At 69.7% G+C, this 54,729-nt stretch carries 57 protein-coding genes, 2 tRNA genes, 1 other RNA gene and 1 pseudogene; 31 read left to right on the top strand and 30 right to left on the bottom strand.

The genetic code is table 11. The annotated features are described in order from the left end of the window. The first annotated feature begins 223 nt into the window (after window positions 1-223). Window positions 224-481 (top strand): hypothetical protein, encoded by a 258-nt coding sequence (locus MKK64_RS05285; RefSeq protein ID WP_243932539.1) that lies wholly within the window; start codon window positions 224-226, stop codon window positions 479-481. 71 nt (window positions 482-552) lie between these two features. Here MKK64_RS05285 and MKK64_RS05280 read toward each other — a convergent pair whose 3' ends face one another. From MKK64_RS05280 to MKK64_RS05270, 3 genes are read right to left on the bottom strand one after another with little or no spacing between them, the layout of a single operon-like run. Next, on the bottom strand, window positions 553-1,161 hold the full coding sequence (locus MKK64_RS05280) for a hypothetical protein (RefSeq protein WP_243932538.1): 609 nt from the start codon (window positions 1,159-1,161) through the stop codon (window positions 553-555). Window positions 1,162-1,218: 57 nt separating this feature from the next. Beyond that, window positions 1,219-2,061 carry a DNA adenine methylase gene (locus MKK64_RS05275; protein ID WP_243932537.1) on the bottom strand — a complete coding sequence of 281 codons (843 nt, stop codon included), beginning with the start codon at window positions 2,059-2,061 and terminating at the stop codon, window positions 1,219-1,221. Continuing rightward, on the bottom strand, window positions 2,061-2,954 hold the full coding sequence (locus MKK64_RS05270; RefSeq protein WP_243932536.1) for a hypothetical protein: 894 nt from the start codon (window positions 2,952-2,954) through the stop codon (window positions 2,061-2,063). The genes MKK64_RS05275 and MKK64_RS05270 overlap by 1 nt, the downstream gene beginning before the upstream one ends. 275 nt (window positions 2,955-3,229) lie before the next feature. Here MKK64_RS05270 and MKK64_RS05265 point away from each other — a divergent pair, with 275 nt between their 5' ends. From MKK64_RS05265 to MKK64_RS05240, 6 genes are all read left to right on the top strand, one after another. After that, complete coding sequence (locus MKK64_RS05265; RefSeq protein ID WP_243932535.1) at window positions 3,230-3,472, top strand: transcriptional regulator; 243 nt, start codon at window positions 3,230-3,232, stop codon at window positions 3,470-3,472. Then, a complete protein-coding gene (locus tag MKK64_RS05260; protein ID WP_243932534.1) occupies window positions 3,472-3,822 on the top strand; it encodes a hypothetical protein in 351 nt (116 codons plus the stop codon). Before MKK64_RS05265 ends, MKK64_RS05260 begins: the two co-directional genes overlap by 1 nt. Before the next feature lies 1 nt (window position 3,823). Beyond that, window positions 3,824-4,090 carry a hypothetical protein gene (locus MKK64_RS05255; RefSeq protein WP_243932533.1) on the top strand — a complete coding sequence of 89 codons (267 nt, stop codon included), beginning with the start codon at window positions 3,824-3,826 and terminating at the stop codon, window positions 4,088-4,090. A 69-nt stretch (window positions 4,091-4,159) separates the two neighbouring features. Then, complete coding sequence (locus tag MKK64_RS05250; protein WP_243932532.1) at window positions 4,160-4,900, top strand: hypothetical protein; 741 nt, start codon at window positions 4,160-4,162, stop codon at window positions 4,898-4,900. A 64-nt stretch (window positions 4,901-4,964) separates the two neighbouring features. Continuing rightward, the gene (locus MKK64_RS05245) at window positions 4,965-5,186 is read left to right on the top strand and encodes a hypothetical protein (RefSeq protein ID WP_243932531.1); all 222 of its coding nucleotides are present in this window, start codon (window positions 4,965-4,967) and stop codon (window positions 5,184-5,186) included. 199 nt (window positions 5,187-5,385) lie between these two features. Further along, window positions 5,386-5,958 (top strand): hypothetical protein, encoded by a 573-nt coding sequence (locus MKK64_RS05240; protein ID WP_243932530.1) that lies wholly within the window; start codon window positions 5,386-5,388, stop codon window positions 5,956-5,958. Between the two features lie 322 nt (window positions 5,959-6,280). Here the strand turns inward: MKK64_RS05240 and MKK64_RS05235 are convergent, their stop codons facing one another. Beyond that, window positions 6,281-6,841, bottom strand: a complete 561-nt coding sequence (locus MKK64_RS05235) for a metallophosphoesterase family protein (RefSeq protein ID WP_243932529.1) — start codon at window positions 6,839-6,841, stop codon at window positions 6,281-6,283. A 296-nt stretch (window positions 6,842-7,137) separates the two neighbouring features. Here MKK64_RS05235 and MKK64_RS05230 point away from each other — a divergent pair, with 296 nt between their 5' ends. Next, entirely contained in the window at window positions 7,138-7,998 is an 861-nt protein-coding gene (locus tag MKK64_RS05230) for a hypothetical protein (RefSeq protein ID WP_243932528.1), read from the top strand. Window positions 7,999-8,003: 5 nt separating this feature from the next. Further along, window positions 8,004-8,318, top strand: a complete 315-nt coding sequence (locus tag MKK64_RS05225; RefSeq protein WP_243932527.1) for a hypothetical protein — start codon at window positions 8,004-8,006, stop codon at window positions 8,316-8,318. A gap of 231 nt (window positions 8,319-8,549) precedes the next feature. On the opposite strand, the gene MKK64_RS05220 is transcribed toward MKK64_RS05225, so the two are convergent. Then, window positions 8,550-8,626, bottom strand: a tRNA-Met gene (locus tag MKK64_RS05220). Window positions 8,627-8,841: 215 nt separating this feature from the next. On the opposite strand from MKK64_RS05220, the gene MKK64_RS05215 reads away from it, so the two are divergent. Beyond that, window positions 8,842-10,284: a protein adenylyltransferase SelO gene (locus MKK64_RS05215; protein ID WP_243932526.1), complete on the top strand. Its 1,443-nt coding sequence runs from the start codon at window positions 8,842-8,844 to the stop codon at window positions 10,282-10,284. Window positions 10,285-10,288: 4 nt separating this feature from the next. Here the strand turns inward: MKK64_RS05215 and MKK64_RS05210 are convergent, their stop codons facing one another. Next, a complete protein-coding gene (locus MKK64_RS05210; RefSeq protein ID WP_243932525.1) occupies window positions 10,289-10,432 on the bottom strand; it encodes a hypothetical protein in 144 nt (47 codons plus the stop codon). 56 nt (window positions 10,433-10,488) lie between these two features. Between MKK64_RS05210 and MKK64_RS05205 the strand changes: the two genes are divergently transcribed. Next, window positions 10,489-10,716, top strand: a complete 228-nt coding sequence (locus MKK64_RS05205) for a hypothetical protein (protein ID WP_147844422.1) — start codon at window positions 10,489-10,491, stop codon at window positions 10,714-10,716. A 4-nt stretch (window positions 10,717-10,720) separates the two neighbouring features. Continuing rightward, a complete protein-coding gene (locus tag MKK64_RS05200; RefSeq protein ID WP_243932524.1) occupies window positions 10,721-11,077 on the top strand; it encodes a hypothetical protein in 357 nt (118 codons plus the stop codon). A 53-nt stretch (window positions 11,078-11,130) separates the two neighbouring features. Here MKK64_RS05200 and MKK64_RS05195 read toward each other — a convergent pair whose 3' ends face one another. After that, window positions 11,131-11,496 (bottom strand): photosystem reaction center subunit H, encoded by a 366-nt coding sequence (locus MKK64_RS05195; protein WP_243932523.1) that lies wholly within the window; start codon window positions 11,494-11,496, stop codon window positions 11,131-11,133. A gap of 39 nt (window positions 11,497-11,535) precedes the next feature. Then, window positions 11,536-11,961 (bottom strand): response regulator, encoded by a 426-nt coding sequence (locus tag MKK64_RS05190; protein WP_147728008.1) that lies wholly within the window; start codon window positions 11,959-11,961, stop codon window positions 11,536-11,538. A gap of 207 nt (window positions 11,962-12,168) precedes the next feature. Here MKK64_RS05190 and MKK64_RS05185 point away from each other — a divergent pair, with 207 nt between their 5' ends. The 4 genes from MKK64_RS05185 to MKK64_RS05170 all read left to right on the top strand — a co-directional run bounded on the left by MKK64_RS05185 (window position 12,169) and on the right by MKK64_RS05170 (window position 15,871). Continuing rightward, window positions 12,169-12,843: a YoaK family protein gene (locus tag MKK64_RS05185; protein WP_147858227.1), complete on the top strand. Its 675-nt coding sequence runs from the start codon at window positions 12,169-12,171 to the stop codon at window positions 12,841-12,843. Between the two features lie 49 nt (window positions 12,844-12,892). Continuing rightward, entirely contained in the window at window positions 12,893-13,894 is a 1,002-nt protein-coding gene (locus MKK64_RS05180; RefSeq protein ID WP_147728007.1) for a WD40 repeat domain-containing protein, read from the top strand. Window positions 13,895-13,965: 71 nt separating this feature from the next. After that, window positions 13,966-14,490, top strand: coding sequence for a DUF2937 family protein (locus tag MKK64_RS05175; protein ID WP_147842044.1), 525 nt, complete (start codon window positions 13,966-13,968; stop codon window positions 14,488-14,490). A 136-nt stretch (window positions 14,491-14,626) separates the two neighbouring features. Next, window positions 14,627-15,871 carry a peptide ABC transporter permease gene (locus MKK64_RS05170; protein ID WP_243932522.1) on the top strand — a complete coding sequence of 415 codons (1,245 nt, stop codon included), beginning with the start codon at window positions 14,627-14,629 and terminating at the stop codon, window positions 15,869-15,871. 4 nt (window positions 15,872-15,875) lie between these two features. Here the strand turns inward: MKK64_RS05170 and MKK64_RS05165 are convergent, their stop codons facing one another. The 5 genes from MKK64_RS05165 to argC form a co-directional block, all read right to left on the bottom strand. Continuing rightward, window positions 15,876-16,280 (bottom strand): metallopeptidase family protein, encoded by a 405-nt coding sequence (locus tag MKK64_RS05165; RefSeq protein WP_147727767.1) that lies wholly within the window; start codon window positions 16,278-16,280, stop codon window positions 15,876-15,878. Beyond that, window positions 16,277-16,990, bottom strand: coding sequence for a pyrimidine 5'-nucleotidase (locus tag MKK64_RS05160; RefSeq protein WP_243932521.1), 714 nt, complete (start codon window positions 16,988-16,990; stop codon window positions 16,277-16,279). The genes MKK64_RS05165 and MKK64_RS05160 overlap by 4 nt, the downstream gene beginning before the upstream one ends. A gap of 120 nt (window positions 16,991-17,110) precedes the next feature. Continuing rightward, a complete protein-coding gene (gene argB, locus MKK64_RS05155) occupies window positions 17,111-18,004 on the bottom strand; it encodes an acetylglutamate kinase (RefSeq protein ID WP_147727765.1) in 894 nt (297 codons plus the stop codon). Window positions 18,005-18,074: 70 nt separating this feature from the next. Then, window positions 18,075-18,545 carry a DUF1348 family protein gene (locus MKK64_RS05150; protein ID WP_147858225.1) on the bottom strand — a complete coding sequence of 157 codons (471 nt, stop codon included), beginning with the start codon at window positions 18,543-18,545 and terminating at the stop codon, window positions 18,075-18,077. Between the two features lie 75 nt (window positions 18,546-18,620). Further along, window positions 18,621-19,568, bottom strand: a complete 948-nt coding sequence (gene argC / locus MKK64_RS05145) for an N-acetyl-gamma-glutamyl-phosphate reductase (RefSeq protein ID WP_243932520.1) — start codon at window positions 19,566-19,568, stop codon at window positions 18,621-18,623. Between the two features lie 177 nt (window positions 19,569-19,745). Here argC and MKK64_RS05140 point away from each other — a divergent pair, with 177 nt between their 5' ends. Then, window positions 19,746-20,249, top strand: coding sequence for a hypothetical protein (locus tag MKK64_RS05140; RefSeq protein WP_243932519.1), 504 nt, complete (start codon window positions 19,746-19,748; stop codon window positions 20,247-20,249). A gap of 136 nt (window positions 20,250-20,385) precedes the next feature. On the opposite strand, the gene rpsI is transcribed toward MKK64_RS05140, so the two are convergent. From rpsI to MKK64_RS05125, 3 genes are all read right to left on the bottom strand, one after another. Next, window positions 20,386-20,871: a 30S ribosomal protein S9 gene (gene rpsI / locus MKK64_RS05135; protein WP_243932518.1), complete on the bottom strand. Its 486-nt coding sequence runs from the start codon at window positions 20,869-20,871 to the stop codon at window positions 20,386-20,388. 1 nt (window position 20,872) lies between these two features. Then, entirely contained in the window at window positions 20,873-21,334 is a 462-nt protein-coding gene (gene rplM / locus MKK64_RS05130) for a 50S ribosomal protein L13 (protein WP_147750196.1), read from the bottom strand. A 228-nt stretch (window positions 21,335-21,562) separates the two neighbouring features. Then, window positions 21,563-22,141 (bottom strand): CoA-binding protein, encoded by a 579-nt coding sequence (locus tag MKK64_RS05125; protein ID WP_147842052.1) that lies wholly within the window; start codon window positions 22,139-22,141, stop codon window positions 21,563-21,565. A gap of 246 nt (window positions 22,142-22,387) precedes the next feature. Between MKK64_RS05125 and MKK64_RS05120 the strand changes: the two genes are divergently transcribed. Next, on the top strand, window positions 22,388-23,809 hold the full coding sequence (locus MKK64_RS05120) for an alpha/beta hydrolase (RefSeq protein WP_243932517.1): 1,422 nt from the start codon (window positions 22,388-22,390) through the stop codon (window positions 23,807-23,809). Beyond that, the gene (locus MKK64_RS05115; protein WP_243932516.1) at window positions 23,806-25,353 is read left to right on the top strand and encodes a GMC family oxidoreductase; all 1,548 of its coding nucleotides are present in this window, start codon (window positions 23,806-23,808) and stop codon (window positions 25,351-25,353) included. Before MKK64_RS05120 ends, MKK64_RS05115 begins: the two co-directional genes overlap by 4 nt. A gap of 53 nt (window positions 25,354-25,406) precedes the next feature. On the opposite strand, the gene MKK64_RS05110 is transcribed toward MKK64_RS05115, so the two are convergent. Beyond that, entirely contained in the window at window positions 25,407-25,679 is a 273-nt protein-coding gene (locus MKK64_RS05110) for a DUF2312 domain-containing protein (protein ID WP_243932515.1), read from the bottom strand. Between the two features lie 93 nt (window positions 25,680-25,772). Here MKK64_RS05110 and ssrA point away from each other — a divergent pair. Beyond that, window positions 25,773-26,144, top strand: a transfer-messenger RNA (tmRNA) gene (gene ssrA / locus MKK64_RS05105). 130 nt (window positions 26,145-26,274) lie between these two features. Here ssrA and MKK64_RS05100 read toward each other — a convergent pair. After that, on the bottom strand, window positions 26,275-26,463 hold the full coding sequence (locus tag MKK64_RS05100; protein WP_147842055.1) for a hypothetical protein: 189 nt from the start codon (window positions 26,461-26,463) through the stop codon (window positions 26,275-26,277). A gap of 178 nt (window positions 26,464-26,641) precedes the next feature. Between MKK64_RS05100 and MKK64_RS05095 the strand changes: the two genes are divergently transcribed. Continuing rightward, entirely contained in the window at window positions 26,642-27,037 is a 396-nt protein-coding gene (locus tag MKK64_RS05095) for a TIGR02300 family protein (protein WP_147842056.1), read from the top strand. A gap of 203 nt (window positions 27,038-27,240) precedes the next feature. On the opposite strand, the gene MKK64_RS05090 is transcribed toward MKK64_RS05095, so the two are convergent. Next, a tRNA-Val gene (locus MKK64_RS05090) sits at window positions 27,241-27,315 on the bottom strand. 258 nt (window positions 27,316-27,573) lie between these two features. Here MKK64_RS05090 and MKK64_RS05085 point away from each other — a divergent pair. The 7 genes from MKK64_RS05085 (at window position 27,574) to MKK64_RS05055 (ending at window position 42,438) form a co-directional block, all read left to right on the top strand. Continuing rightward, the gene (locus MKK64_RS05085) at window positions 27,574-28,767 is read left to right on the top strand and encodes a hypothetical protein (protein WP_243932514.1); all 1,194 of its coding nucleotides are present in this window, start codon (window positions 27,574-27,576) and stop codon (window positions 28,765-28,767) included. 19 nt (window positions 28,768-28,786) lie between these two features. Then, the gene (locus MKK64_RS05080) at window positions 28,787-30,934 is read left to right on the top strand and encodes a glycosyltransferase family 2 protein (RefSeq protein ID WP_243932555.1); all 2,148 of its coding nucleotides are present in this window, start codon (window positions 28,787-28,789) and stop codon (window positions 30,932-30,934) included. Between the two features lie 163 nt (window positions 30,935-31,097). Next, window positions 31,098-32,426, top strand: a complete 1,329-nt coding sequence (locus tag MKK64_RS05075) for a UDP-glucose dehydrogenase family protein (protein ID WP_243932513.1) — start codon at window positions 31,098-31,100, stop codon at window positions 32,424-32,426. A gap of 321 nt (window positions 32,427-32,747) precedes the next feature. Then, window positions 32,748-40,169 (top strand): type I polyketide synthase, encoded by a 7,422-nt coding sequence (locus MKK64_RS05070; RefSeq protein ID WP_243932512.1) that lies wholly within the window; start codon window positions 32,748-32,750, stop codon window positions 40,167-40,169. Next, the gene (locus tag MKK64_RS05065; RefSeq protein WP_147842541.1) at window positions 40,166-41,533 is read left to right on the top strand and encodes an aminotransferase class I/II-fold pyridoxal phosphate-dependent enzyme; all 1,368 of its coding nucleotides are present in this window, start codon (window positions 40,166-40,168) and stop codon (window positions 41,531-41,533) included. Before MKK64_RS05070 ends, MKK64_RS05065 begins: the two co-directional genes overlap by 4 nt. A gap of 276 nt (window positions 41,534-41,809) precedes the next feature. Beyond that, the gene (locus MKK64_RS05060) at window positions 41,810-42,019 is read left to right on the top strand and encodes a hypothetical protein (protein ID WP_147725883.1); all 210 of its coding nucleotides are present in this window, start codon (window positions 41,810-41,812) and stop codon (window positions 42,017-42,019) included. 173 nt (window positions 42,020-42,192) lie between these two features. Continuing rightward, a complete protein-coding gene (locus tag MKK64_RS05055) occupies window positions 42,193-42,438 on the top strand; it encodes a hypothetical protein (RefSeq protein ID WP_147725882.1) in 246 nt (81 codons plus the stop codon). A gap of 7 nt (window positions 42,439-42,445) precedes the next feature. On the opposite strand, the gene MKK64_RS05050 is transcribed toward MKK64_RS05055, so the two are convergent. Further along, window positions 42,446-43,216 carry an MOSC domain-containing protein gene (locus MKK64_RS05050; RefSeq protein ID WP_243932511.1) on the bottom strand — a complete coding sequence of 257 codons (771 nt, stop codon included), beginning with the start codon at window positions 43,214-43,216 and terminating at the stop codon, window positions 42,446-42,448. Between the two features lie 203 nt (window positions 43,217-43,419). On the opposite strand from MKK64_RS05050, the gene clpB reads away from it, so the two are divergent. Continuing rightward, the gene (gene clpB / locus MKK64_RS05045; protein ID WP_243932510.1) at window positions 43,420-46,050 is read left to right on the top strand and encodes an ATP-dependent chaperone ClpB; all 2,631 of its coding nucleotides are present in this window, start codon (window positions 43,420-43,422) and stop codon (window positions 46,048-46,050) included. 58 nt (window positions 46,051-46,108) lie between these two features. On the opposite strand, the gene MKK64_RS05040 is transcribed toward clpB, so the two are convergent. After that, entirely contained in the window at window positions 46,109-46,516 is a 408-nt protein-coding gene (locus tag MKK64_RS05040; protein WP_243932509.1) for a hypothetical protein, read from the bottom strand. A gap of 225 nt (window positions 46,517-46,741) precedes the next feature. Between MKK64_RS05040 and MKK64_RS05035 the strand changes: the two genes are divergently transcribed. Next, window positions 46,742-47,404 (top strand): metallophosphoesterase family protein, encoded by a 663-nt coding sequence (locus tag MKK64_RS05035; protein ID WP_243932508.1) that lies wholly within the window; start codon window positions 46,742-46,744, stop codon window positions 47,402-47,404. 55 nt (window positions 47,405-47,459) lie between these two features. Here MKK64_RS05035 and MKK64_RS05030 read toward each other — a convergent pair whose 3' ends face one another. From MKK64_RS05030 to MKK64_RS04995, 8 genes are all read right to left on the bottom strand, one after another. Next, the gene (locus MKK64_RS05030; protein WP_243932507.1) at window positions 47,460-48,017 is read right to left on the bottom strand and encodes a sugar O-acetyltransferase; all 558 of its coding nucleotides are present in this window, start codon (window positions 48,015-48,017) and stop codon (window positions 47,460-47,462) included. A 65-nt stretch (window positions 48,018-48,082) separates the two neighbouring features. Then, window positions 48,083-48,457 carry a DUF423 domain-containing protein gene (locus tag MKK64_RS05025; protein ID WP_243932506.1) on the bottom strand — a complete coding sequence of 125 codons (375 nt, stop codon included), beginning with the start codon at window positions 48,455-48,457 and terminating at the stop codon, window positions 48,083-48,085. Continuing rightward, window positions 48,457-49,110 (bottom strand): ribosome biogenesis GTP-binding protein YihA/YsxC, encoded by a 654-nt coding sequence (gene yihA / locus MKK64_RS05020; protein WP_147750177.1) that lies wholly within the window; start codon window positions 49,108-49,110, stop codon window positions 48,457-48,459. The genes MKK64_RS05025 and yihA overlap by 1 nt, the downstream gene beginning before the upstream one ends. Before the next feature lies 1 nt (window position 49,111). Beyond that, window positions 49,112-50,956: a membrane protein insertase YidC gene (gene yidC, locus MKK64_RS05015; protein ID WP_243932505.1), complete on the bottom strand. Its 1,845-nt coding sequence runs from the start codon at window positions 50,954-50,956 to the stop codon at window positions 49,112-49,114. Next, window positions 50,946-51,539 (bottom strand): ribonuclease P protein component, encoded by a 594-nt coding sequence (rnpA, locus tag MKK64_RS05010; RefSeq protein WP_243932504.1) that lies wholly within the window; start codon window positions 51,537-51,539, stop codon window positions 50,946-50,948. Before rnpA ends, yidC begins: the two co-directional genes overlap by 11 nt. Before the next feature lie 73 nt (window positions 51,540-51,612). After that, the gene (gene rpmH / locus MKK64_RS05005) at window positions 51,613-51,747 is read right to left on the bottom strand and encodes a 50S ribosomal protein L34 (RefSeq protein ID WP_082643292.1); all 135 of its coding nucleotides are present in this window, start codon (window positions 51,745-51,747) and stop codon (window positions 51,613-51,615) included. A 192-nt stretch (window positions 51,748-51,939) separates the two neighbouring features. Continuing rightward, a complete protein-coding gene (locus MKK64_RS05000) occupies window positions 51,940-52,482 on the bottom strand; it encodes an adenine phosphoribosyltransferase (protein ID WP_147725873.1) in 543 nt (180 codons plus the stop codon). Between the two features lie 70 nt (window positions 52,483-52,552). Next, complete coding sequence (locus MKK64_RS04995) at window positions 52,553-53,347, bottom strand: inositol monophosphatase family protein (RefSeq protein ID WP_147725872.1); 795 nt, start codon at window positions 53,345-53,347, stop codon at window positions 52,553-52,555. Between the two features lie 162 nt (window positions 53,348-53,509). Between MKK64_RS04995 and MKK64_RS04990 the strand changes: the two genes are divergently transcribed. Then, window positions 53,510-54,184: an alpha/beta fold hydrolase gene (locus MKK64_RS04990; RefSeq protein ID WP_243932503.1), complete on the top strand. Its 675-nt coding sequence runs from the start codon at window positions 53,510-53,512 to the stop codon at window positions 54,182-54,184. 241 nt (window positions 54,185-54,425) lie between these two features. Here the strand turns inward: MKK64_RS04990 and MKK64_RS04980 are convergent. Beyond that, window positions 54,426-54,729: pseudogene (locus MKK64_RS04980) on the bottom strand (hypothetical protein); the annotation flags it as partial.

Genomic DNA, 54,729 nt, shown 5'->3' with positions numbered 1-54,729 from the left:
CTGTCATAGGAATCCGCCGCGAGGCGGAGCGGTGTCCCTCCAGGGACCGAAGGTCGGTGAGATCGCGGGCGGGTTGAAGGGCCTTCGGGCGACTTCGCGAAAAAGCTTGATCCACCTCCTGTCGGACCCAACCATGAAGCGGCCGGCGTGCCGACTTCGGAGAGAAGCCAGAGACCTGGCGGGACAGTCGAGCTAAGATCGCCCTGAAGGACAGGAGGTCTCCTTGATCCATCCGCTCTACCGAATCTTGCGGCTCCTCGAAGAGCAGGGGCTATGGTTCCGGGTGGACCGGCATCGCGACGACACCGTGATGATCACCGTCACTGTGGTCGGCGAGCGCCTGGAGATAGACGTCTTCGAGGATGGTCACGTCGAGTTCTCGCGCTTCAAAGGCACGGAAGACCTCGAATCCGACCAAGACGCCCTGAACGAATTGATCCGCCAACACGGACGACGGCAGGTTGGGGATAATCCCTCTTGACCTGGAACGCCCAATAGAGAAGGCCCGCCTCCCTCAGGAAGCGGGCCTTTCAGTTTCAGCGGGTGGAGGCCTCAGGCGACGCGGTACCCTGGAACGACATCCGGATCGTTCTCCAAGTCATCCAGGATCTCTTGATGGCGGGCATCAGGATGCTCGACGTCGGCCAGGAGGATCGCCGGGAAACCGCGGTCGTACTCATGGCAGGGGGCGAGCCCACGCAGCATGTGGCTGCCGAAGATGTGGCTGCCGATCCGCTCCTTGGACAGGCCGTGGAGGCGCATGCACTCGTCGGTCGAGAGGCCACGGAGCCAGCTTTCCGTGCGCTCGTCGAGATCGGCAAGGGACGGCTCCGGCTTGAAGTACACGCGCGCCCGGACGTACGCCTTCGCGATGGCACCCCAGTCCTGGCTGGCGTCGTACTCGGGGACCGGGATGAGCGCGCCGAATCCGGCGCCGTCATCGTTGGCGGCCACGGGTGCCTGCGCCGCCGCGGCGATCTGATGGGCCTTGGCCGAGAGGTCCTCCATCTCGGCCTCGACTTGCGAGCCGGCGCCGACGGGCGGGCGGAAGCTGTCCCGCACGGAACGGGCGACCCAGCGGCCGCCCTCCCAGACCAGCTTCGTGGTGAAAGTGACGGCCATGGCGAGGGCGATGGCGAACGCGCGGAGAGCTTTGAGCATGGGGTGGGTGATCCTGTCCTGGTGGAGATTCGATTGTCGTCAAGGGTATGAAATCGACTAGGCCGCGGAGAAGAGTTCCAACTGGTTGGATGCCGCGACTGCCTTGGGCGAGACCCAAAGGACCTCCTCGCGGACCCGGCCCCGGATGTCCTTCGAGTCCTTCGTGACCCGTTTCCAGCCGCGGAGAGCATCCTCGTAGAGGGGGTCGGCGTAGACCGAGATCAGGGCCATTCCCTTGATCGAGCCCAGGCAGTCGAGGAGGCGTGAGTGGCCGGCCTCGTCCATCTTGTGGGCGTATCCCCGTGCCGGATCCCGGCGGGTGCGTGGGACGTAAGGGGGATCGAGATAGAAGAGGGCATCCGACCGGTCGTGGCGCCGGATGGTATCGACCGCATCCGACCGCTCGATCACGACGCCCTGCAGACGCGAACGCAGGGCTGGCAGGGCATCCGGAAAGGTATGCCATTCGAGCGAAGGGGTGCTCGATGCGATGGCCGTGTAGCGTCGGAATCCGGTCCGGGTACGCCCGAGCCGAACGTCGTTCGTGACGCCCATGGCATGCCGGACGAGCAGGCGCCGGGCCCGCTCGACGGGCTCATCCGCCGGCACTGGCCGATAGGCGAGCTCGAATTCCGCGTCCGACCACGGGGTCATCACCAGGAGGAACGAGAGGCGAGCGCACTGCCTCTCGTCCCGGACCACGCGGAACAGGTTGAGGAGGTCTTCGTCGAGATCGCCGAGGACCTCGACGCGGACCTTGGGCTTGCGCATCAGGACGGAGGCGGCTCCGCCGTAGGGCTCGCAGTAGAGAGCGTGGGGCGGCATGTGGGCGATCACCCAGGGGGCGATCCTCCACTTGCCACCGAACCAGCGCAGCAGGGGGCGGGTAGGAGCGGCCATCAGACGGCCTCCGATCCGAACACGCGGCCCCGGAACTCTGGCGAGATCTGCCGCCGGTGTGCCCATACGGCCCGGAGAGCGTGGGAGGCCTGCGTCTGATCGAGCTCGGGCAGCGAGGCGACGACATGGCCGACATGACTATGGGCGGCCGACCAACCCACGCCATTCCTCAGGGCGGCGAAATCCTCGTCGTATGATGAGAGGACCCTGCAGGCCTCCAGGACGGCGACGCGGACCTCGGGCAGGGCAGCGCGCTCCAACCAGTCCATGATCCTCTCGGAACCGAGGCGGGCGATCACCGCCGCGATCATGCTCTCGACTTCGTCCACGAGCTCGCCGGCGATCCGAGCGGCCCTCTCAGTGGGGCGGTCCGGGTATTCGACGATGGCGACGGCCCACTCCTTTTTACGCTTCGTCCACGCCCAGGGCTTCCCGTCGAGGCATGCTCGCAGGCGGGCGATAGCCTGCGCCCTCTCGGCGCCATTCTCCAACCAGTCCCGGTCGGCCTCCTGCAGCCGCTCGACGCGCTCATGCTCCTGGATGGCGGCGGCCTTGGATTCGGCGGCGGCGACCACGGCGAGGACCTCATCGTCGCTCGCTGGCGGGATGCTCTCCCAGCAGACAGGAATGCGGTCGTCCCAGGAGAACCCGACGGTCCTCATGTTCTCGCGGTCGCCGGCGTAGGCGCGCTGGAACTGGGACGTGTCGGCGGGCTCGGAGCGCCACAAGGTCTTCGCCCCGTTCCGTGTGTTGCGCTCGCCAACACGGCGCCACGCGAGACCCATGCAGGCGACCGGAAGGGCCTGCGTCGTGGGGATGGGGGAGTTAGCCGCCGCGTAGGCCGAGGCCGCGACGGCTCCCAGGGCGATGGCGAGGAGGAGAAGGCTGAACATGGTGGTGTGCGCTCCTTGAATACGTAAACTGACGTATTCAAGCACCCTGCCATGCGCATTGAAACGTCTTTCAATCGATAAAGCGTAGACTGCGACAATCAGGAATTGATGGTGTATTTCTGGTATCACTTAATCGGCGGCACTTATGTAGATACTACGACTTTATAAGGAATCATATTTCTTGCGGATATGCGGATTTACGCTACCTTTGTGGGAGGAATCGACAAAGGCTTGCGCTGATGACTGCCCCAAGGACCGTTCTCAATAGGGCTGACGTGATCGAGAGGCTACGGGCCGTCTGCAAAGCGGTTGGCGGCCAGAAAGTGTGGGCTGCCCGCAATGGCATCTCGTTCAGTTACCTGAGCGACGTCATCAATTACCGCCGGACACCCGGGGATTCGGTCCTGCGCAGCCTGAATCTCCAGCGCTCCGAGCTCACGTACGAGCCGCGGCAGCCGCGCGAGATCGCCATCCACGACGAGGATGGCGTGACGCTCGCGACGGCCTGGGCATCCTGATGAGCGGCGCTCTCCACGATCCCTCTCGCCAGTGCGAAACGGAATACGAGTTCTACGACCTCATGGTCGGCGACCGACTTCTGACCGGGAGCGTGCAGGTCACATACAACGTGACCCCGACGTATCGGGATGCCGGCGACCCGCCGCGGATGGTGGCCGCCCAGTTCGAGATCATCGCGCTCGATCAGGTCCGGGTCGACTGGATCGTCCCGGACCTATCATCCGGCGACGAGGTCGAAGGCCCGGGCTTCTTGCCCTGGCGCGATCCCTTGGAAGCCGCCGTCGTCGAGGTTCTCAGGGCAACCTCGGACCTCAAGGACGCAGTCGTCGCGCAGCACCGGGAGGACTGAGATGACCTCCCCCTCATTCGTCGACGGCCTCTACCGCCTCGACGCCGTCGAGACCCGGCGCAGGCTCGCCACCGCCATGGCTGCGGCCCGCGCCGGCACGGATGGCGACGCCGTCCGCCGTGTCGAGGCCGCGCTCCTCAGGAAGTCGCGATGGGCGATCCGCCACCTCGACGCGGCCATCGCCGAGGCCGAGCGGCCGGCGCGGACGCCCGCCGAAAAACTGGCGGCCGCCGCCCGTCACGAAGACGAGCCGCCTCCGGGCTGCTGAGATCCCCGTCGCGCGCTCGGCGACAGGGGCGCTCCGTCCGATCAGGTCATCCCCATCATCGAGGTTGTCATGAGCACGAAATCCATCACGGAGCAGGCGCTGTCCTACATCGCCGGCGAGGTCGCCGCCTCGGGCAGGCGCCCGGCCATCGAAGTCGCCCAGCGCATCATGGAGCGCCTGGAGAAGGAGGGTATCAATGTCATCCGAACCACCCAAACGGATGAGCTTCAGGCCCCTATCACCGTGCGCATCGATCAGACCGATTCGCCGACATTGGCGCAGTCGTTCGACGCATCCGTCGTCCGCGACGCTTACCGCCTCGGTTACGAGCGGGGCACCTACGAAAACGGCGGCGACCCGTCCACGCTGGATCTTGAGGGCTCTGCATACCGGTGGGGCCAGGCCCACGACCTCGCCGTTCACCTCGGCGACGGGGGCGTGCAGGCCTCCCTTCACGCGTTCATCGGGACCGAGCCTCCGCAGCCTGCCGCGACCGAGGGCGAAGATTACGTCCTGACGCCCGAGGGCGAGGACGTCATCCGCGATCTGATTGAGCACACGGCCCTGACGCAGGCCGCCGTAACCGCCGCCGGAGATGCCCTGGAGGAGAGGGTCGATGCGGACCCGGATCGGTATGTCCGCAGCATCTCCGGCCGGGATCATGCCGTCGATCCGATGGCGCTCGCGGTGAGCGATCTGATCGAGGCGAACAGGCTCATCGCGATGGCCGTGGCAACGCTTGGGCACGAGGCGGCGGACCTGATTATGCAGAACTTGCTCACGCCCGGCGCCAACGCCGCAGCCGCCTGAGGGCACCCGGCCTCGGGCCCCGGCGTTGACCCGGGGCCCAGGCCGTCCGCCTCACCGAGATCCGATGCCCCCCTACACCGTCCGCCGCATGCCACCCGCCGTCGTCGGGGCATGCCGCGCCCTCCATGCCGTCCTGCCGCTGCCCGAGGCCGGCCCGTTGCCAGGCGAAGATCTCTCGCTGGCGGAGGTCCTGGCCGCGCAGGCACGGGTGCTCGCCGCTGCCGTTGAGGCGGCCGCCCCGGGAACGATGGGGCGCCTGAAGAGCGGCGAGCCCTGTGGAGATTAACCCGGAATTTACCAAGCAATTCGATGTAATTTTCGAGGGGCTTGTCTTATTTCTGGCTGCGTGAAATCTACTGCATTAGTCGCTGTTAATCTCAGCGCAGATTACGCCTAGCTCTGCCAGTCAAATGACTCGCGGAGTCATGGGGACGTGTGTTTCTATCCTGACAGCGGGCGATCATCCCCGCAGGAGGACACACGACATGAGCACTCTCAAGATCAAGCCCAAGAAGGCCAAGGCGAACAAGAAGGCCAAGCTCAAGCAGGTCGAGAGCCGCCCGCAGTTCATCCAGGACATGCTGATGGAGGCTGTGCGCCATCACGCTGCCCTCGATGCTGCGCCCATCAAGACGCAGGCGGAGTGGATGGGGGAGATCTTCGACGATCACGACATCGTCTACGGCGTCTACCCCGACATGACGCAGCCGGCCGGGACCGCGATGGCGGAGATCTCGGGCGGTCCGGAGGTCCTGTTGGCCAAGGCCGCGGCCGGCCAGGAGGGGTGCTTCCTCACTGCGATGGCGGTGGATGACAAGGAGGAGGCGCAGGTGTTCGCCGAGATCGCCTCGCTCCGGAAGCGAGAGATCGAGGAGGATGGCTCGATGTCGGAATTCACCCAGATGTTCTGGGAGAAGATGACGCCAGGCGGCCGCATCCTGAACGGGCGCAAGACGGTGAAGGAGTGGCGTCTGTTCGTCAGCCAGGTGGACGAGGCCGCCAAGCTGCTGGAGCGGTATGACCGCAACGACCGCAACTGGACCCCCCCGGCCGAGTAGGCCCCAACCTCGACCTAGGATGACGGCCCCGGGGTGACCCGGGGCTGTCTTCGTTTAGGGCTCCCACACGACGGGATTCGTTGTCGCGCCGTCGGGGCAATCCTCCGCCCGGGCCGGCCGGAAATCCGTTCCGCCACAGCTACGGCAGACGTACTTCTCGACGCTGGGGCCCTCGGATGACCAGCCCCGGCGATCCTGCTCCGACAACGTTGCGAGGTACGCCCTCATGCGAGCGACCTCGGTTTCCGCCTCTGCCCGCGAGACCGCGTAGGAAACCCAACCGCAGGTGACGCAGGTCACCTCGTCGTCGCCGACCTCTCGTCTACTCCTCGCCATCGTCGGTCTCCTCCGGCTGGCCAAGCAGGCGCTCCTCCGGAATCGTGGGGGTCACGGCGAGGCGCGCTCGGATCTCCTCCAAAGTGGTCGGACCGTAGGCCCACCGGTCGACGCCGACGTCGCAGGATTGCGAGGTGTCGGGGAGCATGCCGTGCGTGTGCCCGAAAAGCTGAAGGGAACCTCGCCATGCACCCGGCCAGGCCCTCATCGGGTAGTGGCAAGCGATGATCCGCTGGCCTTCGATCTTCCGGCTGAGGATGTCGTGCTGCTCGTGCCAGGGCAGGTCGAGCGTGCGCTTCCGGTCGTGGTTGCCCCGGACAAGGCACTTGCGGCCACGCAGCCTCTTAAACACCGCGGCGCACCGTTCGGGCGTCGATCCCATGGCGAAGTCGCCGAGGTGCCAAACCTCGTCCCTGGGGCCCACGACGCAGTTCCAGGCCGCGATCAGCGCCTCGTCGTGCTCCTCGATGGAGGCGAACGGGCGCCCGCTCATGGCGAGGACGCCCTTGTGGCCGAAGTGGGTGTCGGCGGTGAAAAAGGTCTTCATCAGGGCAGCCTCCTGTCGAAGGGGCTGCGCACGCGCGTCACGCCCCGGGGATGGGTCTCTCGGTCGGGGTACGGCGGAATATTCGTTTCACGGGACGCCTCGTGGTCCGGGGGAATCGATGCGATCGCAGCTCGCCGGCATCGGGGCAAGCGAGACCTCGCGGCAAGGTTACGCATTCCCTGGCCCTGATGGGGAGCCGCCGTTCCGGATTGAGATGAGGCTTGATTGCCGCCGATTGTCCCTATAGTGTAGGGACGTTGGACGAGGGCGATGCCCCGTTCGTGAGGGAGACCCCGATGGCCACCGCCGCCAAGATCAACAACGCCGACCGCGCCGCGGTCGTAAGGTTCGCCTGGGGCCTGGCATACTTCTATGCGGTCCGGGCCGCGCAGCCCGTCCGGGGGCACATCGGCGCCGGGATGCGCGAGGCCTGGCGGCAGTTCCGGCAGGCCCGCGCCGACGGCATCGTCCCCGAGCAGTTCACCGAGGCTTACGAGGAGCAGGTCGGTCGCCCCGGCCGCGTCGAGGCGCGAGCGTACTTGAAGGCCGAGATCGCCAGGAAGGCGGCGGAAGCGTCGGCCCCCGCGACGGTCGATGCGGTCGATGAAGCCACGGCCCCCGAGGGGCAGCTTTGCATGCTCACGTGGATTGTCGACGACGCCATCCGAGCCGGAGAGCCCGGGCTCTACGCCGTCGATCAGGTCGAGCCGGTGGCCCCCGTCCCGGAGATGACGCCTGCGAGGCCGGCCCCGGTCGAGCCGAAGCCGGTCCAGCTTTGCATCATCGACTTGATCGCCGCCGACGTCGCCAAGGCCGAGGAGCCCGCGGTCGTCGTAATCCCCGAGACGGTTCCGGCCGATCAGGACGACGAGGATGCCCTGGATGAGGTGGTGATCGAGCAGGTCGTCGACCCGCGCCAGGAACTGCTCGAAAGGATCGCCCGCAACGATGCCGCGATGGAGCGCATCGAGCAGGAAGTCCGGCGCAACGTCGAGATCTACGGGATGTCCGGTGGGGTCGACCACATGCACGACCTCCTCGACGGCATGCACACCCACGGCCTGAACTTGCGCGACGACCTGAAGGAGCTCGGGCACCAGCCCGTGCCGATGATGCCCCCGGCCCAGCAGCCTTCCTCCTCCAACCCGATCAGGTGACCGCCATGGATCTCGCCCTCCTCTCCGACCACGCCCGGACGACCTACGGCGCCGACTGGCAGAGGCCCCTCGCGCGGGGCCTCGGTCCGCTGCACCCCGACGGCGCCCGCGAGACAATCGACGACCGCCTCGTCCGCCGGTGGGCATCGGGTGAGCGCCCGATTCCCGAATGGGTCGGCCCGGCGCTGGCCCATGCCATGGATCGGCAGGCCTCCGTATACGAGAGGCGGGCGGCGCTGATACGGGAACGCGCCGGCGAGCTGCGCACCGAGCTCCGACCGGCACCGGAAGAGGCGCCCGAGATGGACATGCGGCCGTAGCGGTCGAGGGTCGCCCCGGCAGCCGCCGTAGGCATAAGAATCCCGGATTTTCCGGTTCCTGTTATGTCCTGCGCATAAGAGCGCCGAAACCGGGCTATCGTGCGCATAAGCCCGATGCCGTCCGAGCACCCGAACTCGGACGGTTCCGACAAATCCCGTCCGAGAACCGTCCGAGAAAGCAAAAGCCCCGACCGTAAGGCCAGGGCTCTGAAGCTAAGTGCTTGGGAATATTGGTAGCGGGAGAGGGACTCGAACCCCCGACACGAGGATTATGATTCCTCTGCTCTAACCAGCTGAGCTACCCCGCCCCAGCCCGCGGCCGTCTGCTCGGGCAGGCGGCCGGTTCGGAGATCGGCGGTATAGGGAACGGCGGCTTGCGGTGTCAACGCCCTGTTTCGGGATGCAGCCCGGGTTTTTTCGGGACCGGTTTGCGTCGCTTCCGCCTGGCCGCAACGGATCGGGCCGGGGCGGCTTATCGCACTGCGTGTCGTTCGAATGCCGGAACCCAGCGAGGGCCGTTTCCTTGTCAGACCTCCCATCCCAAGCGGCGCGGCCCTCCCGCCGCCATGCCGACCTCGGCGGCGACTTCTTCGACGTGGTCGAGGCCGCGCGCTTTCCCGAGACCATCCTGCGCGTCCGCAACCAGCCCTGGGCCGCGCGCGTCGGCCTCGACGGGCTGTCGGACGCCGAGTGGATCGCGCGGTTCGGCCGGTTCGAGCCCCTGCCCGGCTCGTTCCCGGCGCCGCTGGCCCTGCGCTATCACGGCCATCAGTTCCGCTCGTACAACCCCGATCTCGGCGACGGGCGCGGCTTCCTCTTTGCGCAGCTGCACGACCTGCGCGACGGGCGCCTGCTCGATCTCGCCACTAAGGGCAGCGGCACGACGCCGTGGTCGCGGGCCGGCGACGGTCGCCTGACCTTGAAGGGGGGCGTGCGCGAGGTGCTGGCCACCGCGCTCCTCGAAGCGCAGGGCGTGAACACCTCCAAGAGCTTCAGCCTGATCGAGACCGGCGAGGCTTTGGAGCGCGGCGACGAGCCCTCCCCCACCCGCTCGGCCGTGCTGGTGCGCCTGAGCCACGGCCACATCCGCATCGGCAGCTTCCAGCGCTTCCTGGCGCTCGACGAGCCGGGCAACGTCGCGCGGCTGCTCGATCACACGATCACCACCCACATGCCCGATCTCTGGCGCGAGTCGGTGGCCGAGCGGGCCGTCGCGTTCCTCGGCGAGGTCACGCGGCGGGTCGCGCGGATGGGCGCGCAATGGGCGGCGGCCGGCTTCGTCCACGGCGTGCTCAACACCGACAACATCAACGTCACCGGCGAGAGCTTCGATTACGGCCCGTGGCGCTGGCTGCCGGCCTACGACCCGAACTTCACCGCGGCCTACTTCGACACGCAAGGGCTCTACAGCTTCGGCCGGCAGCCGGAGGCGCTGTACTGGAACCTCGCCCGGCTGGCGGATTGCCTGCTAGCGCTGGCGCCGCAGGCGGATCTCGAAGCCGAGCTCAAGGGCTTCGGCCCGGCCCTACAGGAGGGGTTCGCGGACGCGTTGCTCGCGCGGCTCGGGCTCGCTGAGGCGGGCGAGGAGGCGACCGATCGCCTGGTCGGGGCGTTCTGGCGCTTCCTGGCCGAGAGCGGCGCCCCGTTCGAGCAGACGTTCTTCGACTGGTACGGCGGGACGGCCAGCGCGGACCGTGCCGCGGCGAGCCCGTCCGCCGCGCTCTATGCCGGCGAGAGCTTCGCGCCGGTGCGCGCGGCCCTGCAGGGCATGGCGCCCGCCGCCGGGGCGAACCTCGCCCACCCCTACTTCGCGCAGACGCGGCCGTGCACGCTGCTGATCGACGAGGTCGAGGCGCTCTGGGCGCCGATCGCGTCGTCCGACGACTGGTCGGTGCTCTCGGACAAGCTCGCGGCGATCGCGCACATGGCGGAGGCCTACGGCACCGCGCCGCTGCCCGTCGGATAGGGGCTCAGCGCTCCTCCTCCTCGCGCCGGCGCAGCTCGGCATGCCCGGCGCGGATGCCGAGGTCGACCATCACGCGGGTGATGCGCAGGCCGAGCCAGAACAGCAGGGCGCAGACGGCGACCGCGGCAGCGATCTTGAGTGGGCTCACGGGCGAAGGTCTCGCGACGGTGGACGATGCGTCCGAGTTAGGGCAGAGGCACGGCGGTGCGCGAGACCTTTCACATCGAAGTCCTCGGCCCTGAGCCGGGCGACGTCCAGACGCGGATCTCGGTGCGCAGCGCCGGGCTCGAGGGCGCGCAGGAACGCGCCTTGCGCCTGTTCGCCCGCGCCCGCGTCCCGCAGCGTTCGGGCGGGCCGGCGGAGGCGGTGCGGGTGATCGACGGCGCCGGGCGCGAGGTGTTCTTCCGCAGCCGCTTCGACGAGCCGGGCTGAGGCCATGCGCAAGGCTCTCGTCGTCCTGGCGCTGCTGGTGCTGGTCCCGGCCCTGTTCGTGCGCAGCTACAGCCTGCCGCCGGCCCCCGACCGGCGCGGCGGCACCACGATCCAGCTGACGCTGCCGAACCGGCCCCTGTTCGGCAGCCCGCGGGCCGACTGCGTCGGCGCGCCCGAGGACGATCCCGTGATCGCCTGCCTGATCGCCTCGGTGAACCGATCGCGGACCGAGGGCATCGTGCTGCTGTCGCTGCCGTTCTCGCCGACCGCCTACGGCTTGTCCGAGCGGGTCGCGCTCCTCGGCCGGGACGAGGCCGCCGGCAAGGCGCAGCTCGCCCGGATCGCGCGGTTCGGCTGGTAGAGGCGGACCGACCCGGGCTTCCCCATCGAGTGGGCGTGATCATTTGGGCTTGATCATTTGGGCTTGGCCGGCGCGGCCGGGTCCAAGGCGGGCTTGGGCTTGCGCGCCTCCTGCAGGTCCTCGGCCTTCTCCTCGTCGGTGTCGCCCTTCTCGATCGTCTTCTCCGGGTCGGCGGCCAGGGTCTTCACGATCTCCAGAACGCGCTCGCACTCGGTGACGTAGGAATAGGTTTCGAGCACGATCGCCGCGTCGCGCAGCGTGCGCAGGTCGCGCACCGTCTGCTTGTTGGCGGCTTCCTGCAGCTCGCTCTTCCGGGCGATCGTCTCCTCGATCTTGGCGCCCTTCACGTCGCAGGCGGCTTCGACCGGCGTGGCGAGGCCGGCGGCGAGCATCAGGAGGGCGGCGTGAGCGAGGCGCATGCGTCAGGGTTCCGGGCGTCGTGCGTCGAGGGATCGGGATCAGGCGTGGTGGGCGTGGCTGCGCAGGATGTCGTTCGTGAGTGCGACCAGCTGGCTCGGCCGATAGGGTTTCGGCACGAAGATCGATTCGGGGACGGCCTCGCCCTGCGAGAGGCAGGCGCGGCCGCCGGAGGTGTAGACCACCGGGAGCGAGGGGCAATGCGCCCGGGCGGCCCGCGCCAGCGTGATCCCGTTCGTGTTGCGGGCGAGATCGATATCGGTGAAGAGCAGATCGACGGTCTCCCGGGCGAGGATCGCCTCGGCTTCCCAGGCATCCGCGGCGGTCAGGACGCGGTAGCCCTCGTCGAGCAGCGCCTCCGCCGCCAGTTCGCAGACGAACGGCTCGTCCTCCACCACCAGGACGGTGGTGGGCGCGCGGTCGAGGTAGCTCGGCAGGCCGATGGCGGCGCAGGCGAAGGACATCATGACGCAACTCCAACTCACCCGGCGCGGAACGAAGGTCCCGCAGCCGGATCGCAAGACCAACGGGGCCCTGTGCTCCGGCGTTCGCCGTGATTGCATCGAATTGCCGAGGTTTGGTGAGCGAAGCCTTAACCCTGCCCGCCCGCCCCTGGACGAGGCGCTGGGAATGGTTAATCGAGTGTTGACGGAACGCGCACCGGATCGGGTTTCGTGAGCCGGTCCTGGCAGCTCGGCACCGGCCTCGTGCTGACGGCGCTCGCTGGATACGTCGACGCCCTCGGCTTCGTGCGCCTCGGCGGCCTTTACACCTCGTTCATGAGCGGTAACACCACGCAGCTCTCGGTCTTCCTCGGGCACGCCGACTTCGCGCACGTGGTGCTGCCGGCGGTCCTGATCGGCGGGTTCCTCGCCGGCGCGGTCCTTGGCAGCGGGCTGTCGATCCTGGTCCCCTTCCCCTGGGCGACGCCGGCGGTGCTCGGCTACGAGGCCTTGCTGATCCTGGCCGCCCTCGGCGTCGGCCTCGCGATCCCGGAGCTCGGCATCGCCTCGTTCTTCATGGCGGTGGCGATGGGCTCGCAGAACGCCGTGCTGGCGCAGGTGAAGGGGTTTCGCGCCGGCACCACCTTCGTCACCGGGGCGCTGTTCAGCCTCGGGCAGAAGATCGCGCAGGCGCTCACCCGCACCGGGCCGCCCTTCGGCTGGGTCGGGGACGGGGCGGTCTGGGCCGCCCTCCTGGTCGGCGCCCTCGCCGGCGCCGTGGCCTATGCCCGCCTCGACCTCTATGCCCTGGTGATCCCGGCGGCGATATCGGGCGTTCTCGCACTGGTCGCCGCGATCTTCGCGCTCCGCCACCGCGCGATGATGCCCGAGCCGCCCGCCGCCTGATCCCGTTCCGCACCCGTCCTGTCCGCCTTCGTTCCGATCGAGTCGCCCGATGAGCAACACTTCGCTGACCACCCACGTCGCGCCGATCGAGGCGGGCGCCCACGTCGTCGCCGCGCACTTCGTGAAGGACGCGCTGCTGCTGGCGCTCGGCGACGGCACGATCGTCCTGAGCCGCGACGGCACCTCGAGCCGCCTCGCCGCCCATCCCGAGGCCGGCATCCTCGCTGCCGCCGGCGATGCTAACCGCCTCGTCACCGGCGGCGACGACGGGCGCGTCGTGGCGATCGGGGCCGACGGCACCCTGTCCGAGGTCGCCACCGCCAAGGGCGGCGCCTGGATCGATGCGCTGGCGCTGCACCCCGACGGGTCGGTCGCCTACGCCGCCGGGCGCAGCGTGGTCGCCCGCGACGCCAAGGGGCGCGAGCGGACCCTCACCGCCCCCTCCACCGCCCGCGGCCTCGCCTTCGCCCCGAAGGGCTACCGGCTCGCGGCGTCGCACTACAACGGCGTCTCGCTCTGGTACCCGAACCACGAGACCCCGGCCGAGATGGTCGAGTGGAAGGGCTCGCACATCGACGTGACGTGGTCGCCCGACGGGCGCTTCGTCGTCTCGACCATGCAGGAGAACGCGCTGCACGGCTGGCGCCTGCAGCCGGACCGCGGCCACATGCGGATGTCCGGCTACCCGGCCAAGGTGCGCTCGGTGTCGTGGTCGTCGGACGGGCACTGGCTCGCCACCAGCGGCGCGGAGGCCGCGATCGTCTGGCCGTTCGATTCGAAGGAGGGCCCGACCGGCAAGGCCCCGCGGGAGTGCGGGGTGCGCCCGGCCCGCGTCTCCCGCGTCGCGTTCCACCCCAAGGCCCTGGTGCTGGCGATGGGCTACGAGGACGGCTGCATCCTGCTCGTGCGCTTCACCGACGCCTCGGAGCTGCTGGTCCGCCCGGCGGTGAAGGGCAGCGCGATCTCGGCGCTCGCCTGGGACGCGAAGGGCGGGCGGCTGGCCTTCGGATGCGTCGACGGCGCGGCGGGCCTGCTGACCCTGCCGGCCTGAATCCGACCGGGTTCTGGAACTGCCGCCGTCGCCGTGCTCTTCTGCAACGACCATTTCGACGAGGCGATGCCGTGTTCCGTGTCTTCCGCACCCTCGGTCTGGCGCTCGGCCTCCTCGGCGGCGGGCTGGCGGCGCAGGGCCCCGAATTCGCCCAGCAATACGCCCAGCGCCTCGGCGGCGCTCTCGACGAGCTGAAGCGCGAGATCGCGACGCTCGATTCCGACGCCAAGGCCACCGGCAACACCCGCGACGGGGCGGTCGACCGGCTTCGCACCAACCCCGACACCCTGGTCGCGCGGCGGGGCGAGGCGGCGCGCTACGACATCGAGCGGCTCGCCCGGCTTTCGGCGCAGCAACAGGCGCTGGCCTCGGCCACGAGCCCGCTCGGGCGGCTCGCCGCCGTGATCCGCGACCCGGACGTGCCGCTCGCCCGCGCCACCTACCAGGATTACGACCCGGCGCTGCCGACCACGACGGACGGGGTGGTGGCCGGGCTGCTCGGGTTCCTCGCCGCCTGGGGCGGCTGGCGCGTGCTGTCCGACGTCGGTCGCCGCGTGGTCCGCCGCCGGCCGCGGACGGAGGTCACGACCGCCTGAGGCGGGCGACGTCGGCGCCCCTGTGTGGCCGGGCGTCTACAGCCCCTAGCGCGCGGCTTGCTTAAGCGGGAAGGCAAGGACGGGCGCGGCCGGGTTTCCCGGGCACGTCGCCGTCACGCTGGTTTCGAGTCGCACCATGGCGCGCCCATCCACCCAGACGATCGACCCGGCACTCGATGCGGCCGCGCTTCTGCGCCGCGTCGGGTTCTTCGGGCTGTTCGTGATCGTGCCGGTGGTGGCGCAGGTGGCGCGCCGCGCCACGGTGATCCTCGCCCCGATCGCGGTCGCGCTGCTGATCATCGCCAGCGCCATCGACGGGCGCCAGCGCCCGCTGCTGTCGGGCAGCGCCCGGCTGCTGCGCGCGCCGGCCTTCCTCGCCGGCCTGCTCGTGCTGGTGTGGATGGCGCTGTCGCTGGTCTGGACGCCGTTCCCCGGCGCCGCCTCCGAGCGCTTCGCCAACCTCGTCGCGACGATCCTGCTGACGCTCGCCGGCTACATGGCGCTGCCGGACCGGATGCGCTCGGCGAACCTCTACCTGCTGCCGCTCGGCGTCACCGCGGCGGCGATCGTCGCCATCGTGCTCGGCCTGTTCGGCGACACCCTGATGCGCGGCGTGCCCGACGACGACAACGCGCTCGATCGCGGCCTCACCCTCCTGGCCTTGCTGCTCTGGCCCTCGGTGGCGTGGCTGCGCTCGCGCCGGCGCGACCGCGAGGCGCTGGGCCTCGCCGTGGTGGTCGCCGTGGCGCTGGCGGTCTCGCCGAACGTCGGGCAGATCGCGGCCCTGGCGATCGGCGCCCTCGCCTTCGCCGTGACGAGCTTCCGGCTGCGCCTCGGCGTCGGCCTCACCGCGGGCCTGGCCGCCGGCCTGCTCGCGGTGGCGCCGCTGCTGCCGTTCCTGGCGCGACCGATCGGCGCCGCCCTGTTCGGGCCGCTCAGCCCCGGCGTGCTGACGCTGAAGAGCTGGCAGCGGATCGTGACCACCGAGCCGGTCCGGCTGATCACCGGCCACGGCTTCGAGACGGCGCTGCGCGGCCGGGTCTTCGGGTTGATCCCGGTGAACGCCCCGAGCACGGCGCTGTTCGCTATGTGGTACGAGCTCGGCGTCGTCGGGGCGCTCGCCGCCGCCTTCGCCCTCTACGCTTCGATTCGCCGGGCGGGCCGCGACGTGCCGCTGCTGGTTCCCGGGGCGATGGCGGGCTTCGCCGCCGCCTTCACCATCGCCTGCATCGGCGTCGGGCTCACGGTGGTGTGGTGGCTGACGACGCTCGCCATCACCATCCTGGTCTTCGTCGCGATCGAGCGCGGCCAGTTCCGCACGCGGCGCCCGAAGGTCAGCCGCCTTAAGCTGCCGACGCCGGGCGAGCCGCCGCGCGCCTGACGGGTCAGAGGTCGGCCGCCGCCTCGATGCCGGCCATGTCGGCGTCCGAGAGCCCGACATGGTGGCCGATCTCGTGGATCAGGACGTGAGCGACGAGGTGGCCGAGCGTCTCGTCGTGCTCGGCCCAGTAATCCAGCAGCGGCCGGCGATAGAGCCAGACCGTGTTCGGCATCTGGCCCGTCACGGTCTCGCCCGCCTGGGCCAGCCCGATGCCGCGGAACAGGCCGAGCAGGTCGAACTCCGAGTCGCACGCCATTTCCGTCAGCGTGTCGTCGTCGGGAAAATCGTCGACGACGATGCGGACGTCCTTCGCCAGCGCCCGGAATTCCGCCGGCAGCGCGGCGAAGGCCGCCTGGGCCAGATCCTCGATCTCGGCGAGGCTCGGCGCCTTGGCGGCGGCGAGGCTCACGCGGCGTCCTTCGCCACCGGGAGGACGCAGCTGCGCAGGAAGCCGGCGAGGTCGTTGGTGATGTGGTCGATATGCGCCTCCCGCACCGCCTCCTGCTCGAACGCCTCGCGGTAGGGGTCGATCGCGGCCGGAACCACCAGGACGGTGGCCATCCCCATCTGGTGGGGCACCGCGAGGTTGCGGGCGATGTCCTCGAACAGGGCCGCCCGCGTCGGGTCGACCCGATGCTGCGCGAGGAAACGCTCGTAGGTCGCGCGCTCGGGCTTGGGCACGAAGTCGGCCGCGGCGATGTCGAACACGTCCTCGAAATGGTCGAGGATGCCGAGGCTCTTCGCGACGTTCTCGGCGTGCCTGCGCGAGCCGTTCGTCAGGATCAGCTTGCGCCCGGGCAGCCGCTCGATCGCGTCGCCCAAAGCCGGGTCGAGCCGGATCGTCGCGTGGTCGATGTCGTGGGCGAAGTCGAGGAAGGCGTGCGGGTCGACGTTCTCCTCGACCATCAGCGCCTTCAGCGTCGTGCCGTAGCGGTGGTAGAAATACTTCTGCAGCGCGCGCGCCGAGAGCCCGTCGAGGCCGTAGAGCTGCATCACGAACAGCGTGATGCGTTCGTCCACCTGCGGCCACACCATGGCGTCGCTCGGGTAGAGGGTGTTGTCGAGGTCGAACACCCAGGTGTCGACGGCCTCGAAGCCGCGCGCATCCGGGGCCGTCACGTGGCTCTCGCCGGGTATGGTTCTGTTCGAGATGTCCGGTCTCCGAAAATGACCGCGGGGCGCGATGCGGTCGCCCGGGCCGAAGCACGACCCGAGCGCTTTCGATGGTGCGTTCGTCCGTCAGCTTCGGCGGATCAGGGTGCCGGCGCCGTAATCGGTGAAGAGCTCGAGTAGCACCGCGTGGTTGACCTTGCCGTCGAGGATGACGACCGCCTCGACGCCCTGGTCGATCGCGTAGATGCAGGTCTCGATCTTCGGGATCATGCCGCCGGTGATGGTGCCGTCGGCGATCAGCCGCCGGCAATCCTCGACCGTCAGCTCCGGGATCAGGTTCTTGTCCTTGTCGAGCACCCCCGGCACGTCGGTGAGCAGCAGCAGGCGCTTGGCCCGCAGCGCGCCGGCGATGGCGCCGGAGAAGGTGTCGGCGTTGACGTTGTAGGTCTTGCCGTCGGCACCGTACGCCACCGGCGCCAGGACCGGGATCAGCTCCGCTTTCAGCACCGCGTCGAGGACGCCGCGCTCGACATGCTCGGGCTCGCCGACGAGGCCGAGGTCCACCGTCTGCATCTCCCGGCTCTCGGGGTCCATCACGGTCTTCGACGCCCGCTTGGCGCGGACCATGTTCCCGTCCTTGCCGCACAGGCCGATCGCCCGGCCGCCCTCGGCCGAGATCCAGCCGACGATCTGCTTGTTGATCGACCCGGCCAAAACCATCTCGACCACCTCGACGGTGGCCTCGTCGGTGACGCGAAGGCCGCCGCGGAACTCGGATTGGATGCCGAGCCGGTCGAGCATCCGGCCGATCTGCGGGCCGCCGCCGTGGACGACGATCGGCTTCACGCCCGACTGCTCGAGCAGCACTATGTCCTCGGCGAAGTCCTCGGCCGCCGAAGCGTCGCCCATGGCATGCCCGCCATACTTGATGACCACGATCTCCTGGTCGTAGCGCTGCATGTGGGGCAGCGCCTGGGCCAGGACTTCGGCACGGACGTGCACGTTGGGCAGTTCGGTCATCGGCATCCTTTCGCGCCGGCATCGCGACGCGCGGGCTTCTACAGGAACGCGGGCGAACCGCGAAACGCGGTCACAGGCCGAGGTCGCTCAGGCCCGGATGGTCGGCCGGGCGCGGCCCTTGCGGCCAGTGGAACTTGCGCTCGGACGCGTCGATCGCGACGTCGTTGATGCTGGCCTCGCGGCGGCGCATCAGGCCCGTTTCGGTGAATTCCCACTGCTCGTTGCCGTGCGAGCGGAACCACTGCCCGGACGCGTCGTGCCATTCGTAGGCGAAGCGCGCCGCGATCCGGTTCTCATGGAAGGCCCAGACCTCCTTGATCAGGCGGTACTCGCGCTCGCGCTCCCACTTGCGCGTCAGGAACGCGACGATCGCCGGCCGCCCGGTCAGGAACTCGGAGCGGTTCCGCCACCAGCTGTCGGGGGTGTAGGCGAGCGACACCCGCTCGGGATCGCGGGTGTTCCAGGCATCCTCGGCGCCGCGCGCCTTCTTCGCCGCGGACAAGGCGTCGAACGGCGGCAGCGGTGGGCGCGTCTCGGTCATGCTGGAACGGTCTCCTGTTGCTGACACCCGATTGTTCGCGGGCCGTCGGGCCACGTCAATGCGTCGGGCGCAGGCTCAGGCGCCGAGCCCGAGCATCAGGCCGATGTTCTGCACCGCCGCCCCGGAGGCGCCCTTGCCGAGGTTGTCGAGGCGCGCGACCAGCACCGCCTGACGGTGCTCGGCCGAGCCGAACACCCGCAGCTCGAGGCGGTCGGTGTCGTTCAACGCCTCCGGCTCGATCTGCTCCTTGTGCGCGCCGGTGGTGGCGCCGATCACCACCTGCACCAGCGCCTGCCCCGCGTACCAGCGTGCGAGCGCGTCCTCGAGATCGCCGGCGGACGGACGGCCCGGCAACGCGTCGAGATGGAGCGGGATCGAGACCAGCATGCCCTGCCGGAACGCGCCGACGGACGGGATGAAGATCGGCCGGGCGGTGAGCCGGGAATAGGCCTGCGTCTCCGGCAGGTGCTTGTGCGCGAAGCCGAGGCCGTAGAGCAGGAACGGGGCCGCGGAGCCGGCCTCGTAGGCCTCGATCATGCTCTTGCCGCCGCCGCTGTAGCCGCTGACCGCGTTGATGCTGACGGGGAAGTCGGACGGGATCAGGCCGCCCTCGACCAGGGGCCGCAGCAGCGCGATCGCGCCGGTGGGATAGCAGCCGGGGTTGGCGACCCGGCGCGCGGCGGCGATCGCCTCCGCCTGCCCCGGGGCCATCTCGGCGAAGCCGTAGGTCCAGCCCGCCGCGACGCGGTGGGCGGTGCTGGCATCGAGCACGCGGGGGCCGCCGCCGGGCAGCGCGTCGCAGAGCGACACCGTCTCGCGGGCGGCGTCGTCCGGCAGGCAGAGCACCACGAGGTCGACTTCGGCGAGCAGCGCCCGCTTCACGCCGGCATCCTTGCGGTCGGCATGCGCGATGCTGCGCAGGGTCACCTTGCCGTCGCGCTCCAAGCGCTCGCGAATGCCGAGCCCGGTGGTGCCGGCCTCGCCGTCGATGAACACCGTCGGCTTGTGGTTCTCGCCCGCCATCGTCGTCGCACCCTCGAATCCGGCCGCCGCCGGGGCGTCGTGTCGCGGTGCGGGAGGTGGCCGGTGCGTGCCGGCCTGTCAATGCCGGGCGTCATCAACAGGCCATCGCATCACCGCCGGAACGGGGCCGGCGTGCTCTCGTTGTTGGCAAAATCCACGACGACGGGTGATCGAGCGATGTCCGAGACAGCGAAGAAGACCGATCCCAAGCTTTGGGAGAAGACCAAGGACAAGGTCACGAAGAGCGACAAGGGCGGAAAGGCCGGTCAATGGTCGGCCCGCAAGGCTCAGCTCGCGACCCAGGAATACAAGAAGGCCGGCGGCGGCTATGCCGGCAAGAAGACCGACGACAACCATCTCAAGCAGTGGACCGACGAGGCGTGGGACACGAAGTCCGGCAAGGAGAGCGGCAAGACCGGGGAACGCTACCTCCCGAAGAAGGCGCGCGAGGCGGTCTCCGACGAGCAGTACGACCGCTCGACCGAGAAGAAGCGCAGCGACACGGCCAAGGGCAAGCAGTTCTCGAAGCAGCCGAAGGACGTGGCGAAGAAGGCCGCCGCGGCGCGCAAATCCGCCTCCGGCGAGACCAAGGCCGACCTGATGAAGAAGGCCAAGGCGCAGAAGGTCGCCGGGCGCTCGAAGATGTCTAAGGCCGAGCTGGAGAAGGCCGTCCACGCCTGAAACGGAGTGGTTCGACGGCCTGCTCCATCGGACGCCCTTCGAAGCGCCGCGCGATAAGCGAGCCGGCGGTTCGACCAAACCAAGAAAAAAGGCGGCTCCGCGAGGAGCCGCCTTTTCCTTTGTCCGACCGGGCCGATCAGCGCTTCGAGAACTGGAAGCTGCGGCGGGCCTTCTTGCGGCCGTACTTCTTGCGCTCGACCACGCGGCTGTCGCGGGTGAGGAAGCCCTCGCGCTTCAGCGGCGCGCGCAGCTCCGGCTCGTAGTAGGTCAGCGCCTTCGAGAGGCCGTGGCGCACCGCGCCGGCCTGGCCCGAGAGGCCGCCGCCGGCGACCGTGACGGTGATGTCGTACTGGTCGACGCGGTTGGCCACCGTGAGCGGCTGGCGCAGGATCATCCGCAGGACGGGGCGGGCGAAGTACACCTCGACCGCGCGCTTGTTGATGACGACCTTGCCGGTTCCGGGGCGGATCCAGACGCGGGCGACCGCGTCCTTGCGCTTGCCGGTGGCGTAGGCGCGGCCCTGGGAGTCGAGCTTCTGGACGTGGACGGGGGCGGCGTGCTCGTTGTCGAGGCCGCCGGCGTTCGACCGGTTGAGGTCGGAGAGGGACTGAAGCGTCGCCATCTTAAGCGCTCACGTTCTTGCGGTTGAGGACGCCGACGTCGAACGTCTGCGGCTGCTGGGCCTCGTGCGGGTGGCTGGTGCCCTTGTAGACCCGGAGGTTGCCCATGATCTGGCGGAACAGCGGGCCGCGGGGCAGCATGCGCTCGACGGCCTTCTCCACGACGCGCTCGGGGAAGCGCCCTTCGAGGATGAACTTGGCCGACCGCTCCTTGATGCCGCCGGGGAAGCCGGTGTGGTGGTAGTACACCTTCTGGACGTATTTGCGCCCGGTGAACTTCACCTTGTCGGCGTTGATGACGATGACGTTGTCGCCGCAATCGACGTGGGGGGTGTAGGCGGGCTTGTGCTTGCCGCGCAGACGCAGGGCGATGATCGAAGCCAGACGGCCGACGACGAGGCCCTCCGCGTCGATCACGATCCACTTCTTGTCGACGTCGGCGGGCTTCAGCGAAAAGGTTTTCATAAGCCGAATTCCGTTGGCGCTCGGTGGTGTATCGAAAAACGAGCCGCCGCCGCGTCGGGGGACGCGGCGGCGTTGGGCGCTGGATAGACGGGCCGAGGTTCGAGGTCAAGCCGTTTCACGGGCGCGCATCGTCCGAAAAGCGAAGTTCTGGAAGGGGTTCAGCCTGGTGGTATTAGGATACCGCAATGCGGGAACCGGTGCTTTTACGCCGGCTGCGGACGCAGCGCCTCAATCCGTTCCGCCGCCGCGCGGGGCGATGGTGAACTTCTGCACGCCCTTGGCCGCGAGCACCGGCTTCTTCGCGCTGATGATCCGCGAGTTGACGCCGGTCCAGCCGATCTCGCCGGACAGGCGGCCGTACTCGATCTTCGGGCAGCGGTTCATGATCACGGTGACGCCGCGCGCCTCGGCGCGGGCGGCGGCCGCGTCGTCGCGCACGCCGAGCTGCATCCAGATCGTCTTCGGCAGCGGGTCCAGGGCCAAGGCCTCGTCGACGAGGCCGCCGGCGGCGGCGGAGTTGCGGAAGATCTCGACCATGTCGATCGGTTCGCCGATCTCGGCGATGGACGCGGCCACCGGGCGCCCGAGCAGCGTCTGCCCGGCGAGCCCCGGATTGACCGGCGTCACCGCGTAGCCGCGATCGAGCAGGTACTTCAGCACGATCCAGCTCGGACGCGCCGGATTGGCCGAGGCGCCGACCAGGGCGATGGTGCGCGTCGCCCGCAGCGTGGCGCGGATATGCGCGTCGGCGTAGCGGTCGTGGCGGGTGGCGAGGCCGTCGGGAACCTGGTCGAGGGTCGGGATCATCGGGCTTGGCTTCTTCTTCGGATCGCAGCCCGCTCTGCTTACGGCTGCGCGCGGATCGGGTCGACCCGGTGCACGGTCTCGGGTCGTTCCGGCGGTCGATCCCCCGGGTGTCGGCCATCGCCGTGCCGGCGGCGGCGGGCCCGGCGCCACGGGTCTACGTCGCGCGGGGCATCGCGCGCCGCATTCGGCGCCAAGCGCGGCAATTAGGTCGCTTGATTGCCGGGCGTCCCGCGCAACTTTGCTGGCATGAGCCCGAACGTCCCGTCCGCCCCCTCCCCGCCGCCGACCTTGTTCTGCCTGCACTTCCTCGGCGGCAGCGCACGGGAATGGGCGCAGGTCGCCGATCGCCTCGGCGCCGCGGTCGCGTGCGTCCCGATCGACCTCCCCGGCTTCGGCGACGCCGTCGACGTGCCGGGCTACGACGTCGCAGCGATGGCCGATCACGTCGCGGGCAGGATCCGTGCGGCGGCCCCGGCGCGCTGGCTGATCGCCGGGCACAGCATGGGCGCCAAGGTGGCGCTCGCGCTGGCCCGCCGCGCCGAGGACGGCGAGGCGGGGCTGTACGGTCTCTCCGGCCTCGTGCTGCTCGCGGGATCGCCGCCGAGCCCCGAGCCGATGGAAGAGGCGCGCCGCGAGACGATGATCGCCTGGATCGGAGCCGACGCGGCGACCCGGCAGGCGGAAGCCCGGGCCTTCATCGAGAGCAACGTCGGCTCTCCCCTCCCCGCCGAACGCGCCGAAGCCGCGGTCGCCGACGTGCTGCGCGCCGCGCCCGCGGCCTGGCGGGCCTGGCTCAGCGACGGAAGCCGCGAAGATTGGTGCGAGCGCATCGGCATCCTGCGCACCCCGGCCCTGATCCTCGCCGGGGGCGAGGACGGCGACCTCGGGCCGGAGGCGCAGGCCGCGCTGATGGCGCCGCATCTCGGTTCATCGCGCCGTGTCACCCTCGACGGCGCCGGCCATCTGCTGCCGATCGAGCGGCCCGACGCGGTCGCCGACCTGATCCGCGCCCACGCGGCCGCACCCGACACGACGTTTGCCGAGGCACCTGTGATCGACGCGGCGTATGCGAGACTCATCGCGTCGGACCGGGTCAACAGCCGCCTGCGCGACGCCTTGCGCGCGCGGGCCGAGCCCGACGAACCCGGCTATCGGCCGCGGGCCCTCGACGCGATCGAGCTCGCGATCCTGCGCGCCCTCGTCGCCCGCGTCCTGCCGCAGGCCGCCGGGATCGACCTCGCCGCCCGCATCGACGCGCGGCTCGCGAGCGGCCAGGGCGACGGCTGGCGGTTCTCCGCCCTGCCGCCGGACGCCTCGGCCTACAGGACCGCGCTTCGCAGCCTCGACGCTGCGGCGGGCGCCGACGGTCGGCGCTTCCTCGCCCTCGACGGCGCGGCGCAGGACGACCTGCTCCGGGCGATCGAGAAGGGCGTCCTGCCGGGCGGATCGGCGCTCGGCTTCGCGCCGGAGCAGCTGACCGTCTGGTTCGAGGACCTGCGCGCCGACGTGGTGCGCACCTGGCTCGCCCATCCGGCGGCGCTCGCCTGGATCGGGTTCTCCGGCATCGGTGCGGGCGGCGACGGGGCCCGGCCGGTGGGCTTCACCAAGGTCGGATTGGGCGAGCGCGAGGGCTGGGAGCCCGTCGCGCAGGGTGGGGACGGACGATGAACCTCGATTCCATGACGCGCTACGCGACCGACGAGGTCGTCGATGCGGTGGTGATCGGCACCGGTGCCGGCGGCGCGCCGCTGATGGCGCGCCTCGCCGCCGCCGGATCGCGCGTGGTCGCCCTCGAGGCCGGCCCGAACTTCGACCCTAAGGGCTTCGCCTTCGACGAGACGCTCGCCGACGAGATCTACTGGACCGACGAGCGCCTGAGCGGCGGCTCGACCCCGGAAGCCTTCGGCGGCAACAACAGCGGCACGGGCGTCGGCGGCTCGACCCTGCACTGGGGGGCGTTCTGCCCGCGCGCCGACCAGCGCGATTTGATGATCCGCACCGAGACCGGCGAGGGCGTCGACTGGCCCGTGAGCTACGACGAGCTGCTGCCGTTCTACGAGCGCGTCGAGGCCTTCATCGGCGTCTCCGGCCCGCAGAGCTATCCGTGGGACGCGAGCCGTCGCTACCCCCTCGCGCCGGTGCCCCGCAACGCGTCGGCGCAGATCATGGCGCAGGCCTGCGAGGGTGCGGGCATCCGCGCGACCGATGCGCCCGCGGCCGTGGTCTCCCGCGACTTCGCGCAGGAGGGCGGGGGCTTGCGCCCGGCCTGCATCAATTGCGGCTACTGCCACCAGGGCTGCCGCAACGGCGCCAAGACCAGCATGGACGTGACCTACCTGCCCCTGGCGGTGGCCCACGGCGCCGAGATCCGGTCCGAGGCGCGGGCCCACGGGTTCGAGCGCGATCGCGACGGCCGGATCACCGCGGTGGTCTACCGGCAGGGCGGCGTCGACCGCCGCCAGCGTTGCGCGCAGGTGTTCCTCTGCGCCGGCTCGGTCGAGACCGCGCGGCTGCTGCTGCATACGGGGCTGGCCAACGGCAGCGGGCAGGTCGGGCGCAACTACATGGGCCACGTCGCGACCCAGGTCTGGGGCACGTTCGACGCCGAGACGCGGCCCAACCGGGGCTACCCGTCATCGTTGATCACCGAGGACATGATCCGGCCGAAGGACGCCGACTTCGTCGGCGGCTACCTCGTCCAGAGCCTCGGCGTCGCGCCGCTGACCTTCGCCAACTCGGTGGCCCGAGGCCGCAAGCTCTGGGGCAAGGCGCTCGGCGACTACCTGGCGGACTACAACCACGTCGCCGGCATCGGCATCAACGGCGAGACCCTGCCGTGCGATGCCAACCGGCTGACGCTCTCCGACGAGACCGACGCCCTGGGCATGGGCAAGGCGACGATCGATTTCGGCTACGGCCACAACGAGGAGCGGCTGAACGCCCACGCGACGAAGCTGATGATCGACCTGTGGACGCGGGCCGGCGCCCGCGACATCTGGGCGCTCGACCGGGTCGCCCACACCATCGGCACCTGCCGCATGGGGCATGACGGCGACAACGCGGTCGTGGACCCGTTCGGGAAATCCTTCGAGGTCCCGAACCTGTGGATCTGCGACGGCTCCACCTTCCCGAGCTCGCTCGCGGCGAACCCGGCCCTGACCATCATGGCTCTCAGCCTGCGCAGTGCCGAGAAGGTGCTGAGAGGGGCCTGATCCGACGGGGCGCGCCGGCGGCGGGCCCCGTCGGAGCGACCGATCGCGCGACGTCAGGCTGCCATCGCCTCGGGCTTCGGGGCGGGAGCGTCCATGGCCCGCATGTAGACGTCGAGCAGCGTCTCGTGCTCGTCGCGCGCATCCTGGTCGAGCTTGCGCAGGCGGATGATCTCCTTGAGGATCTTAACGTCGAGGCCCTCACCCTTGGCCTCGGCGAAGATCTCCTTCTTCGCCTCCATCAGCGCCTTGATCTCCTCGTCGACCTGCTCGACCCGCTCGATGATGGAGCGGATGCGGTCGCCGGCGATCCCAATCGTGTCGGTCATCCAAGAACCTCTGTTCGCGAGAAGCCACGGCCGGCTCGTCGCGCATCGGGGTGAGCGAACGGTTAAGGCGAGGCCGCACGCCGCCGCACGAGGGATCTGGATTTTCGGCCGGGGACCGGCTATATCAGGGATGCGGTTGATGACCGGTTCGTAATAACGTTTCAGGACCCGGAGGGCAGTACTCCGGCGCCTCCACCACGAACGCAGCGGGCGACGCCTGACGGAGCTGCGTTTCTGATGGGGGCGAAATAGGTTCGACTGGGCGGTAAAGGGATCGCGAGTTCAGCTTCACTCCGGTGAGGTACGATGCGACTGTCGGTAGGGACTCGACCGGTTCGACGCGGGCAACCCCCGTTTCGGGCACCTGACCAAACCCTAAATGCCAACGATAACGTTGTCATGGATGCCCGCCTCGCGGCGTAAGCATCTTGCGGTAGGGTAACCGTCGAAACAGAACCCGGGGCTTCGGCCCTGGGACCCACCTTTTCCTTCTCGTCGGCGTTCGCGTGCTCGATGCGCCAGGCCACCTGGCCCGGCATGTGCGCTCGCAGCCCCGCCGTCTCGAGAAACGGCGAGGCCGAGCGCTACGAAGCCCTCAGCGCTTCTTGTTGGCGTTGTGGTGCCCGACGGCGCAGCCCGCGGCCGCACCCATCTTGCCGTGGCCGGCCATATGGCCCGCGACGCCGCCGACGATGGCACCCTTGATGCAGCCCTTGGCCTCGGCCGGTGCGGATTGGGCGAGCGCGCCGAGGGCGAGCAGGCCGGCGAGGATGGCAATCTTCATGAGCGTTGGTCTCCTTGGATGTAGACACCGAACGAGCGGGACGCCGACAGCGTTCCGGACTGCTTTTTTCCGGTCTTCGATGCAGGGCCGCCATGCGCGCATCGAGCGACATGAATTGACACCGTGCGAAAACCCGCGACATCACGGGGCTTGATCGCACTGACACAGGAAGGCGCACGTGGCTCGTCCCGAACTCGGTACCAAACGGATCTGCCCGACGACCGGCAGGAAGTTCTACGACCTCGGTCGTGATCCGGTGGTTTCCCCCTATTCCGGCGAGGTCGTCCCGACCGCCGCCCTCACCCCCTTCGCCAGCCGGTCCGCGCCGATCGCCGCCCGCAAGGATCCGGTCGCCGACGACGACGAGGCCGATGCCGCCGGTCCGGAACTGGTCTCCCTCGACGAGGTCGAGGCCGAGGAGACCGAGAAGGATACCGACACGGACACCGAGGGCGACGACGTCATCGAGCCGGATGCCGACGGCGAAACCGCCGACGACGACACCCTCGTGGTCGACGACGAGGACGACGACACCACCGATCTCGTCGACGTCGAGGAAGACGACGACGATTGAGCGTTCGCGACGGGTCGGGTCGGCTCGATCCCCACGATAGGATCCGGCTCGATGCACCCCCGGTGCGTCGAGCCGATCGTATGCCGGGATGAGCGATCGTCGGCGTCCTCCTAGGAACGTGTCCGAAACGACGCTTCGGCCAAGAAAAAAGGGCCCCCTGCGGAGCCCTCGCTTCGTTCGTCGATCATTCCACGAAAGCGGAATGGTGGGCGCGACAGGGATCGAACCTGTGACCCCTTCCATGTCAAGGAAGTGCTCTCCCGCTGAGCTACGCGCCCTCGCCGAAGCCGTTTCGCTTCGGTGTAGGGGGCCTATAGCCTCCGCCGTGGGGCGGCGCAAGCCGCAGCGCGCCGCGAAGTTCGTTCCCATAGTCGGCAAGCCCAAATGCCAGGCGGCCACTGCTCGAGGCGAGCGCCCTGTATACCGAGCGCGAAAAGCGCTCCGTGGAGCGTGCCCGGAAGGACGGATTTCATCTCGGGCGTCGAGCGAAGTGCTCGCCGAGGCCGCCGCCGGTGCTTGGCGCCAGGAAAACAAGGGTGAGCGCTTTCGGGCGATTACCCCGGGCCCGGATGAACCGGCGCTGCACGGGCGTGCGAAAATGCGCTATGGCCCGATTTCGGTGGGCCTGGATCGGCGCGCCGGACTGGGGCCCGGACTGGGCGCGGCAGCGATGCGACATGCGGTTCTACATTGACTTCGATACGCAGCACTGCATCCGCGGATGGATCGTTCCTGACAATCCGCTGGCGATCAGCCGGGTCGTCGTGTCCGTCGACGGCCCGCGCCTGACCGATGTGCCCGCGAGCATCGTCCACGACCCGTTTCGCCAGAACGGATGGCATTCCACCGGGCAATGCGTATTCGAGCTGAACGACGCCGTGGTGCCGGGTCTCTCGGAGATGCCCCGCCTCAACCTGTACGATGCCGACACCAACGTGCTCGTGCACCGGCGCATCCCAGATAAAGACCTCGTCGACCGCCGTGTGATGCTGATCAACACCGGCATCCATCCGGAGGTCGCGATCCAGAATGCGCTGTTCCCGTATTTCCGGAGTTCCTACTTCAATCTCCACCGACTCTCCGACGAGATCCTATCGAGCATTTTCGGAAACCCGCTGCCGACCTCGCAACTTCTGTCCGGCGCGGTCGTCGTGCCGCGCTACGAGCAGTATTTCCCCCCCGACCGGATGCTCTCGGCGATCCTGGTACAGGATCCCTATGTTGAGATGGCGACGAGGATGCTGTGGCTCAAGGAACGGGCGGATGCGGCGGCCAAGGACGCGGAGGGCTGGCGCATCGGGCGCTACGCCGAGGCGTCGCTGTTTGCCGGGGGCTACGACTACACCGACGTGAAAAGCCTCAAGCGCTTCTTCCGCATGCTGCCCCAGCCGGCCTACCACCTGCTCTACAACCCGCTGTCGCGCCAGCTCGGTACTCGCCTGCCCGACGACCGGGTGCATCCGGGTAACTCCATCGTCGCGATCGAGATCCTCGCTCGCGTCGGCATCGTCGGACACCGGACCTATTTCGACGCCTTCGCCTCCACCCTTCTCGACCGGCTCGGCCTCGCGGGCACGGTGCCGGTCCCGGTTCCGACGCCGGTTCCGGCCGAAGCCCTGGCGCTCGCCGAACGCCTGCGCGGCGTGCGGGCCGTCGATGACATGCTGGTGTTCGACGTCGCGATGTCCGACGCCGTGCTGATGTCGTTGGCGAAGTACTGGACCGAATGACGTGAGCAAGGTCGAGGCGATACTTACCGGCGGCCGCCGTTCCCCGCAGCGCTTGAGTGTGGCCCACGACGCGAACGGGCTGCGCATCGACCTCTCTGGGCTCGACCTCGCGGGAACTTGGGTCACCATCACCCTGACCGACGATCCAGGGGGGGGCCGCGACGCGCGCATGCTGATGAGCGTGCTCGTGGCCGAGGAAGGCCGCGCCAGCACGCCGCTGGCCGACGAGCCCCTCGGTGGCGGCGTGTTTGCCTGGACCGGCCAGTTGCCGGCTGCCGCGCGCGCTCTGCGGATCGCTGCGCTGGCGGGCGGGCGGGCGCCTACGCCGAGCCGCATCGCCATCCACCGCCGGGGTCGGCTGCCATTGATCGCCCGTGCCCTATTCCGTTCGCCCGAGCTCACCTTCTGGGCGGTGTACTGGCGGAGCGTCGGCAAGCGGGTGCGCGGGCGCAGCTTCCTTGACCGGGCCCTGCGCTACCGCACCGAGAGCGGCTACCCGGCCTGGATTCGCCGCCGCGCCACCTTGAGCCCGGCCGACCGCCGCCGCATCCGCGCCGAGATCCGCGCCTGGGACGATCCACCCCTGATCTCGGTGGCAATGCCGGTGCACGATCCGTCGCCGCGGGTGCTGCGCGCTGCGCTCCGCTCGGTCTGCGACCAGCTCTACCCGCATTGGGAGCTGTGCATCGTCGACGACGCCTCGACCGACCCGGCGATCCCGGCTTTGCTCGCCCGGCAGGCCGCCGCGGACCCACGCATCAAGGTCAAGCGCCGATCCGAGAACGGGCACATCGCCCGAGCGACAAACGATGCGATTGCGATGGCCGCGGGAACCTTCACCGCCTTCCTCGACCACGACGATGCGCTGCCCGTTGAGGCGCTCTACGAGGTCGCGCGGGTGATCCGCGCCGACCCCCGCCTCGTGCTGATCTACAGCGACGAGGACAAGATCGATGCGGGCGGACGCCGCTTCGAGCCGCACTTCAAGCCGGATTTCGACCGCGAGCTCCTGTACGGGCAGAACTACGTCAACCACCTCACGGTGATCCGCACGGAAGCGCTCCGGGCCGTCGGCGGCCTGCGTCCGGGGTTCGAGGGCAGCCAGGACCACGATCTGCTGCTGCGCCTCACCGATGGCCTCGATCCCTCCCGCATCCGCCATATTCCCGCGGTGCTGTATCATTGGCGTGCGGCGACCGGCTCGGGAACGTTCTCGGATCGGTCCCTCGCCCAGGCCGAGGCCGCGCGCCTGACCGCGCTCGCCGAGATCGTCGCTCCCTGGGGGGCACGGGCCGAACGCGGACCATTGGGCTTCAACCGCCTCGTCCGGCCGATGCCGACGCCCCCACCCCGTGTCTCGGTGATTATTCCGACGCGGGACCGGGCGGAGCTCCTGAGCGTCACCCTGGACGGCCTGTTCACGGGTACCGAATATCCCGACATCGAAATCGTCGTGATTGACAACGATAGCCGCGAGCCGGAGACGGCCGCGCTGTTTACCGCCTACGCCCGTGAGCCGCGCCTGCGCGTGCTGCCGGCGCCGGGGGCCTTCAACTTCTCCGACCTATCGAACCGCGGCGCCGCCGCGGCGACCGGCCCCGTGCTGCTGTTCCTCAACAACGACGTCGAGGTGATCGAGCCGGGCTGGATGCGCGAACTCGTGGCGACCGCCCTGGATCCCACGGTCGGCGCGGTCGGCGCGAAGCTGCTCTATCCGGACGGGACGGTGCAGCATGGCGGCGTGGTTCTCGGCATCGGCGGCGTCGCAAGCCATTCGCATCACGGGGTCGCTGACGAAGATCCCGGCTATTTCGGACGCATGGTCCAGGCGCGCGAGGTCTCGGCGGTGACCGGAGCCTGCCTCGCCATGCGAGCGGAGGTGTTCCGGGCGGTCGGCGGCTTCGATGCCGAGCGCCTGAAGGTGGCGTTTAACGACGTGGATCTGTGCCTGCGCATCCGAGCGGCCGGCTATCGAATCGTGTGGACGCCGTTTTCGAGGCTCGTCCACCACGAGTCGAAGAGCCGTGGGCGCGAAGACACGCCCGAGAAGCGCGCGCGCTTCGAAGGCGAGGCGAACACCATGCTGGAGCGCTGGGGCGCAGAACTGAAGGCCGACCCCTATTACAACGTCAACCTTTCGCGCAATTCGGCACATTACCGCCTTTAACCGCCGGCTCGGCGCGTGTAGCGCCGTCTTGCGCAAAGAAACGACGCACTTCCGTGACCTTGGCGGGCGCGGTCGCCGGACCGGGGGTATTCGACGCGCGACGGTTTCCCGATTATGGTGCGCCGCGAAATGAGCGCGTGTCCGAGCCGACGACGGAGGTTGCATGCGAATCGTCATGGTCGGGTCGGGGTATGTCGGCCTCGTCTCCGGGACCTGCTTTGCCGATTTCGGGCACGAGGTGGTGTGCCTGGACAAGGACCCGGCCAAGATCGAGGCGCTGCGCGCCGGTCGCATGCCGATCTACGAGCCGGGCCTCGAGGCGCTGGTCGCCGAGAACGTGCGCAGCGGCCGGCTCGGCTTCGGGCTGGACCTCGCCGCGGCGGTGGCCGAGGCGGATGCGGTGTTCATCGCGGTCGGCACGCCGTCGCGCCGCGGCGATGGGTTCGCCGACCTGAGCTACGTCTACGCGGCCGCCCGCGAGATCGCCGCCGCGCTCACCGGCTACACGGTGATCGTCACCAAATCGACGGTGCCGGTCGGCACCGGCGACGAGGTCGAGCGCATCATCTGCGAGGCGCGGCCCGATGCCGCCTTCGGGGTCGTGTCCAACCCCGAGTTCCTGCGCGAGGGAGCGGCGATCGACGACTTTAAGCGGCCGGACCGCATCGTCATCGGCACCGACGACGCGCGCGCCGAGGGCGTGATGCGCGAGGTCTACCGCCCGCTCTACCTCAACGCCGCGCCGATCCTGGTCACCGGACGGCGCACGGCCGAGCTGACCAAGTACGCCGCCAACGCGTTCCTGGCCACCAAGATCACCTTCATCAACGAGATCGCCGACCTGTGCGAGCGGGTCGGTGCCGACGTGCAGGAGGTCGCCCGCGGGATCGGCCTCGACAACCGCATCGGCGCGAAGTTCCTGCATGCCGGGCCGGGCTACGGCGGCTCGTGCTTCCCCAAGGACACGCTGGCGCTGGTGAAGACCGCGCAGGACGCTGGCACGCCGATGCGGATCGTCGAGACCGTGGTCGCGGTCAACGACCAGCGGAAGCGCGCGATGGCGCGCAAGGTGATCCAGGCCTGCGGTGGCTCGGTGCGGGGTAAGACGATCGCGCTGCTCGGCCTCACCTTCAAGCCGAACACCGACGACATGCGCGATGCGCCCTCGCTCGCCATCGTCGCGGGGTTGCAGGATGCCGGCGCCACCGTGCGCGCCTACGATCCCGAGGGGATGGAACAGGCCCGCCCGCTCCTGCCCGACATCGCCTACGCCGAGGATCCCTATTCCTGCGCGGAGGGCGCCGACGCCCTGGTGCTGGTGACCGAGTGGAACGCGTTCCGGGCGCTCGATCTCGAACGCCTACGCGCCACCATGGCCGAGCCGGTTCTCGTCGACCTTCGCAACGTCTATCGCGTGCAGGACGTCGAGCGCCTCGGCTTCCGCTACGCCGGCGTGGGGCGTGCGTCCGATCGCCGAGCGCGGCTGGATTGAGCCGGCAATCCGCGTCCCGCGATGGCGATCGCATCGCCGACCTGGGGACAGGCGGCACGTCGTTGCGACGTGCGGCAATGATGCAGCGGTCTCAACACAAATTCACCCGGTTTCATCGGCTCAGATGCGGGGTGATATCAGTGTGCGGCAAAGCTTAGGTTGATGAACGTTCGCCACAGCCGACCGCAAATCGGCCACTTCGATGCCGTCGTCCCTTCCTCAGGTTGGACAGCGATTTAGCGCCATACTAAGCATCGGCCCGGGGGCTGTCTTGCCGGCGACTGAACCGTTTTTCCGTTAACGAGCGTGTGCGAATCAAACGTGACACAACGTACTGACATCGCGATCGTCGGTCGCGCCTGCCGGCTCCCCGGCGCGCCGAGCGTCGACGGCCTCTGGCAGCTCCTGACGGAGGCGCGCTGCGCCGTCGGCCGCATTCCCGGGGACCGCTGGTCCCTGGACCGCTTCGGGCATCCGCGGGCGCAGGAGCGCGGCAAGAGCTACACCTGGGCCGCCGGCGTCCTCGACGACATCTGGTCGTTCGACCCGGCGGTGTTCGGCATCTCGCCGCGCGAGGCCGAGCAGATGGATCCGCAGCAGCGGCTCCTGCTCGAGCTGACCTGGGAGGCGCTGGAAGATGCGGGCATGCGCTCCTCGAGCGTCGCCGGCAGCCCGATCGGCGTGTACGTCGGCGCCTCGTCGCTCGATTACGGCAACCTTCGCATCCTCGACGTGCCGTCGGGCGACGCCTACGCGGCGACCGGCAACACGCTCTCGATCCTGTCGAACCGGATCTCGTACATCTTCGACCTCAAGGGTCCGAGCTTCACCGTCGACACCGCCTGCTCGTCCTCCCTGGTCGCCCTCGACAACGCGGTCGCCGCGATCCGGTCCGGCCGCGTCGACACCGCGGTCGTGGCCGGCGTCAACGTGCTGGCGAGCCCCTTCAACTTCATCTGCTTCTCCAATGCGCAGATGCTGTCGCGCACCGGGCTGTGCCAGGCCTTCTCGGCCTCCGCCGACGGCTACGTCCGCTCGGAGGGCGGCGTGGTGCTCGTGCTGCAATCGGCGGAGGCCGCGCGGCGCGGCGGATCGACCGTGCGCGGCGTGATCGCCGCGTCCGGCGTGAACTCGGACGGGCGCACCACCGGCATCTCGCTGCCGTCGGGCTACGCGCAGGGCGCGCTGCTGGAGCAGGTCTACCGCGAGGCCGAGATCGACCTCGACGACATGGCCTTCATGGAGGCCCACGGCACCGGCACGCCGGTGGGCGACCCGATCGAGGCCTCCGCCATCGGCGGCAAGATCGGCAAGGGCCGCAAAAGCCCGCTGCCGATCGGCTCGATCAAGACCAACATCGGGCACACCGAGCCGGTCTCCGGCCTCGCCGGCCTGCTCAAGGCGAGCCTCGCCCTCGAGCACGACCTGGTGCCGCCGTCGCTGCACTCGGCCGAGCTCAACCCCGACATCCCCTTCGCCGAGATGAACCTGCACGTGGTGCAGACGGCGCTGGCGATTCCGCGCGGCGCGCGTCAGCGCTTCGCCGGCGTGAACTCCTTCGGCTTCGGCGGCACCAACGCCCACGTCGTGCTGACCGATCCGGCCCCGGTGGCCACGCCGGCCTCCGCGGCCCGCGCGCCCGAGGTGCTGCTGCTCTCGGCCCAGAGCCGCGCCGCCCTCAACGAGCTCGCCCTCGACTATGCCGATCGCTTCGACGCCGCGGGCCCTGCCGAGGCCGATCGGATCGCGGCCGGCGCCGCGCATCGTCGGGAGCGCCTGTCGTCCCGCCTCGCGATCACCCTCGACGGCAAGGCCGACATCGCCGCCGAGCTCCGTGCCATCGGCGAGGCCGAGGACTCGGCCGTCGCGCTCACCGGCACCGCGATCGACCGGGCGGCCGACGTCGCCTTCGTCTATTCCGGCAACGGCAGCCAGTGGGCCGGGATGGGCCGCGAGGCCTATGCCGAGAACGCGGTGTTCCGCGCGGCCTTCGACCGGATCGACACGCTGTTCGCCGCCTACTCGAAATGGTCGCTCAAGGCGGCTTTGGACGCCGAGGACCTCGACGAGCGCCTGGCACTGACCAGCGTCTCGCAGCCGCTGATCTTCGCGATCCAGAGCGCCTCGACCACCGCCCTCCGCGCGGCCGGCCTCGCGCCGAAATTCGTGCTCGGGCACAGCGTCGGCGAGATCGCCGCGGCGGAGGCTGCCGGGATCCTCAGCCTCGAGCAGGCGGTGAGGGTCATCTTCTACCGCAGCCATCATCAAGAGACGACGCGCGGCCAGGGCACCATGGCGGTGCTGCTGATGCCGGCCGAGGAGGTCGAGGGCTTCCTCGAGGATTACCCGACCCTCGACATCGCCGCCTACAACAGCCCCAAGGCCGTCACCGTGGCCGGGCCCGTCGCCGCGATCGACGCTGCGCTCAAGGCGCTGTCGCGCAAGCGCCGGCGCGGGCGCAAGCTCGACCTCGACTACGCCTTCCACGGCCGGTTCATGGACCCGACCGAGAAGCCGCTGCTGCGCGACCTCGCCGGCCTGAAGCCGTCGCCCGGAACCACCGCGATGGTCTCGACGGTGACCGGCGCGGTGCTCGACGGCGGCCAGTTCGGCGGCACCTACTGGTGGCGCAACATCCGCGAGCCGGTGCGCTTCTGCGAGGCGGTGCAGGAGGCGACCCGCCAGGGCGCCCGCATCTTCGTCGAGGTCGGCCCGCGCGCGACGCTGATGTCGCATATCGGCGACGCCATCGAGCCGCTCGGCATCGACAACGCCACCGTCGGCGTGATGCACAAGAAGGCCAGCGGCGGCGATCCGATCGCCCGCGCGCTGGCGGCCGCCCTGGTCCAGGGCGCGGCCGTGGACGAGCGGACCGTCTTCGGCGACGCGCCGGCCGGCGCCCTGAACCTGCCGGCCTATCCCTGGCAGCGCCGCCCCTTCCGCCTCGGCGACACCACCGAAAGCCTGGGTGCGGCGACCCCGCGCGTGTACCACCCGCTCATCGGCTCGCGCGTCCAGGTCGACGGCCTGGAATGGCACGGCTTCGCCGACATCGCCACGATCCCCGAGCTCGACGACCACCGCATCGAGGGCCAGGCGATCATGCCGGGCGCCGGCTTCGTCGAGATGGCCCTGGCCGCCGTGCGCGAGGCCCTGCGCAGCGACCACGTCGTGCTCGCCGAGTTCGAGATCCACTCCCCGATGGTGTTCGGCGAGGAGGCCCTGCGCGAGGTCGCGGTGCGGATGTCGGGCTCCGGCAACGCGGTTCAGGTCCTGAGCCGCCCGCGGCTCACCCCGTCGCCGTGGCAGCTGCATGCCTCGGCCAAGATCGTCGAAGGCACCTTCGCGCCGCCGGTGCGGCCCGACGTCGAGATGCCGTCCGAGGACGTGCTCACCGGCGACGAGCTCTACCTGCGCGCCGAGGCGGCCGGGCTCGGCTTCGGCCCGAGCTTCCGCCAGGTCGCGGCGAGCGCCCGGATCGACGACGTCACCATCGTCTCCGACCTCGTTCCCGCCGAGGCCGACCCGCGCTACGGCCTCGTGCCGGCCCGCCTCGACGCCTGCTTCCACGGGCTGATCCTGCTGTTCGCCGACCTGCTCGGCGAGAATGCCGGCAAGGCCTACATCCCGGTGCGCTTCGGCGAGGTCCGGCTGCTGCGCCCCGGCGCCGCGATCGCGCGGGCCGTCATCCGGACCCGGCGCTGCAACGAGCGCTCGATCCTGGCCGACTTCACCATCCTCGACGCCGAGGGCGAGGTCGTCGCCACCATCCGCGAGGGCCGCTTCCAGGCGCTGCGCGCCAAGGGCGGCGGCGACCTCGCCGCCTACGCGATCACGCAAGCGGCGGAACTCGCGACCGAGCCGACCGCGATCGCGATGGACCGCCGGTCGAGCATCGCCGCGCTGCTGAAGCCGGCCGCCAAGGCTGCCCGCGCCGCATCCGGCGCCCCGCTCTCGCCCGGGCATCTCCTGCTCGAGGGCTGGGCGACCTCGCTCGCCTACCGCCTCGCCTCCGGCCTGAAGCAGGGCGCCACCGTCGCGATCGACGCGCGCGTCCCGGCCGAGATGCGCTCGTGGCTCGTCAACGCGCTCTACGCCCTGGAAAGCAGCGGGCTCGCCGAGCAGGATGGCGACCTCTGGCGTCTCGGCGACGGCGACGCGCTGCCGGCGCCGACCGAGATCATGCGCTGGATCGCGGCCGACCATCCCGAGCTGTCGGCCGAGCTGGTCCTGCTGGCCGATGTCGGCGCCCTGGTCGACCGCCTGCTCGCCGGCACCCTCACCGAGGCTCCGAGCCTGCCGCAGAACGCGCTCGACGCGTTCACCCTGCGCAGCGCCACCGCCCGAGCCTCGGCCGACGTCGTCGCCGGGATCGCCGAGGCCTGCGGCGGCATGCTGCCGAAGGACCGGGCGCTCCGCCTGCTCCAGGTCGGCTTCGGGCCGTTGTCCGCCCAGGTCGCGGCCTTCGCCGAATCCGCCGAGGCGCGCCTCACGGTGTTCGACACCGACCGGCGCCTTGCGGAGCGCGCCCGCCTCGCCCTCCCCCGCGGCGTCGCGGTGATCGAGGCCGCCGAGGACCTTCCGGCCGCCGGCTTCGACCTGATCCTGGCCAGCGGCGCGTTGCATCGCGGCGAACGCGACCTGCCGCAGCGGCTGGCCAACGCGCTCGCCACCGGCGGCCTGCTGCTTGCGGTCGAGCCCGGCGCCTCGCTGTTCCGCGACCTCGTCTTCGGCCTGATCCCCGGCTGGTTCGAGGCCGGGATCGGCGACATGCCGGTCGGCCGCCTCGACGACATCCCGGGCTGGCAGCGCACCCTCAGCGCCACCGGCCTCGTCAGCGTCGCGGTCGACCGCGCCGCCTCGGTCAACGGCGACGACCTCCTGCTCGTCGCCGAAGCGCCGCCCCGCCCCGGCAAGGCCGCCGCGCAGACCTTCGCCTTCGTCATCGGCTCGGACGACGAGTTCGCCGCCGAGACCGCCTCGTCGCTCGCGACCCTGCTCGTCGCCGCCGGCGTGCACGTCTCGATCATCCTCGACTCCGAGGCCTCGCTGCTGGAGCTGGAGCGCGAGACCCCGGACACGGTGGTGTTCCTGGCCGGCGCCTTCACCCGCGGCGGCGATGCCGCGGCGCGGTTGCGCGAACGCTGCCTCAGCCTGAAGCGCTGCACCGAGCATCTCGGCGCGCGCCAGACCAAGCTCTGGGTGGTCTCGCCCGGCGCGACCCGCGACGGCGGCGGGCAGGCCGCGTCCGTCGAGGCCGGGGTCTGGGCGTTCTCGCGCACGCTGGCCAACGAGATCGCGACGCTCGACGTGCGCCGCATCGACCTCGCCCCCGAGATCGGCTCGAAGCGCGCGGCCGAGCGCCTGCGCGACCTGATCCTCTCGGGCACGCAAGAGACCGAGATCGTCCTGGACGACGACCGCACCCGGGTGATCCGCTTCCGTCCCGGTCACACGCCCAGGCGGATCGATCCCGAGGCGGTGCCGGCCGAGGCCGCCCGCCTGGAGCGCAGCAACACCGGCGGCCTCAACGAGATGGTCTGGGGGCCGGCGATCCGCCGCGCGCCGGGTGCCGGCGAGGTCGAGATCGCCGTCGAGGCGACCGGCCTGAACTTCCGCGACGTGCTCTGGGCGCTCTCGATGCTGCCCGAGGAGATCCTGGAGGACGGCTTCGCCGGCCCCCGCCTCGGCCTCGAATGCGCCGGCCGCGTCGTCGCGGTCGGTGCCGGCGTCCAGGCGTTCAAGGTCGGCGATCCGGTCGTGGCCTTCGCGCAGTCCGGCTTCTCGACCCACATCGTCGTGCCCGAGCTGGTCGTCGCGCCGTCGCCCGCCGGCCTCGATCCGATGGCGGCGGCGACCGTGCCGGTCGCCTTCCTCACCGCCTATTACGGGCTGGTCTCCTGCGCCCGGCTGCGCCGCGGCGAATGGGTGCTGGTCCACGGCGGTGCCGGCGGCGTCGGCCTCGCCGCCCTGCAGATCGCCAAGCTCAAGGGCGCCCGCGTCATCGCCACCGCCGGCTCGCGCGAGAAGCGTGCGCTGGTGAAGGCGCTCGGCGCCGAGCACGTGCTCGACTCGCGCTCGCTCGCCTTCGTCGACGATATCCGCGCGCTCACCGGCACCGGCGTCGACGTGGTCCTGAACAGCCTGTTCGGCGAGGCGATGGAGCGCTCGCTCAACGCGCTGAAGCCGTTCGGCCGGTTCATCGAGCTGGGCAAGCGCGACTATGTCGCCAACACCCATATCGGCCTGCGTCCGTTCCGGCGGAACCTGAGCTACTTCGGCGTCGACCTCGACCAGGTGCTGCAGCACCAGGGCGACGACGGCGCACGGATGTTCCGCGAGGTGATGGCGCTGTTCAACGACGGCGGCCTCAAGCCCCTGCCCTACCAGCCGTTCACCGCCGACGAGACCTCGGACGCGTTCCGGCTGATGCAGCAATCGGGACACGTCGGGAAGATCGTGATCGCGCCGCCGAAGCCCGGCCGCGTCCTCACCGCCCGCAACACGCCCTTCACGGTCTCGACCGACGGCGTCCACCTGATCACCGGCGGCCTCGGCGGCTTCGGTGGCGTGGCGGCCCGCTGGCTCGCCGTACGCGGCGCGAAGAACCTCCTCCTCGTCGGCCGCAAGGGCGCCGAGTCCGACGAGGCCAAGGCCGTCGTCGCCGACCTGACCGCCCGCGGCGTGACGGTCGCGGCCACGCCGTGCGACATCACCAACCGCGTCGCGGTGGATGCATTGCTCGCCGGGATCGAGGCGTCGGGCCGCAAGCTCGCCGGCGTGATCCATGCGGCCGCCGTGCTGCAGGACGGGCTGATCGCCAACCTGGACGCCGCCGCGCTCGACGCGGTGATCGGCCCCAAGGTGATCGGCGCCCAGAACCTCGACGCCGCGACGCGCGACCGTGCGCTCGACTACTTCGTGGTGTTCTCCTCGGCCACGACCTTCATCGGCAATCCCGGCCAGGGCGCCTACGTCGCGGCCAACGGCTTCATGGAGGGGCTGGCGCGCCAGCGCCGCCGCCGGGGGCTGCCGGCGCTGGCCGTCGCCTGGGGCGCGATCGGCGACGTCGGCATGCTCGCCCGCAACAAGACGGTGATGGAGGGGCTCGCCGGCCGCGTCGGCGTGACGCCGATGGAGGCCCGCCGCTGCCTCGACCTCATGGCCGATGCGCTGGGCGCCCAGGGCTCGGCGCCCGACGACGCGGTGCTCGCCATCGCCTCGATGCATTGGGGCAAGACGCGCGAGCGCCTCGCGACCATGCGCTCGCCGAGCTACGACGACCTCGGCTCCGACCAGCAGATGGAGGCCGGCGCTGTCGCCGCGATCAGCATCGGCACGCTGCTCAAGGGCAACGACATCGACGCGGTGCGCAAGACCGTGTCCGACGCGATCGTCGAGGACATCGCCCGCATCCTGCGCCTACCGAAGGACGACATCAGCCGCGTGCGCCAGCTCTCCGAGATCGGCCTCGACTCGCTGATGGGCGTCGAGCTCGGCGCCAGCCTGCAGGAGCGCTTCGGCCTCGATTCGCCGCCGGCGGGCCTGTCCTCTGGGATGACCGTCAACGAGCTGTCGGAGTCCTTAATTCAGGCGGTTTCGGCGCCGATGGACGAGGCCGCCGGGGTCGCCCTGAGCCTCGCTTCGAGGCACGTCGGCAGCGAGGTCGATGCGGCGGTGCTCCAGCCGTTCCAAGATCTCGTCGAGAAGAAGAGCCTCGAGAGCAAAGAGATCCTGTCATGACGCAATCGCCACGGCCGGATGGGGGGCGCGCCGCGCTCGCGGGCTTCGTGACGAACCGGCTGGGACGCAACGCGCCCCGGCCGACCGCGCTCCGCGCGCCGGAGAAGGTCGGCGATCCCTCGGTGCAGGATTTCGCGAGCCTGCCCGGCTACCGCGAGCTGCGGCTGCAGCGCTCGGCCGCCGAGCTGATCGGTCTCGACAACCCGTTCTTCCACGTCCACGAGACCAAGGCCGGCGCGACCACCCGCATCGCCGGGCGGTCCTTCGTCAACTTCTCGTCCTATGACTACCTCGGCCTCAACGGCCACCCGCGCATCTCGGATGCCGCCCGCGCGGCGATCGCCGAGTTCGGCACCTCGTCGTCGGCGAGCCGCGTCGTGGCCGGCGAGCGGCCGGGCCACCTCAGCCTGGAGAAGGCGCTGGCGGCGCATTACCAGACCGAGGCCTGCGTGGTGATGGTGAGTGGGCACGCCACCAACGTCACGACGATCGGGGCGCTGCTCGAGCCGGGCGACGTGATCTTCCACGACAACCTGATCCACAACAGCATCGTCACCGGCGCGCAGCTGTCCGGCGCCCAGCGCCGCTCCTTCGCCCACAACGACCTCGACGCGCTCGAAACCCTGCTTCAGGCGACCCGGCACGAGCACCGCCGGGCCCTGATCGTGATCGAGGGCCTCTACAGCATGGACGGCGACGCGCCGGACCTCGCCGGCTTCATCGCCCTCAAGGAGCGCTACAACGCCTGGCTGATGGTCGACGACGCCCACGGGCTCGGCGTGCTCGGCCGTACCGGTGCCGGGCTGTTCGAGCATGCCGGCATCGACCCGAAGCGCGTCGACATTTGGATGGGCACCTTCTCGAAGACGCTCTCGGCCTGCGGCGGCTACATCTGCGGCGCCTCGACGCTGATCGAGTACCTGAAGTGCACGGCCGGCGGCTTCGTCTACAGCGTCGGCATGTCCCCGCCGCTCGCGGCCGCCGCCGAGGCCGCGCTCGCGGTGATGCACGACGAGCCGGAGCGGGTCGAGCGCCTGCGCCAGAACGGCGCCCTGTTCCTCGCCTGCGCGAAGAAGCGCGGGCTCGATACCGGGACCAGCATGGGGCTCGCGGTGATCCCGGTGATCGTCGGCGATTCGCTGAAGTCGGTGACGTTGTCCGATCGGCTCTACAAGCGCGGGATCAACGTGCAGCCGATCATCCACCCGGCCGTGCCCGAGCGCGCCTCGCGCCTGCGCTTCTTCATGACCTCGGAGCACACGCCCGAGCAGATCCGCGAGACGGTCGCCGCGGTCGCCGAGGAGCTCGCCGCCATCGAGAAGGGCGGCTCGCTGATCGAGCAGCTCCTGGCCAAGCGCAGCTGACGATCCGATCAATCGAGACCGATGACGCCCGGGTTCGAAGCCCGGGCGTTTTCCGTTTCCGTGATCGATACAAGCAACGCGACCTGAATCGAGCGACTGTAGATCGTCGATCAGCAAGTCTAGGGTCGGGCGATCGGTTTTCGGTGACGAAGAGTGCTTCCGAACCTCGGCGAACGCGATGGCGATCGGCTGTCCCGAGCATTCGAGGATTGTCGGCTTTACGGTCCTTTAACCACGACCTGCAACGTTGACGAGGTCTTCCAGGGACCGCCGACGATGCTCCATTCCGACCCGCTCCTGACCCGCCCCACCCTCACCCATACCGGCCTGCTCGCGCGGGCGGTCGATGGCCTGAAGGGCGAGGCCGCCTCTCCGGCCGAGATGTGGCGCCTGCTGACCGACAACTACATCGTCGATCTCGACGCGGTCGCGGCGCTGATGCCGATCCCCGAGCCCGAGCCGGTCTGGCTCGCCGCGCGGGGCTGATGCAGCAAGATCACAGGTGCGGCCGGCCTCGCCGAGCTGGCACGACATCTGCAAACCCCACAGCGTCATCAAGAGAAACGTCACGACGAGGAACGCCCGGACAAGAAACACGCGGTGGCTCGAACGCCTGAGCACCCCGCGGACCTGTCGATCGCTCGAACACGGGGTCCGTCATGTCCGAATTGTTGTCCGTTGCCCTCGTCTGCGCCGGGACGCTGCTGGCCCAGGATTGCTCCCGCGAGACCGCGCTCGACGTGATCGTCTCGCCGGCGCGCACGCCGATGGAGTGCATCATGCACGCCCAGACCATGGCCGCCGCGGCCGGGCTGCCCGGCGGCGACCATCGCTACCTCAAGGTCTCGTGCGAGCACCGGCGTACCGAAGCCGACCCGGTGGTCGTCGTGCGCCGGGCGTCCTGAGCGCGGCTCAGCCGACCGCCGTCAGGGTGTCGCCGACCGCGAGGCTCCCGCCGGCGATCACCTCGGCATAGACGCCGCAATCGCGGTGGCCGAGACGCGCGTCGATCGCCCAGGGGATGTCGAGGTCGCGCACGCCGCTGACCGGGTCGACGTTGGTCGCTGCGCAGCGCACGGTGCGCTGGGTCAGCTTGAGGCGCAGCCCGCTCGGCGCCTCGAGCACGCGGCCGACCATCTCCAGCTCGGCCCAGGGGGCGAGCCCTTCCACGAAGAGATTGCCGCGAAAGCGCAGCGGATCGACGGGCGCGCCGACGTAATCCTCGATCGCGCGCACGCTGGCGAGGTTGATCAGCGAGACGAAGCCGATCCTGGAATCGGTGAAGCGGTATCCGGTCTGCGCCGCCGCCGCCAGCACCCGCGGCGCGCCGCGCAGGGCGTGGGGCAGCAGGCGCCGCAACAGGTCCTCGAGCGTCGCCCGGCCCTCTTCCGTGTCGAGCTTGGCCTTGACGGTCTCGCCTTCGGCCTCGACGGTGAGCGTCGCGGTGGCGTCGTCGTAGCGGGTGCGCAGGCGCGCCAGCGCCTCGTCGCGCATCAGCATCAGGTACTTCGTCTTGGGCTGATGACGCGGTGCGTTCGGATCGAAGCCCGAATCGCCGTTCTCGACCGCGTAGAGCCGATCGCCCGGGAAGTAGCCCGACGTCTCGAGGTCCGCCCGTTCCAGCGGCTCGGGGCTGAACCCCTTCACGGGGTAGCGGTAGAGGGCGGAGAGCGTCGCGGTCATGCCGGCACCGTGACCCGGATCTTCACATCGATGCAAGGGGTCTGCCCCCTCTTGTGGTGCGCAATTGCAACACCACATCCTCGGTACCGGCGGCCATCGGCGCCGGGGCCTTCCGCGGCGGTTCCTCGTCGGGAGGCGGCGTCTCGGGCCGACACCGCGCCTTCCAGGGCGGCGGAGGCCGAAGCGGTAGGAAACAAGAACGCATGAATTTCGAGAAATACACCGAGCGCGCCCGCGGCTTCGTCCAGGCTGCGCAGAACCTCGCGATGCGCGAGGGCCATCCCCAATTGCAGCCGGGCCACCTGCTCAAGGTGCTGCTCGACGATCCCGAGGGCCTGTGCGCGGGCCTGATCGACCGGGCCGGCGGCCAGTCGCGCGTCGCCCTGGCGCAGATCGAGGCGTGGCTCGCCAAGCAGCCGAAGGTCTCCGGCAACGCGAGCCAGCCGCAGGCGACGCGCGACCTGATGCGCCTGTTCGACACCGCCGAGAAGGCTGCCGAGAAGGCGGGCGATTCCTACGTCACCGTGGAGCGCCTGCTGCTCGCGCTCGCCGTCGAGAAGGACACCGAGGCCGGCAAGGCGCTCGTCTCCGCCGGCGTGACGCCGGCTTCGCTCAACGGCGCGATCAATGCCCTGCGCAAGGGCCGGACGGCCGACAACGCTTCGGCCGAGAACGCCTACGACGCCCTGAAGAAGTACGCCCGCGACCTCACCGAAGCCGCGCGCGAGGGCAAGCTCGACCCGGTGATCGGCCGCGACGAGGAGATCCGCCGCACGATCCAGGTCCTGTCCCGGCGCACCAAGAACAATCCGGTCCTCATCGGCGAGCCCGGCGTCGGCAAGACGGCGATCGTCGAGGGTCTGGCCCTGCGCATCGTTAACGGCGACGTGCCCGAGAGCCTGAAGGAGAAGAGCCTTCTCGCCCTCGACCTCGGCGCGCTCATCGCCGGGGCGAAGTTCCGCGGCGAGTTCGAGGAGCGGCTGAAGGCCGTGCTGTCCGAGGTTACCGCGGCTGCGGGCGGCATCATCCTGTTCATCGACGAGATGCACACCCTGGTCGGCGCCGGAAAGGCCGACGGGGCGATGGACGCCTCGAACCTGCTGAAGCCGGCGCTGGCCCGCGGCGAGCTGCACTGCGTCGGGGCGACCACGCTCGACGAGTACCGCAAACATGTCGAGAAGGACGCCGCGCTGGCCCGCCGCTTCCAGCCGGTCTTCGTCTCGGAGCCCACCGTGGAAGATACGGTCTCGATCCTGCGCGGGATCAAGGAGAAGTACGAGCAGCACCACGGCGTCCGCATCCAGGATTCCGCCTTGGTCGCGGCCGCGACGCTGTCGAACCGCTACATCACCGACCGCTTCCTGCCCGACAAGGCGATCGACCTCATGGACGAGGCCGGCTCGCGCCTGCGCATGCAGGTCGATTCGAAGCCCGAGGAGCTGGACAACCTCGACCGCGAGATCGTGCGCCTGAAGATCGAGGGCGAGGCGCTGAAGAAGGAAACCGATTCGGCCTCCCGCGACCGTCTGGCCCGGCTCGAGAAGGAGCTTGCCGACCTCGAGGAGCAGTCCGCCACCATCACCTCGCGCTGGAAGGCGGAGAAGGACAAGCTCGGCGCCGCCGCCGAGCTCAAGAAGAAGCTCGACGAGGCGCGCAACGAGCTGGCCTCCGCCCAGCGCCAGGGGCAGTACCAGCGCGCGGGCGAGCTTGCCTACGGCGTGATCCCGGGGCTGGAGAAGCGGCTTGCCGAGATCGAGGCCGCGGCCGAGAGCGCGGTCGCGCGCGACGGCATGGTCGAGGAGGCTGTGACGCCGGCCCACATCGCGGGCGTGGTCTCGCGCTGGACCGGCGTGCCGGTGGACAAGATGCTGGAGGGCGAGCGCGACAAGCTGCTCGCGATGGAGGACGCGATCGGCAGGCGCGTCGTCGGCCAGCGCGAAGCGGTGGAAGCGGTCTCGACCGCGGTGCGCCGCGCGCGCGCCGGCCTGCAGGACCCGAACCGGCCGATCGGCTCGTTCATGTTCCTCGGGCCGACCGGCGTCGGCAAGACCGAGCTGACCAAGGCGCTCGCCGGCTTCCTGTTCGACGACGACACCGCTTTGGTGCGCATCGACATGTCGGAATACATGGAGAAGCACTCCGTGGCCCGGCTGATCGGCGCGCCCCCCGGCTATGTCGGCTACGAGGAGGGCGGCGCGCTGACCGAGGCGGTGCGGCGCCGGCCGTATCAGGTCGTGCTGTTCGACGAAATCGAGAAGGCGCATCCGGACGTGTTCAACGTCCTGCTGCAGGTTCTCGACGACGGGCGCCTGACCGACGGGCAGGGCCGGACGGTCGACTTCCGCAACACGCTGCTGATCATGACCTCGAACCTCGGGGCCGAGTATCTGGTGGCGCAGAGCGAGGGCGAGGACACCGATGCGGTGCGGGACGACGTGATGGGCGTGGTGCGAAGCCACTTCCGGCCGGAGTTCCTGAATCGGATCGACGAGATCATCCTGTTCCACCGGCTCAAGCGGGCGGAGATGGGCGCCATCGTCGACATCCAGCTCGTCCGCCTCCAGAAGCTGCTGGAGGAGCGCAAGATCGTCCTCGACGTCGACGCCGAGGCGCGCGCCTGGCTCGCCGACCGCGGCTACGACCCGGCCTACGGGGCGCGGCCGTTGAAGCGGGTGATCCAGAAGACGGTGCAGGACCCGCTGGCGGAGCTGCTGCTGTCGGGCAAGATCCACGACGGCGAGAGCGTGCCGGTGGCGGTGGGGCCGGACGGCCTCGTCATCGCCGGCACCGCGACAGCGCCGCGGCGGCGGCCGGCCAACGTGACGCTGAACTAACCTCGCGCGGCGCATCGGTTTCGAACCGGTGCGCCGCAGTTCTCGTGAAACGCTGCGCTCAGCGCACGACGACGTGGTATCGCTGCCGCAATGGATTGCCGAGCGGCCCGATGTACTCGACGGTGAAGCTGTCCTCACCGACCGTTCCCGGCGCGGTGCTGTAGATCAGCTGCGTCGCCGGCACCTTCCGCGTGTTGCACAGCGATCGCGGATTGTAGAAGCCGAAGCTCGGATATTCCCGGCCCTGACGGACCGTGACGCTGTCGAGCCGCGGCGGATCGATGAGGCCGAGCGACCCGGCGCCCATCGAGTGGCAGGCCGGATCGAGGTAAATGCGCCAACCGATCTTCTGGCTCTGGCCGGACGCGACGACGCGCTCCTGGTCAGCCAGGAATTGTGCGTAGGCGATATGTGAAGACACGCCAAGGTAAAAAGTCGCCAGAAGAAATGCAATTACGCGTTTCATCTTGAGTCTCCGAATTGAAACCGCAATCACATCGCACGACATTATGGTTATTGAGAAGCCCATGACATCGGGAGCTTCGTGACATCCGCGATCCCAGCGTAGAGAGAAATGCGACGCCGGCAGGCGGAGTGGTGCGGGGCGGCAAACCGTGCATTCTGGCCGTCGGCGACGCGCGCGCCGTCCGCGGCGCTTCTGGCCTTCCACCGACGGAACGATCCGGCTGACATGCTGACCTACGCCATCGGCGACATCCACGGCTGCGCCGACCTCCTCGACGCCCTCCTCGCCCGCATCGAGGCCCATGCGGCGGGCGAGCCCCATCGCCTCGTCTTCCTGGGCGACTACATCGACCGTGGCCCGGACAGCGCGCGGGTGCTGCAGACGGTCAGCCGCCTGCACTGGAGCGATCCCGGGCGCGTCGCCTGCCTGATGGGCAACCACGAGGCGATGCTGCTCTCCGCACTGACGACCCCGGGGGCCGACGCGCTGTGGCTGCGCAACGGCGGCGCGGAGACGCTGGCCTCGTTCGGCGTGGACGAGGCGGCCGCGATCCCCGGCGACGTGCTCGACTGGATCGAAGGGCTGCAGACGGTCCACGCGGATGCCCGCCGCTGGTTCGTCCATGCCGGCTTCAGGCCGGGGTCCGACCCGGAGACCGCCGAGGTGCAGGACCGCCTCTGGATCCGCGAGCCGTTCCTCGCCGAGGATCACGATTTCGGCCGCCACGTCGTCCACGGCCACACGCCGCAGACCGGCGGCAACCCGGAGGTTCGCCGGTTCCGGACCAACCTCGACACGGGCGCCGTCTATGGCGGAGCGTTGACCGCGGGCGTGTTCTCGGATGCGCAGGGGCCGGCGCTGACGTTTTTGCAGGTCCGGGCGGACTGACCGGCTCCGACCTGCGCCATGCGAAGCGATCGGCCGAGTCGTCCCAAACCCCCGATCATCGGGGAGCCACGACCCGCGCCGGGTTGCCGACCACCGTCGCGCCGGCCGGCACGTCCCGCGTCACGACGGCGCCGGCACCGATGATCGCGTCGTCGCCCACCGTCACGCCCGGCAGGATCAGGGCGGCCCCGCCGATCCAGACGTTGGCGCCGATCGCGATCGGGCGACCGAACTCGAGGCCGGACCGGCGCGCCTCGGGATCGCGCGGGTGGTCCGCGGTGAGGATCTGGACGCCCGGCCCGATCTGCGTGCACGCACCGATCGTCACCGCGACCACGTCGAGGATCACGCAGCCGAAGTTGAGGAACGCCTCCGGGCCGAGCGTGATGTTGTAGCCGTAGTCGCAATGGAATGGCGGCCGGATCACCGCCTTCGGGCCGACGCCGCCGAGATGGGCGGCCAGCAGCGCGTGCCGCTCCGCCGACGGCAGCGCCAGCGTGGTGTTGTAGTGCGCGAGCCACGCCATGTTGGCGGCGGCATCCCGTCGAAGCTCGGGATCGCCCGCGCGGTAGAGCGCGCCCGCGAGCATCTTCTGTTTCTCGGATCCCGACATCGGGCCTCGTCGTCACCGTGGGCGTAGAGAGCGGTCGTCGAAGCCGCGCCTGTCCCGGCAGGGGCTCAACGCCTGGCCGGGATGAACGCCGCGATCGCCCCCAGGGTCCAGCCCGCCATCAACAGGATGCCGCCCGACGGCGCGGCCATCGGGAACAGCGGCTGCCCGGCAAGCGCGCGGAGCGCGAGGTCACCGGAGAACAGCGCGAGGCCCAGCACAAGCGCCCAGGCGGCGATCCGGGTGGCGATCGCATGGGTCAGGCCGGCGGCGGCGAGTCCGGCGAGGGCCAGGATCGCGGGGGCATGGAACAGCAGGAACTGCGCCGCGGTCTTGAGGCTGTCCGCCCCCGGGATGTGGGCGGCCGCGGCGCTGGCCGCGACGCCGAGCCCGCCGGCGAGGCAGGCCAGGGCGACGAGGGCACGATCCTGAACGGCAAGCATCAGGCGCCGCGCTCGGCCATCAGCCGGGCCACTGCGGCGCGGAGCTCGGGCACGCCGCGGTCGTCGCGGCTCGAGGTCAGCAGGATCTGCGGATAGGCCGCCGGACGCCGGGCGAGCGCGGCCTGGATGCCGGCGATGCGCGCGTCGATCTCGGACTTCTTCAGGGCGTCGCCCTTGGTCAGCACGATCTGGTAGCTCACGGCGGCCTTGTCGAGCCCGTCGAGCACGTCGGTGTCGATGCCCTTCAGCCCATGGCGGGAATCGATCAGCATGAAGACCCGCGCGAGGTTGGCGCGGCCCTTGAGGTAGGCGTGGATCAGGTCGGTCCAGGCCTCGACCTTCTCCTTGCCGACCGCGGCGTAGCCGTAGCCCGGCATGTCGACCAGCGTCAGGCGCTCGCCGATCCGGAAGAAGTTGAGCTGCTGGGTCCGCCCCGGCGTGTGCGAGGTGCGGGCCAGCGTGTTGCGCCCGGTCAGCGCGTTGACGAGGCTCGACTTGCCGACGTTCGAGCGGCCGGCGAAGGCGATCTCGACGCCGTCCATCGCCGGCAGCGTCCCGAGCGAGGGCGCCGCCGCGACGAAGTCGGCGGCGCCTGCGAACAGCAGGCGGCCGCTCTCGGCGAGCGCCGCATCTTCCTGCTCCTGCTGTGTCACGTCAGCTCTTCGCAGGCGCGGTCTTGCCGCCGCGCTTGAACGTGTTCCGCAGGTTGTCCCACAGCTCCACCTTCACGCCGTTGCGGCGCATGATGACGTATTGCTGCGTCACCGAGAGGGTGTTGTTCCAGGCCCAGTAGATCACCAGGCCGGCCGGGAACGAGCCGAGCATGAAGGTGAAGACGATCGGCATGAAGGTGAAGATCTGCGCCTGCACCGGGTCCGGCGGGGCGGGGTTCATCTTCATCTGCACGAACATCGTCACGCCCATGATGATCGGCCAGATGCCGAGATGGACAAAGTCCGGCGCCGCGAACGGCAGCAGGCCGAACAGGTTGACGATGCTGGTCGGATCGGGCGCGGCGAGGTCCTGGATCCAGCCGAAGAACGGCGCGTGACGCATCTCGATGGTGATGAACAGGACCTTGTACAGCGCGAAGAAGACCGGGATCTGCACCAGCACCGGCCAGCAGCCGGCGACGGGGTTGATCTTCTCCTTCTTGTACAGCTCCATCATCGCCTGTTGCTGCTTCATCTTATCGTCTTTGTACCGCTCCCGGATGGAGGTCATCTCAGGCTGCACGGCCTTCATCTTGGCCATGGAGACGTAGGAGCGGTTGGCGATCGGCAGGAACAGCAGCTTGAGGCAGAAGGTCACGATCAGGATCGCGACGCCGAAATTGCCGAAGAGGTGGAAGAAGAAGTCCAGCGCCCGGAACATCGGCTTGGTGATGAAGTGGAACCAGCCCCAGTCGATCATCAGGTCGAACTGCTTGATGCCGAGGTTCTTCTCGTAGCCGTTGATCGTGTTGACCTCCTTGGCGCCGGCGAACAGGCGCTGGGTGGTCGAAGCGGTGGCGCCCGGCTCGATGCTGCGGCCGTCGCCGCGCACGCTCGCCTGGTAGATCTTGGTCGCGCCGTCGGTGCGCTCGGTGAACGCGCCGGTATAGGACATCGTCTGGTCGGGGATCGCGGCCGCGGCCCAATACTTGTCGGTGATGCCGACGAAGCCGCCGGTGACGTTCGCCCAGGCCTTGCCCTTCGTGGCGGCCCCGCCGTAGGCCGGCTCCTTGGCGAGGTGATCGTAGGTGTATTCCTGCAGGCCGTCGCCGCCAAGCACGCCGATCATGCCCTCGTGCAGCACGTAGTAGCCCTGGGTGTGCGGCTTACCCCAGCGCGAGACGAGGCTGTAGGGATAGAGCGTGACGGCGTTCGCGCCCTTGTTCTCGACCTCGTCGCGGACCGTGAACATGTACTTGTCGTCGACGGCGAGGATGCGCTTGAACACCAGCCCCGCGCCGTTGTCCCACGACAGCGTCACCGGCATGTTCACGCCGAGCGTCTGGCCGTCGGCGGTCCAGACGGTGTCGTTGGTCGGAAGCGGGCCCGCGGCGGCGCCGACCCAGCCGAACTCGGCGTAGTACGGCGCTTCCGTCCCGGCCGGCGACAGCAGCACGATCTCCGGGCTCTTGTCGTCCACGGTCTCGTGGTAGTTCTTCAGCGCGATGTCGTCGATGCGGCCGCCCTTGAGCGCGATCGACCCGGCCAGCGCCGGGGTCTCGATCTTGATGCGCGGCGAGCGGGCGAGCGCCTCGGTGCGGCCGATCGGGCCGGTGGCGGCGTTGGGCAGCGTGCCGGCGACGGGGGCGGCCGGGCCGCCCTCCTTCGGGCTCGGCGAGGGCACGCCGTCCGGCGTCACGCCGGGGCTCTGCTGGGCCGCCTGGTTCTGGATGTTGGCCTGGCGCTGCTGCTCGACCCGCGGCGCGGCGACGAAGTAGTTCCACCCGAGCAGCACGACCAGCGACAGGGCGATGGCCACGAACATATTCGTCTTGTCATTGCCCATCGGGGCCACCGTCGCACGCGTTCGAGGTTGCTGAGGGCGCACGGGCTGGTGCCGCTGCGCGATCGGATCTTTGGGGCGTCCCTTCCCGGCATGGCGCCGGCCCCTTGCCGCGGCCCTTCGCGGATCCCGGCTTGCCGGAGCGCGACGGACGGGCGCGCTCGCTCGGCCCGCGGGGCTTGGCCACCGCGGGGATCGCCCGGCGCAGGTCGTCTTTGAGGATGTCGAACGCGGCGTCGATCGCCGGGCGACGGGCGATCAGCACGACGTCGGCCGCGACCGCGGCGAACTCGGGCCCGAGTTCGGCGACCGCGGCGCGAAGGCGCCGGCGGATGCGGTTGCGCTCGGTGGCATGGCCGACCCGCTTGGTGATCGTGAAGCCGAGATGGAGCCCGGCGATCGATTCGCCGTCCCGGGTCTCGCCCGCTTCGCGCACGCGGCCCTGCGCCGTCAGGCGCTCGGTGTGGAAGCGGCGCCCGTCGGCCGCCGCCAGGAAGTCCGGCCGCCGCCTCAGCCGCGCGACCGCCGCGCGATCCGTCGTCGGCAGATCCTTCGTCGGCAAGTCGGTCGCAGGCAAGTCGGTCATAGGCATGGGAAGCTCGGCCTCGCTCACGCCTCGGGCACCCTCCGCGCCGCGATGGGCGGCGCGACGGTCACGCTCAGGCCGAGAGCTTCTTGCGGCCGTGCGCGCGACGACGGGCGATGACCTTGCGGCCGCCGGCGGTCGCCATGCGGGCGCGGAAACCGTGACGGCGCTTCCGGACGAGGCGGCTCGGCTGGTAGGTTCTTTTCATGGCTCTTCAAGCCTCCAAAGGTCGAGGCGCGCTCGCGGGCGGCTGACGCCGCACCCGACCTTCACGCGTCTTTGAATTGTGAATGCACGTGCGGACGGCGCCCGAACGGAGCGCCATCGCGACTGCGCGGCTTATGGCGGATGGGATTTACCGAGTCAACGTTTTGGCGGGCCTCCGATGCCGCCGCGCGCGTCAGTGACCCTCGAATTCCATCAGGGTCCGCACGGGCACGTCGAGGTCGCGCAGCTTCTGCGCACCGCCGATCTCGGGCAGGTCGATCACGAAGCAGGCGGCCACCACCTCGGCCCCGATCTGGCGGAGCAGGTTCACCGCCGCCGTCGCGGTCCCGCCGGTGGCGATCAGGTCGTCCACGAGCAGCACCCGGTCGCCCGGCTTGATCGCGTCGACGTGGATCTCCAGCTCGTCGGTGCCGTATTCGAGAGTGTAGGCGATCGACACCGTCTTGTGGGGCAGCTTGCCCTTCTTGCGCACCGGCACGAAGCCCGCCGAGAGCTGGTGCGCGACCGCCCCGCCGAGGATGAAGCCGCGCGCCTCGATGCCGGCGACCTGATCGATCCGCCCGCCCGCGAACGGATGCACCAGAGCGTCCACCGCCCGGCGGAAGGCGCGCGGGTCGCTGAGCAGCGTGGTGATGTCCCGGAACACGATGCCGGGCTTCGGATAGTCGGGGATCGAGCGGATCGATTCCTTCAGGGCGATGTGGCGGCGTTCCATGCCGGGCGGGCCTTCCTCGTGGTGATCGGCGGCTTAGAGCAGATGGCGCGCACCCTGGCCAGTTCGGCGCTCAGCCGTTGACCTTGCGCAGGATCGCGACGAGCTCCCGGTGCAGGCCCTCGTTGCCGCAGGCCACCGACTTCGCGGCGAGGGGCTCCGAGGCGCCGTCGGCCGAGGTGACGAAGCCGCCGGCCTCGCGCACCAGGATGATGCCGGCGGCGATGTCCCAGGTCTGCAGGTCGCGCTCCCAGTACAGGTCGAGGCGGCCGCAGGCGACGTAGGCGAGGTCGAGGGCCGCCGAGCCCATCCGGCGGGTGCCGCCGGAGACCGCCATCACCGCGGCGACCTCGCGCAGCAGGCGAGGATGGTTGCCGCGGCCGAGATAGGGCGTGCCGTAGGCGCTCAGCGCGTCGGCCATGTCGACCCGGCCCGAGACGCGCAGGCGCCGGTTGTTGAGGTAGGCGCCCTTGCCGCGCTCGGCCACGAACAGCTCGTCCTTGACCGGATCGTAGATCACCCCGGCGACCACCTGGCCCTCGCGCTCGAGCCCGACCGAGATCGCGAAGTGCGGGATGCCGTGCAGGAAGTTCGAGGTGCCGTCGAGCGGATCGACGTGCCAGACATGGCTCTTGTCGGTGCCCTCGACGATGCCGGATTCCTCGAGAACCATGCCGTAGCCCGGCCGCGCCTTCGTCAGCGCGTCGCGCAGCACCTCCTCGGCCTTGCGGTCGGCCGCCGAGACGAAGTCGCCGGGGCCTTTTCGCGAGACCTGAAGGTTCTCGATCTCGCCGTAGTCGCGCCGCAGCCCCCGCGAGGCCTTGCGCACGGCATCGACCATCACGGTCATCAGGGGAGAGGAGATCATCGGGGAGCCTCGAGCGTTCGCGCGTCGTTTGACGCCGCGTTAAACGCTCTCGGGCGCAGAATCGAGGGCCGGGCGGGGTATGCCTGTCATCCGCGCACGGGCCGGTCCGGCGCCGCATTCAATTCGGGTTGGCAATCGAGGAGCGGTGATCGAGGCGATGCGATGTCGTCACTGACCCCCATCGTGCTGCTTCACGGGCTTGGGCGGACGCCGAGGAGCATGGCCCGGCTGGCGCGGCGCCTCGAAGCGCTGGGCCATCAAACGCTCATCCCGGGCTATCCCTCGCAGAGCCGCGGGGTTCATGCGTGTGCGACGGGCCTCGAGCCTGTGGTCGAGGCTTTCCGGCAGCGTACCGGTCGAGCCATCGCGTTCGTCACCCATTCGATGGGCGGACTCGTGGCGCGCTGCCTCGCGACGGATCCGAATGACTCTCGGGCTATCGTGATGTTGGCGCCGCCGAACAGAGGCAGCGAAGTGGCCGATCACCTGTTCCGGTATCGTCTCGCGCGGGCGATGCTTGGTCCGGCACTCGCCGACCTGAGATCAGGCGTGCCCGACAAGCTGCCGATCCCACCCTGTTCGGTCGGGATCATCGCCGGCACGCGGGCTTGGTTGCCGTTCACGGGACGTGTCATTGCTGGCCCGCACGACGGCTTGGTTGGTCTCGCCCGCACGCGCATCGCCGGACCGCACGACAGGATTGTCGTGGATGCCGCGCATACGCTGCTGATGAACCATCCGGACGTGTTCGAGGCGACGGGCGCCTTCCTGAGGGACGGCCGCTTCCCGGACCATCTGCATGATCTGCCGGACGACGTCATTGGCCCGGCACGGTAGGCGCCATCGCCGCTTCGCCGTCCAGCTTGTCCCGGCACGCGACGGTTCCCGTCCAAGCGAAGATCCGAGGCGATCGCGTTGGCCGAGGCCTTCTCGCCCTTCCGGTGCTCGCTGTGGTGACGCGTCACGGTGCCGTGTTCGGCGTCGGCCCCGACCGACGGTCTGGCTGCCGGGCGGCATCAGCACCGACCATTATCGTCATGACGAGGGCGCAATCGCCGTGCGCCGCTCGAATCGAGCCTTATGCTCGCAACGCCATCGCTGGCGCCGCCGGAGGGGATGGATCCCAATCAGGCGATGATGCCGGAGCATAGTGACTGAAGCTCATGGCCACCGTAGCGCGACCGCCAGCCAGCAAGTGCAGCCGTCGATCATATCCGATCATGCCAGAAAGCGGCACCATGGCGTTGATGACGTTCGCGTTGCCGCGCATGTCCTGGCCCTGGATCTGGCCGCGGCGGGAGTTGAGATCGCCGATCACCGAGCCGGTATACTCCTCCGGCGAGACGACCTCGACCTTCATCACCGGCTCGAGCAGCACGGAG

This window comes from Methylobacterium sp. E-025 (genome assembly GCF_022829705.1).
Lineage (GTDB): Bacteria > Pseudomonadota > Alphaproteobacteria > Rhizobiales > Beijerinckiaceae > Methylobacterium.
Note: the sequence above shows the minus strand (reverse complement) of the source record. Positions and strands in the feature narration are given on the sequence as shown.

Coding starts and splice junctions, on each gene's coding strand:
- argB (WP_147727765.1), bottom strand. CDS start 18,004: ATGACCGAACTGCCCAACGTGCACGTCCGTGCCGAAGTCCTGGCCCAG.
- MKK64_RS05110 (WP_243932515.1), bottom strand. CDS start 25,679: ATGACCGACACGATTGGGATCGCCGGCGACCGCATCCGCTCCATCATC.
- MKK64_RS05200 (WP_243932524.1), top strand. CDS start 10,721: ATGCGCAAGGCTCTCGTCGTCCTGGCGCTGCTGGTGCTGGTCCCGGCC.
- MKK64_RS05060 (WP_147725883.1), top strand. CDS start 41,810: ATGCTCCATTCCGACCCGCTCCTGACCCGCCCCACCCTCACCCATACC.
- MKK64_RS05150 (WP_147858225.1), bottom strand. CDS start 18,545: ATGACCGAGACGCGCCCACCGCTGCCGCCGTTCGACGCCTTGTCCGCG.
- MKK64_RS05055 (WP_147725882.1), top strand. CDS start 42,193: ATGTCCGAATTGTTGTCCGTTGCCCTCGTCTGCGCCGGGACGCTGCTG.
- MKK64_RS05000 (WP_147725873.1), bottom strand. CDS start 52,482: ATGGAACGCCGCCACATCGCCCTGAAGGAATCGATCCGCTCGATCCCC.
- MKK64_RS05245 (WP_243932531.1), top strand. CDS start 4,965: ATGCCCCCCTACACCGTCCGCCGCATGCCACCCGCCGTCGTCGGGGCA.
- MKK64_RS05025 (WP_243932506.1), bottom strand. CDS start 48,457: ATGCTTGCCGTTCAGGATCGTGCCCTCGTCGCCCTGGCCTGCCTCGCC.
- yidC (WP_243932505.1), bottom strand. CDS start 50,956: ATGGGCAATGACAAGACGAATATGTTCGTGGCCATCGCCCTGTCGCTG.
- MKK64_RS05190 (WP_147728008.1), bottom strand. CDS start 11,961: ATGATGTCCTTCGCCTGCGCCGCCATCGGCCTGCCGAGCTACCTCGAC.
- MKK64_RS05140 (WP_243932519.1), top strand. CDS start 19,746: ATGTCCGAGACAGCGAAGAAGACCGATCCCAAGCTTTGGGAGAAGACC.
- clpB (WP_243932510.1), top strand. CDS start 43,420: ATGAATTTCGAGAAATACACCGAGCGCGCCCGCGGCTTCGTCCAGGCT.
- MKK64_RS05250 (WP_243932532.1), top strand. CDS start 4,160: ATGAGCACGAAATCCATCACGGAGCAGGCGCTGTCCTACATCGCCGGC.
- MKK64_RS05180 (WP_147728007.1), top strand. CDS start 12,893: ATGAGCAACACTTCGCTGACCACCCACGTCGCGCCGATCGAGGCGGGC.
- MKK64_RS05170 (WP_243932522.1), top strand. CDS start 14,627: ATGGCGCGCCCATCCACCCAGACGATCGACCCGGCACTCGATGCGGCC.
- MKK64_RS05230 (WP_243932528.1), top strand. CDS start 7,138: ATGGCCACCGCCGCCAAGATCAACAACGCCGACCGCGCCGCGGTCGTA.
- rplM (WP_147750196.1), bottom strand. CDS start 21,334: ATGAAAACCTTTTCGCTGAAGCCCGCCGACGTCGACAAGAAGTGGATC.
- MKK64_RS05120 (WP_243932517.1), top strand. CDS start 22,388: ATGAGCCCGAACGTCCCGTCCGCCCCCTCCCCGCCGCCGACCTTGTTC.
- MKK64_RS05275 (WP_243932537.1), bottom strand. CDS start 2,061: ATGGCCGCTCCTACCCGCCCCCTGCTGCGCTGGTTCGGTGGCAAGTGG.
- MKK64_RS05040 (WP_243932509.1), bottom strand. CDS start 46,516: ATGAAACGCGTAATTGCATTTCTTCTGGCGACTTTTTACCTTGGCGTG.
- MKK64_RS05195 (WP_243932523.1), bottom strand. CDS start 11,496: ATGCGCCTCGCTCACGCCGCCCTCCTGATGCTCGCCGCCGGCCTCGCC.
- MKK64_RS05280 (WP_243932538.1), bottom strand. CDS start 1,161: ATGCTCAAAGCTCTCCGCGCGTTCGCCATCGCCCTCGCCATGGCCGTC.
- MKK64_RS05030 (WP_243932507.1), bottom strand. CDS start 48,017: ATGTCGGGATCCGAGAAACAGAAGATGCTCGCGGGCGCGCTCTACCGC.
- MKK64_RS05035 (WP_243932508.1), top strand. CDS start 46,742: ATGCTGACCTACGCCATCGGCGACATCCACGGCTGCGCCGACCTCCTC.
- MKK64_RS05125 (WP_147842052.1), bottom strand. CDS start 22,141: ATGATCCCGACCCTCGACCAGGTTCCCGACGGCCTCGCCACCCGCCAC.
- MKK64_RS05225 (WP_243932527.1), top strand. CDS start 8,004: ATGGATCTCGCCCTCCTCTCCGACCACGCCCGGACGACCTACGGCGCC.
- MKK64_RS05065 (WP_147842541.1), top strand. CDS start 40,166: ATGACGCAATCGCCACGGCCGGATGGGGGGCGCGCCGCGCTCGCGGGC.
- MKK64_RS05270 (WP_243932536.1), bottom strand. CDS start 2,954: ATGTTCAGCCTTCTCCTCCTCGCCATCGCCCTGGGAGCCGTCGCGGCC.
- MKK64_RS05240 (WP_243932530.1), top strand. CDS start 5,386: ATGAGCACTCTCAAGATCAAGCCCAAGAAGGCCAAGGCGAACAAGAAG.
- rnpA (WP_243932504.1), bottom strand. CDS start 51,539: ATGACCGACTTGCCTGCGACCGACTTGCCGACGAAGGATCTGCCGACG.
- MKK64_RS05100 (WP_147842055.1), bottom strand. CDS start 26,463: ATGAAGATTGCCATCCTCGCCGGCCTGCTCGCCCTCGGCGCGCTCGCC.
- MKK64_RS05075 (WP_243932513.1), top strand. CDS start 31,098: ATGCGAATCGTCATGGTCGGGTCGGGGTATGTCGGCCTCGTCTCCGGG.
- MKK64_RS04995 (WP_147725872.1), bottom strand. CDS start 53,347: ATGATCTCCTCTCCCCTGATGACCGTGATGGTCGATGCCGTGCGCAAG.
- MKK64_RS05115 (WP_243932516.1), top strand. CDS start 23,806: ATGAACCTCGATTCCATGACGCGCTACGCGACCGACGAGGTCGTCGAT.
- MKK64_RS05260 (WP_243932534.1), top strand. CDS start 3,472: ATGAGCGGCGCTCTCCACGATCCCTCTCGCCAGTGCGAAACGGAATAC.
- MKK64_RS05255 (WP_243932533.1), top strand. CDS start 3,824: ATGACCTCCCCCTCATTCGTCGACGGCCTCTACCGCCTCGACGCCGTC.
- rpmH (WP_082643292.1), bottom strand. CDS start 51,747: ATGAAAAGAACCTACCAGCCGAGCCGCCTCGTCCGGAAGCGCCGTCAC.
- argC (WP_243932520.1), bottom strand. CDS start 19,568: ATGGCGGGCGAGAACCACAAGCCGACGGTGTTCATCGACGGCGAGGCC.
- MKK64_RS04990 (WP_243932503.1), top strand. CDS start 53,510: ATGTCGTCACTGACCCCCATCGTGCTGCTTCACGGGCTTGGGCGGACG.
- rpsI (WP_243932518.1), bottom strand. CDS start 20,871: ATGGCGACGCTTCAGTCCCTCTCCGACCTCAACCGGTCGAACGCCGGC.
- MKK64_RS05235 (WP_243932529.1), bottom strand. CDS start 6,841: ATGAAGACCTTTTTCACCGCCGACACCCACTTCGGCCACAAGGGCGTC.
- MKK64_RS05050 (WP_243932511.1), bottom strand. CDS start 43,216: ATGACCGCGACGCTCTCCGCCCTCTACCGCTACCCCGTGAAGGGGTTC.